At 35.7% G+C, this 57,671-nt stretch carries 57 protein-coding genes and 2 pseudogenes (1 of these 59 running past the window's edge); 27 read left to right on the forward strand and 32 right to left on the reverse strand.

Translation table 11 applies throughout. The annotated features are described in order from the left end of the window. Positions 1-1,134, forward strand: a 1,134-nt coding sequence (locus tag QZV03_RS08010) for a GGDEF domain-containing phosphodiesterase (RefSeq protein WP_296875672.1), incomplete at its 5' end; no start/stop codon positions are given. A gap of 221 nt (positions 1,135-1,355) precedes the next feature. Here the strand turns inward: QZV03_RS08010 and QZV03_RS08015 are convergent. Together QZV03_RS08015 and QZV03_RS08020 are read right to left on the reverse strand one after the other, a co-directional pair. Continuing rightward, a complete protein-coding gene (locus QZV03_RS08015) occupies positions 1,356-1,721 on the reverse strand; it encodes a hypothetical protein (RefSeq protein ID WP_296875674.1) in 366 nt (121 codons plus the stop codon). Positions 1,722-1,729: 8 nt separating this feature from the next. Beyond that, the gene (locus QZV03_RS08020; RefSeq protein ID WP_296875676.1) at positions 1,730-2,296 is read right to left on the reverse strand and encodes a hypothetical protein; all 567 of its coding nucleotides are present in this window, start codon (positions 2,294-2,296) and stop codon (positions 1,730-1,732) included. A 93-nt stretch (positions 2,297-2,389) separates the two neighbouring features. Here QZV03_RS08020 and QZV03_RS08025 point away from each other — a divergent pair, with 93 nt between their 5' ends. Beyond that, entirely contained in the window at positions 2,390-2,575 is a 186-nt protein-coding gene (locus QZV03_RS08025) for a hypothetical protein (RefSeq protein ID WP_296875678.1), read from the forward strand. A 90-nt stretch (positions 2,576-2,665) separates the two neighbouring features. Further along, entirely contained in the window at positions 2,666-4,969 is a 2,304-nt protein-coding gene (locus QZV03_RS08030) for a transglutaminase domain-containing protein (RefSeq protein ID WP_296875680.1), read from the forward strand. Here QZV03_RS08030 and QZV03_RS08035 read toward each other — a convergent pair. Continuing rightward, positions 4,966-5,676 (reverse strand): alpha/beta hydrolase, encoded by a 711-nt coding sequence (locus QZV03_RS08035; RefSeq protein ID WP_296875683.1) that lies wholly within the window; start codon positions 5,674-5,676, stop codon positions 4,966-4,968. The genes QZV03_RS08030 and QZV03_RS08035 overlap by 4 nt on opposite strands. Positions 5,677-6,301: 625 nt before the next feature. Here QZV03_RS08035 and QZV03_RS08040 point away from each other — a divergent pair. Continuing rightward, the gene (locus QZV03_RS08040) at positions 6,302-8,908 is read left to right on the forward strand and encodes a transglutaminase domain-containing protein (protein WP_296875685.1); all 2,607 of its coding nucleotides are present in this window, start codon (positions 6,302-6,304) and stop codon (positions 8,906-8,908) included. A 100-nt stretch (positions 8,909-9,008) separates the two neighbouring features. Beyond that, a complete protein-coding gene (locus QZV03_RS08045) occupies positions 9,009-9,131 on the forward strand; it encodes a hypothetical protein (protein ID WP_296875687.1) in 123 nt (40 codons plus the stop codon). A 47-nt stretch (positions 9,132-9,178) separates the two neighbouring features. Here QZV03_RS08045 and QZV03_RS11290 read toward each other — a convergent pair. After that, a pseudogene (locus QZV03_RS11290) lies at positions 9,179-10,560 on the reverse strand (MFS transporter). 2 nt (positions 10,561-10,562) lie between these two features. Further along, on the reverse strand, positions 10,563-11,012 hold the full coding sequence (locus tag QZV03_RS08060; protein ID WP_296875692.1) for a MarR family winged helix-turn-helix transcriptional regulator: 450 nt from the start codon (positions 11,010-11,012) through the stop codon (positions 10,563-10,565). Between the two features lie 335 nt (positions 11,013-11,347). Between QZV03_RS08060 and QZV03_RS08065 the strand changes: the two genes are divergently transcribed. Both QZV03_RS08065 and QZV03_RS08070 read left to right on the forward strand, forming a co-directional pair. Beyond that, positions 11,348-11,500, forward strand: coding sequence for a hypothetical protein (locus tag QZV03_RS08065; protein WP_296875694.1), 153 nt, complete (start codon positions 11,348-11,350; stop codon positions 11,498-11,500). 32 nt (positions 11,501-11,532) lie between these two features. Then, positions 11,533-11,961 carry a hypothetical protein gene (locus QZV03_RS08070; RefSeq protein ID WP_296875697.1) on the forward strand — a complete coding sequence of 143 codons (429 nt, stop codon included), beginning with the start codon at positions 11,533-11,535 and terminating at the stop codon, positions 11,959-11,961. A gap of 14 nt (positions 11,962-11,975) precedes the next feature. Here QZV03_RS08070 and QZV03_RS08075 read toward each other — a convergent pair whose 3' ends face one another. From QZV03_RS08075 to QZV03_RS08085, 3 genes are read right to left on the reverse strand one after another with little or no spacing between them, the layout of a single operon-like run. After that, entirely contained in the window at positions 11,976-12,788 is an 813-nt protein-coding gene (locus QZV03_RS08075) for a hypothetical protein (protein WP_296875699.1), read from the reverse strand. Beyond that, the gene (locus QZV03_RS08080; RefSeq protein ID WP_296875701.1) at positions 12,781-13,467 is read right to left on the reverse strand and encodes a hypothetical protein; all 687 of its coding nucleotides are present in this window, start codon (positions 13,465-13,467) and stop codon (positions 12,781-12,783) included. The genes QZV03_RS08075 and QZV03_RS08080 overlap by 8 nt, the downstream gene beginning before the upstream one ends. Continuing rightward, on the reverse strand, positions 13,451-14,248 hold the full coding sequence (locus QZV03_RS08085; RefSeq protein ID WP_296875703.1) for a TlyA family RNA methyltransferase: 798 nt from the start codon (positions 14,246-14,248) through the stop codon (positions 13,451-13,453). The genes QZV03_RS08080 and QZV03_RS08085 overlap by 17 nt, the downstream gene beginning before the upstream one ends. An 87-nt stretch (positions 14,249-14,335) precedes the next feature. Between QZV03_RS08085 and QZV03_RS08090 the strand changes: the two genes are divergently transcribed. The 6 genes from QZV03_RS08090 (at position 14,336) to QZV03_RS08115 (ending at position 19,693) form a co-directional block, all read left to right on the forward strand. Next, the gene (locus QZV03_RS08090) at positions 14,336-15,784 is read left to right on the forward strand and encodes an NAD(P)/FAD-dependent oxidoreductase (RefSeq protein ID WP_296875704.1); all 1,449 of its coding nucleotides are present in this window, start codon (positions 14,336-14,338) and stop codon (positions 15,782-15,784) included. Then, positions 15,784-16,521: a hypothetical protein gene (locus QZV03_RS08095; RefSeq protein WP_296875706.1), complete on the forward strand. Its 738-nt coding sequence runs from the start codon at positions 15,784-15,786 to the stop codon at positions 16,519-16,521. Before QZV03_RS08090 ends, QZV03_RS08095 begins: the two co-directional genes overlap by 1 nt. Positions 16,522-16,578: 57 nt before the next feature. Continuing rightward, the gene (locus QZV03_RS08100) at positions 16,579-16,998 is read left to right on the forward strand and encodes a thioredoxin fold domain-containing protein (protein WP_296875708.1); all 420 of its coding nucleotides are present in this window, start codon (positions 16,579-16,581) and stop codon (positions 16,996-16,998) included. After that, a complete protein-coding gene (locus QZV03_RS08105) occupies positions 16,999-17,610 on the forward strand; it encodes a cytochrome c biogenesis CcdA family protein (RefSeq protein WP_296875710.1) in 612 nt (203 codons plus the stop codon). Between the two features lie 266 nt (positions 17,611-17,876). Then, positions 17,877-18,836 carry a PLP-dependent cysteine synthase family protein gene (locus tag QZV03_RS08110; RefSeq protein ID WP_296875712.1) on the forward strand — a complete coding sequence of 320 codons (960 nt, stop codon included), beginning with the start codon at positions 17,877-17,879 and terminating at the stop codon, positions 18,834-18,836. A gap of 17 nt (positions 18,837-18,853) precedes the next feature. After that, on the forward strand, positions 18,854-19,693 hold the full coding sequence (locus tag QZV03_RS08115) for a pyridoxamine kinase (RefSeq protein ID WP_296875714.1): 840 nt from the start codon (positions 18,854-18,856) through the stop codon (positions 19,691-19,693). A gap of 29 nt (positions 19,694-19,722) precedes the next feature. On the opposite strand, the gene QZV03_RS08120 is transcribed toward QZV03_RS08115, so the two are convergent. Next, the gene (locus QZV03_RS08120) at positions 19,723-20,187 is read right to left on the reverse strand and encodes a hypothetical protein (protein ID WP_296875716.1); all 465 of its coding nucleotides are present in this window, start codon (positions 20,185-20,187) and stop codon (positions 19,723-19,725) included. A gap of 165 nt (positions 20,188-20,352) precedes the next feature. Here QZV03_RS08120 and QZV03_RS08125 point away from each other — a divergent pair, with 165 nt between their 5' ends. From QZV03_RS08125 to surE, 3 genes are read left to right on the forward strand one after another with little or no spacing between them, the layout of a single operon-like run. After that, positions 20,353-21,336 (forward strand): hypothetical protein, encoded by a 984-nt coding sequence (locus QZV03_RS08125; protein WP_296875718.1) that lies wholly within the window; start codon positions 20,353-20,355, stop codon positions 21,334-21,336. A gap of 16 nt (positions 21,337-21,352) precedes the next feature. Continuing rightward, on the forward strand, positions 21,353-22,129 hold the full coding sequence (locus tag QZV03_RS08130; RefSeq protein ID WP_296875719.1) for a 4Fe-4S binding protein: 777 nt from the start codon (positions 21,353-21,355) through the stop codon (positions 22,127-22,129). A 20-nt stretch (positions 22,130-22,149) separates the two neighbouring features. After that, positions 22,150-22,965: a 5'/3'-nucleotidase SurE gene (gene surE / locus QZV03_RS08135; RefSeq protein ID WP_296875721.1), complete on the forward strand. Its 816-nt coding sequence runs from the start codon at positions 22,150-22,152 to the stop codon at positions 22,963-22,965. Here surE and QZV03_RS08140 read toward each other — a convergent pair whose 3' ends face one another. Continuing rightward, the gene (locus tag QZV03_RS08140; RefSeq protein ID WP_296875723.1) at positions 22,966-24,354 is read right to left on the reverse strand and encodes an MFS transporter; all 1,389 of its coding nucleotides are present in this window, start codon (positions 24,352-24,354) and stop codon (positions 22,966-22,968) included. 297 nt (positions 24,355-24,651) lie between these two features. Between QZV03_RS08140 and QZV03_RS08145 the strand changes: the two genes are divergently transcribed. Further along, positions 24,652-25,071, forward strand: coding sequence for a hypothetical protein (locus QZV03_RS08145; protein ID WP_296875724.1), 420 nt, complete (start codon positions 24,652-24,654; stop codon positions 25,069-25,071). Positions 25,072-25,095: 24 nt separating this feature from the next. Here QZV03_RS08145 and QZV03_RS08150 read toward each other — a convergent pair whose 3' ends face one another. From QZV03_RS08150 to QZV03_RS08165, 4 genes are all read right to left on the reverse strand, one after another. Next, positions 25,096-26,979 (reverse strand): PP2C family protein-serine/threonine phosphatase, encoded by a 1,884-nt coding sequence (locus QZV03_RS08150; RefSeq protein WP_296875726.1) that lies wholly within the window; start codon positions 26,977-26,979, stop codon positions 25,096-25,098. After that, positions 26,972-28,906 (reverse strand): PP2C family protein-serine/threonine phosphatase, encoded by a 1,935-nt coding sequence (locus tag QZV03_RS08155; protein WP_296875728.1) that lies wholly within the window; start codon positions 28,904-28,906, stop codon positions 26,972-26,974. The genes QZV03_RS08150 and QZV03_RS08155 overlap by 8 nt, the downstream gene beginning before the upstream one ends. Positions 28,907-29,023: 117 nt before the next feature. Further along, positions 29,024-29,671, reverse strand: a complete 648-nt coding sequence (locus tag QZV03_RS08160) for a stage II sporulation protein M (protein WP_296875730.1) — start codon at positions 29,669-29,671, stop codon at positions 29,024-29,026. A gap of 90 nt (positions 29,672-29,761) precedes the next feature. Continuing rightward, positions 29,762-30,262, reverse strand: coding sequence for a hypothetical protein (locus QZV03_RS08165; protein WP_296875732.1), 501 nt, complete (start codon positions 30,260-30,262; stop codon positions 29,762-29,764). Between the two features lie 272 nt (positions 30,263-30,534). Between QZV03_RS08165 and QZV03_RS08170 the strand changes: the two genes are divergently transcribed. The 3 genes from QZV03_RS08170 to QZV03_RS08180 all read left to right on the forward strand — a co-directional run bounded on the left by QZV03_RS08170 (position 30,535) and on the right by QZV03_RS08180 (position 31,670). Further along, positions 30,535-30,867, forward strand: a complete 333-nt coding sequence (locus tag QZV03_RS08170; RefSeq protein ID WP_296875734.1) for a TIGR04076 family protein — start codon at positions 30,535-30,537, stop codon at positions 30,865-30,867. A gap of 73 nt (positions 30,868-30,940) precedes the next feature. Beyond that, positions 30,941-31,495 (forward strand): flavodoxin family protein, encoded by a 555-nt coding sequence (locus tag QZV03_RS08175; protein ID WP_296875735.1) that lies wholly within the window; start codon positions 30,941-30,943, stop codon positions 31,493-31,495. Between the two features lie 16 nt (positions 31,496-31,511). Continuing rightward, entirely contained in the window at positions 31,512-31,670 is a 159-nt protein-coding gene (locus QZV03_RS08180) for a hypothetical protein (RefSeq protein WP_296875737.1), read from the forward strand. 159 nt (positions 31,671-31,829) lie between these two features. Here QZV03_RS08180 and QZV03_RS08185 read toward each other — a convergent pair whose 3' ends face one another. Further along, positions 31,830-32,057: a TraX family protein gene (locus QZV03_RS08185; protein ID WP_296875739.1), complete on the reverse strand. Its 228-nt coding sequence runs from the start codon at positions 32,055-32,057 to the stop codon at positions 31,830-31,832. Between QZV03_RS08185 and QZV03_RS08190 the strand changes: the two genes are divergently transcribed. From QZV03_RS08190 to ltrA, 5 genes and pseudogenes are all read left to right on the forward strand, one after another. Beyond that, positions 32,050-32,511, forward strand: a complete 462-nt coding sequence (locus tag QZV03_RS08190) for a DUF11 domain-containing protein (RefSeq protein WP_296875741.1) — start codon at positions 32,050-32,052, stop codon at positions 32,509-32,511. The genes QZV03_RS08185 and QZV03_RS08190 overlap by 8 nt on opposite strands. 324 nt (positions 32,512-32,835) lie before the next feature. Beyond that, positions 32,836-33,786: pseudogene (locus QZV03_RS08195) on the forward strand (acyltransferase family protein); the annotation flags it as partial. A gap of 133 nt (positions 33,787-33,919) precedes the next feature. Next, complete coding sequence (locus tag QZV03_RS08200; protein WP_296875742.1) at positions 33,920-34,504, forward strand: hypothetical protein; 585 nt, start codon at positions 33,920-33,922, stop codon at positions 34,502-34,504. 280 nt (positions 34,505-34,784) lie between these two features. Beyond that, entirely contained in the window at positions 34,785-36,569 is a 1,785-nt protein-coding gene (locus tag QZV03_RS08205) for an Ig-like domain-containing protein (RefSeq protein WP_296875745.1), read from the forward strand. Between the two features lie 1,134 nt (positions 36,570-37,703). Next, positions 37,704-39,233, forward strand: a complete 1,530-nt coding sequence (gene ltrA, locus QZV03_RS08210; protein ID WP_296875800.1) for a group II intron reverse transcriptase/maturase — start codon at positions 37,704-37,706, stop codon at positions 39,231-39,233. 171 nt (positions 39,234-39,404) lie between these two features. Here the strand turns inward: ltrA and QZV03_RS11295 are convergent, their stop codons facing one another. From QZV03_RS11295 to QZV03_RS08215, 3 genes are all read right to left on the reverse strand, one after another. After that, positions 39,405-39,509: a hypothetical protein gene (locus QZV03_RS11295; RefSeq protein WP_394350684.1), complete on the reverse strand. Its 105-nt coding sequence runs from the start codon at positions 39,507-39,509 to the stop codon at positions 39,405-39,407. Between the two features lie 55 nt (positions 39,510-39,564). Beyond that, positions 39,565-39,813 (reverse strand): transposase, encoded by a 249-nt coding sequence (locus QZV03_RS11300; protein ID WP_394350685.1) that lies wholly within the window; start codon positions 39,811-39,813, stop codon positions 39,565-39,567. A 240-nt stretch (positions 39,814-40,053) separates the two neighbouring features. Further along, positions 40,054-40,278, reverse strand: a complete 225-nt coding sequence (locus tag QZV03_RS08215) for a hypothetical protein (protein ID WP_296875747.1) — start codon at positions 40,276-40,278, stop codon at positions 40,054-40,056. A 111-nt stretch (positions 40,279-40,389) separates the two neighbouring features. Between QZV03_RS08215 and QZV03_RS08220 the strand changes: the two genes are divergently transcribed. Continuing rightward, the gene (locus tag QZV03_RS08220) at positions 40,390-41,079 is read left to right on the forward strand and encodes a zinc ribbon domain-containing protein (RefSeq protein ID WP_296875749.1); all 690 of its coding nucleotides are present in this window, start codon (positions 40,390-40,392) and stop codon (positions 41,077-41,079) included. Positions 41,080-41,132: 53 nt separating this feature from the next. Here the strand turns inward: QZV03_RS08220 and QZV03_RS08225 are convergent, their stop codons facing one another. The 11 genes from QZV03_RS08225 to QZV03_RS08275 form a co-directional block, all read right to left on the reverse strand. Then, positions 41,133-41,336, reverse strand: a complete 204-nt coding sequence (locus tag QZV03_RS08225) for a helix-turn-helix transcriptional regulator (protein ID WP_296875750.1) — start codon at positions 41,334-41,336, stop codon at positions 41,133-41,135. Positions 41,337-41,389: 53 nt separating this feature from the next. Further along, complete coding sequence (locus QZV03_RS08230) at positions 41,390-41,779, reverse strand: hypothetical protein (RefSeq protein WP_296875752.1); 390 nt, start codon at positions 41,777-41,779, stop codon at positions 41,390-41,392. A gap of 44 nt (positions 41,780-41,823) precedes the next feature. Beyond that, a complete protein-coding gene (locus tag QZV03_RS08235; protein ID WP_296875754.1) occupies positions 41,824-42,246 on the reverse strand; it encodes an RNA-binding protein in 423 nt (140 codons plus the stop codon). 28 nt (positions 42,247-42,274) lie between these two features. After that, positions 42,275-42,832, reverse strand: a complete 558-nt coding sequence (locus QZV03_RS08240; RefSeq protein WP_296875756.1) for a 50S ribosomal protein L15e — start codon at positions 42,830-42,832, stop codon at positions 42,275-42,277. A 243-nt stretch (positions 42,833-43,075) separates the two neighbouring features. Continuing rightward, on the reverse strand, positions 43,076-43,375 hold the full coding sequence (locus QZV03_RS08245) for a DUF2149 domain-containing protein (protein WP_296875758.1): 300 nt from the start codon (positions 43,373-43,375) through the stop codon (positions 43,076-43,078). 4 nt (positions 43,376-43,379) lie between these two features. After that, the gene (locus QZV03_RS08250) at positions 43,380-44,021 is read right to left on the reverse strand and encodes a MotA/TolQ/ExbB proton channel family protein (RefSeq protein ID WP_296875760.1); all 642 of its coding nucleotides are present in this window, start codon (positions 44,019-44,021) and stop codon (positions 43,380-43,382) included. Next, positions 44,018-44,671 (reverse strand): peptide ABC transporter permease, encoded by a 654-nt coding sequence (locus tag QZV03_RS08255; RefSeq protein WP_296875762.1) that lies wholly within the window; start codon positions 44,669-44,671, stop codon positions 44,018-44,020. Before QZV03_RS08255 ends, QZV03_RS08250 begins: the two co-directional genes overlap by 4 nt. A 214-nt stretch (positions 44,672-44,885) precedes the next feature. Continuing rightward, entirely contained in the window at positions 44,886-45,458 is a 573-nt protein-coding gene (locus tag QZV03_RS08260; RefSeq protein WP_296875801.1) for an FmdE family protein, read from the reverse strand. Positions 45,459-45,467: 9 nt separating this feature from the next. After that, positions 45,468-46,271, reverse strand: coding sequence for an ABC transporter ATP-binding protein (locus QZV03_RS08265; protein ID WP_296875764.1), 804 nt, complete (start codon positions 46,269-46,271; stop codon positions 45,468-45,470). After that, complete coding sequence (locus tag QZV03_RS08270) at positions 46,262-47,275, reverse strand: iron ABC transporter permease (RefSeq protein ID WP_296875766.1); 1,014 nt, start codon at positions 47,273-47,275, stop codon at positions 46,262-46,264. The genes QZV03_RS08265 and QZV03_RS08270 overlap by 10 nt, the downstream gene beginning before the upstream one ends. An 8-nt stretch (positions 47,276-47,283) precedes the next feature. After that, on the reverse strand, positions 47,284-48,390 hold the full coding sequence (locus tag QZV03_RS08275; protein ID WP_296875768.1) for an ABC transporter substrate-binding protein: 1,107 nt from the start codon (positions 48,388-48,390) through the stop codon (positions 47,284-47,286). 261 nt (positions 48,391-48,651) lie between these two features. On the opposite strand from QZV03_RS08275, the gene QZV03_RS08280 reads away from it, so the two are divergent. Beyond that, positions 48,652-49,053 (forward strand): DUF3795 domain-containing protein, encoded by a 402-nt coding sequence (locus QZV03_RS08280; RefSeq protein ID WP_296875770.1) that lies wholly within the window; start codon positions 48,652-48,654, stop codon positions 49,051-49,053. A 162-nt stretch (positions 49,054-49,215) separates the two neighbouring features. On the opposite strand, the gene QZV03_RS08285 is transcribed toward QZV03_RS08280, so the two are convergent. The 3 genes from QZV03_RS08285 to QZV03_RS08295 form a co-directional block, all read right to left on the reverse strand. Continuing rightward, positions 49,216-53,625, reverse strand: coding sequence for a right-handed parallel beta-helix repeat-containing protein (locus tag QZV03_RS08285; protein WP_296875772.1), 4,410 nt, complete (start codon positions 53,623-53,625; stop codon positions 49,216-49,218). Between the two features lie 156 nt (positions 53,626-53,781). After that, positions 53,782-56,661: a right-handed parallel beta-helix repeat-containing protein gene (locus QZV03_RS08290; RefSeq protein WP_296875774.1), complete on the reverse strand. Its 2,880-nt coding sequence runs from the start codon at positions 56,659-56,661 to the stop codon at positions 53,782-53,784. 137 nt (positions 56,662-56,798) lie between these two features. Next, positions 56,799-57,671, reverse strand: partial view of a right-handed parallel beta-helix repeat-containing protein gene (locus QZV03_RS08295; protein ID WP_296875776.1) — the end only. Its footprint extends 945 nt past the window's final position; only the last 873 of its 1,818 coding nucleotides appear in the window; the start codon falls outside the window, past its right edge; it ends in the stop codon at positions 56,799-56,801.

The raw sequence follows: 57,671 nt of genomic DNA on the forward strand, positions 1-57,671 counted from the left end.
AGGAAGAATGGTGATGAGGTCATCAGGAATTACTATAACATGATCAAGAATGTTATAGGAGAGGATGGAATAATCTGCCGATTGGGCGGAGATAAATTCATCGGTATCTTTCCTCCGGAGAAGAAAGAAGAGATGTTTAAGATATTTAAGGGCGTTCCGATAACCTTCGGTGCAGAAGGGGAGAGACGGGTTGAGATATCTTCAGCAGCAGGCATCTACGTCCTTCCGAATACATTTGTGGCTGCAAATTCGGGAGACATTATGGATAAGATCACTATGTGCTCATCCATGGCCAAGAGGAAAAATGAAGGAACAGCCATCATTTATGACCAGACATTAAATAATCTTGATGAACGTGCAAAGTGGGTCAAGAGAAAATTCAAAAATGCACTGGAGGATGGAGAGTTCCATGCATTTTATCAGCCTAAGGTCGATATAGTCAGAAAAGAGATAATAGGTGCCGAGGCACTCTGCCGCTGGTTCCATGAAGGGCATATAATTCCGCCGATGGAATTCATACCGATCCTGGAGCAGGGCATGGAGGTCTGTGATCTGGATTTCTACATCCTTGACCGGGTGTGTGCTGACATAAGAAGATGGCTTGATGAGGGCAGAAATGTCGTTAAGATTTCTGTCAATCTCTCAAGAAAGCATCTTGTGGATGTGGATCTTCTGGAGCATATCATGACGATCATCGACAGACATGATGTACCGCATAAATATATTGAGATAGAGCTTACCGAGACTACTACGGATGTTCAGTTCAAGGATCTCAAGAGAGTAGTTGCAGGACTTCGCCGCGAGGGAGTAAGTACTGCGGTTGATGACTTCGGTATCGGATATTCTTCACTTAACCTTATCAGAGAGATCCCTTGGGATGTCCTTAAGGTTGATAAGGATTTCCTCCCTCTCGATAATGAGAATAAAACAAGCGTAACCAGCATAATGTTCAGACACGTTATCGCACTTGCTCAGGAAATGGGACTTAAATGCGTAGTCGAAGGCGTAGAGTCAGAGAAACAGCTGGATACACTTAAAGATAATAACTGTTTTATCGCTCAGGGATTTTATTTTGATAAACCGCTTCCGGTTGAGATCTTTGAGAAGAAAATGGAATCTAAGATATATGAGTAAAACCTCTGGATACATGAGGGGTTTTTATTAGCATGGAAAGACCCTTACCTACATAAATGGTGAGGGCTTTTCATTATATAGAGATAAAAAACCGTTAGTGTGGGGTAAGTTATATGACATGGGGAACAGCATTTCTTATAACAGGCGGGTGGATCGTCGGGTTCAGCCTTTTGATTATAATTTTAAGCTATCTTGATAAGGTCTTTCATTTTTATGACCATTCAGGCTGGAGTGATCTTGGACGTTTGATCATGCAGGTCATATTTCTTTTCGCTGTGCCTGTCATATGTGGTAAAATGAATGGCGTCATGGCCGCTGACATTCACCTTTTTTGCACTGTTGTGCTCGATGAAATAGCCGTAAAGGTCCATTATCGCAGGGTTGACGTATCTGATTGTAAACCTGTCAATGTCATAGTCGTATTCATACATGTTGAAGTCGCTTGAGTATGGGTTTTCATACTCCGGAGGTATCCTGAACTCCTCATATCCGACAGTTGCGGTTGTCCAGTTTGATGAGTCGACCGCACCAACAGCATTGATTAAGACAAAGAGTGCCAGAAGAAAAATCAATATCTTTCGAATCATATTCTCACCTAAATAACAATTTCAAAGTCAATCTTTCTGTTTTCCCGTCTTCTTGAATCCATGTCCACGAAATCGTATACCAATGGATTTTGGATAAGTATCTTCCATACCTCATATGTTTCTTTTATAAAATCATCCCTGAATGGAATGTGATCCTCTATTATCGGACATTTGTATGGAAATTCGGTTTCATCAAGCACCAGGTGAAAGCTGCCGTCTTTTGAGATGTGCGGAACCAGCGGAAATGTCCTGCACTGGATAGGCCTTATTGACCTGTCGCATCTTGGAGGATTTCTGCATTTTACAAGGCACACCTCCCCTTTCCATGAATGGGGAAAGTCCAGTTCGGCCGCATCTATATAATAGAGGTCAAACTCTTCTGAATCCTCATACATGAGCTCCTCGCCCGGCATCAGGAAAAGTGCAAGCTCATCGTTCGGATATTCCTCACTGTCGTATACGCAGCATATTTCTCCACATAATTTTCCACAGTCAAAATCAACCGGTGAGACCGCATCAAGTCTTTGGTATAATTTTTCAATTGACTTTTTCATTTCACTAGCGCCATCTTCCATATTTTTAAGTTTATTTGGAAATATTTAAATAATTTTTCAAAAAATTTTTAAATCCGTTAAATCGAATTAATTTTGATATAATCTAATCAGATATTGTCATATTTTATATGTACGTTTTCAAGCGGAAGTACATACGGACACGTTTGGGTTCAGGTACTGATTGGTGATACATGGGTATGTGCTGATGCAACAAGTTCAAGAAACTCTTTAGGAGAAATAGTTAATTGGAACACCAATTCATTTCACCTAAACGGTATATATGATAGTCTTCCATTCTAATTACTATTTCTTTTTTTATCATTTTTTTAGTTCCCCATCAAAAATTTTATATTGTTTGTTCAATTTAATTAATAACATTGGGGGAAAATTTTGAAAAAATCATTAATTTTGATATATTTATTTTTAATTCTAATATTTTCAGTTGTGGCGGTGAATGCCGAGGACGTAAATTCGACAGATTCAAGTATAGTAAGTTTAAATGACACTGTTGGCAATTATGATTCATTGAAATCCTGCAATTCTGATTCATTATTGAATGATGCTTCCAAAAACATGACAGAGCTTGATTCACATTCCAATGATGTATACTATAAGGGAACTTATCAGGTGAGTCTGAAGGATTCGAATTCAGGAATTGCACTTGCGAACAAGTCTGTCACTTTCAGCATTGAAGGTAAAAACTACACTGCCCTAACCGATGATTATGGTGTTGCCTGGTTGAAACTGAATTTGAATGTTGGAAGGCATACAATAACTTCCGCTTTCAGTGGCGATGATATACATGAAAACTGCACTTTGACCTCATATGTTAATGTGCTTTCCACAATCATTGCATCAGACATCACAAAATACTACAAGGCAGGCACTCAATACACAGCAACATTTCTTGACAGTCAGGGAATCCCACAGGCCAACAGGAATGTGAACATAACCCTCAACGGCAAGACATACTCAAAAAAGACCAACTCAAAGGGAGTTGTGAGCATGCCTGTAAATCTGAATCCCGGAACTTATAAGATAAAATCAACCGATCCCCTTACAGGATATAAGCTCACCACCACATTCAGGATTCTTGAGACAATTACATCATCCGATGTGCAGAAGTTCATCGGTGACGGCAAGAAGTTCACAGCCAAGTTTTATAAAAGCAACGGCAAGCCTTTGGCCAAAAAATATATCAAATTCATTCTAAAGGGAAAGACATACAAGGTCAAAACCAATGCAGACGGCAAGGCTTTTCTGTCCTTAAATAAACTTAAAAAGGGAACATATAAGATCGTCTGCTGCAACAGCGACGGATATAAAAAGACATTCAAGATTCAAATCTACAATAAGAAGGCCACCACAAAATTAACCACAAAGTTCTACACCTTCTTTGAGGACGATACAAAACAGATTGCAGTCAAGTTCAAGACAAGCATTGGAGGCCCATCCTTTTCAGGAAAAGCAATCAAGATTAACATCAACGGAGATACATACTCCAAAAAAACCGATGCCAACGGTAATGTTTTACTTGACGTCTCTGACCTTTCCAAAGGAATCTACACAGTAAGCTACAGTTATGCCGGTACAAAGTACTTCAAGCCATCCAAATCAACCAATTATGTCACAGTCCTTAATAAAACAGACACTCGCCTTAAGGTTAAAAGCACAACCAGTTTCGGATATGGTGCGGGAACAGAGTTTAAGGTTTTGCTGAGTGCAGGTGGCGTGCCTTTGGCTAAAAAAGCAGTCACATTCAAAATATGCTCCACCAAATATGTCAAAACCACAGATTGTAATGGTATTGCGACATTACCTATCAATCTTGCAATCGGCAACTATACAGTCAAATATTCCTTTGCAGGTGATTCATATGTCAATGAATCATCCGGTAGCTGCGATATTGATGTTTTCAAAAGGGACAATACTAAACTCACATGGATGAGTGGAAGTTCATTTAAGGATTCAATCCAGATATTCAAGATAAAACTGACCGATTCTGATGGAAATCCTATTGAAGGTGAAAGAGTTATCCTGAAAATTGATGGTGGAATATACTATGCAACCACATCATCAAAGGGAATAGCCACATTCAAAACAGTAGTCGCATTCGGAGGATATAAGGTTTCATTCAGGGTTGACGGAAATAACTTCTATATGCCATCATCCGCTTCAAAATCAATAAAAGTCAAGCTGTCCTCATTCGGTAATGGAGTAAACCAGAAGGCATCAGGCATATCCTCAAAGTATCTAAAATCCTCAAGTTACTGTAAGGTGGGAACAAAGGCGGTCAAGAAGCTTGTCAAGAAACTCACCAAGGGAATGAAAAATAATGAGGATAAGGCAAAGGCAATCTTCAATTACGTGCGTGACACATTAAGTTACAGATATTACTATGACACAAGATACGGTTCATCAAAAACACTGCAGTATAAGGCGGGAAACTGCGTTGACCATTCACACCTGCTGGTTGCAATGTTCAGGACAGCCGGTCTGAAGGCAAGGTATGTCCATGGAACATGCACCTTTTTAAGTGGAAATGTCTATGGACACGTTTGGACACAGGTTTATATAGGCAATCATTGGGTTTGTGGAGATGCGATAAGCTATTCCAACCAGTTGGGTAAGATACAGAACTGGAATACCAAAACCGTCAAGGTACATGCGGGATACCGCAGTCTTCCGTTCTAGTTTAACCTGTTGATGAAATCAACCATTGCATCTATACTTTTTTTCTGCTGTTCATCGTGAGTGATAGTAGCCCTGCCGTCTTTTTGCTGGTTGCCGTAATTTCCTACCTGTCCATGGTTTCCGCCGTCTATTATGATTTCGGTGAGGTTCTTGTCAATGAGATGGCGGGATTCATTGTATTTTTCAAGATTCAATATCTTGTCGTTGGATCCGTATATGGAAAGAACAGGCTTGTTGATTTCCTTTGTTGAGTATGCGCCAAAAAGTATGAGTCCGCTAACATTTCCTGAACTGTTCACGTATTCCGATGCCATGGCCCCTCCGAGGGAATGGCCTGAGAGGTAGTAATGCTCATAATTTGAATCCCTCATTATGTCGCCAGCGAGATCCTTTCCAAGGAATGCCAGATTGAATGGCATTTCAACCAGATAGCAGTCAACGCCCCTTTCGGACAGGTGGGTAAGCATCGGAAGATAGGATGTGTATTCTACTTTCGCACCAGGATAGAATATCAGTGCGGTGTCGTTTCCGGGGCCGTCCAAAAGAAGGCCGTTATCCAGTTTTGTGACAGTTACATTCCTGGTTCCGTTGAGGTATTGATTTACAGTGTCGTCTGCATGATAGTAGTCGTTTACATAGTATATTCCATATGCAAAGACTGCCAGCACTATAATTAAAATAATAACAATGATTGATTTTTTCTTCATATTTGCACCCTTATATTATTATATATATTAATCATATAAATCATCACAAGTTCGGTAATTGATGAGTCCGACACCTTTTTAGATATTGAAAAAAATCTTAAGGAAAAGTCCCGATGGCAAATATATCTTCCAGTGACGTGAGTGAAATTGTAGGCAAATGATTATTTCATTTCTTTTAAAAACTGTCAATTTGCATTGATTTTATGATTTTAGGAAAATTTTTAAACATTTTTCACAAATATCATTAAAATATCTTATTTTTCAAATAAACTAATAAAATGGAATAATATCTGTTTTATTTAGGTGAATAGTATTGTTTTTTAATTTAAAAACTTGTATATATGTATTGATTTAAAATACAGTGCTTGGAGTAGGTAGTTTATTTCTAGTTTAGTTTTTCAGCTCAATATATTAAATTACATAGTTTAATCTTTTTACTGATTGTTTAAAGTAAAAATCAATATAATGTAAAATTTTAGTAATGTATTAACCTTATTTTTTAAAATCAAACTCATTTAATAGGATTTAGCTAATAAAAAGGTTTATATAAGATATTTGCATTATATATTAGTGAGCGGGATTAAATTCCCGTAGAATATTCATTTTGTTATGGAGGTAAAATATTTTGAACAGAAAAATATTACTCACTTTGATATTTGTTCTGGTTGCTGCATTATCAGTCGGTTCAATATATGCAAGTGATGTAAACAGTACAGGTTCACATGTTTCTAGCGTTGATGATTCAGATGCTAAAATCAGCGTCGAATCACAGGATCTGCAGGCAAGTGAAGCTGTAGTTGATAACGATTCATCAGTAGATGTTTTGAAATCTGAAAATTCAAGTACTTTATCAACTAACACACAAGAAGTAAATCTTTTGGCATCTGATAATAATGCCACATCATATCTTGATGCGTCCAAGACTATCAATGCAAAAGGTACTACTAAATATTACAAGGGAAGTACAAAATACACCGCAACTTTCTTAGACTTGAACGGAACAGCATTGAACAATACAAAAGTTAAAATTGTTGTGAACGGCAAGACTTACACTAGAACAACCGACAGTAAGGGTGTAGTTTCCTTGGACATTAATCTTAAGCCTGGAACATACAAGGTTACAGCAACAAATCCTGTAACAGGTTATAGTTTGACCACCAATTTCAAGATTTTGTCTACTATTTCCGCAAAGAACATCAATAAGGTTTATACTGATGCCAGAAAATTCTCCGCTACTTTCTATAAGAGCAACGGAAAGGTATTGGCCAACAAATATATTAAATTTAAGATTAATGGGAAAACATACAAAGTTAAAACCAATAGTAAGGGAGTAGCTAGTCTTTCAGTAAAAAATCTAAAGAAAGGTACTCATAAAATTATTTCATACAACAGAGATAGTTTGACTAGAACCAACACTATAAAAGTTGTTACATCAGCTAAAACATCTTTAACTGCTAATGATTACACATTCCTTAGTAAGGATACCAAAAAAATCAAAGTCAGATTACTTAATGAATTTGGATATGCTCCTTTAAAAGGTAAAGTTATCAAATTCACTGTAAATGGTAAGACATACAGGGCAAATACCAACAAGTATGGTTATGCTACTTTGAAATTGCCTTCACTTAAAAATGGAGTATATAACGTTAAGTATAGCTTTGCAAAATATGGTTATTACAAAGCATCTAGCACAAAAGCTAAACTGACTATCATTCCAAGTAAAACTCCTACCTACACAGTTAAAAGTACAACCATTTTCGGTCATGGTGCTAAAACACCGTTCAAAGTGGCTCTATCATCAGGTAGTGTGCCTCTTGCAGGCAAAAAAATCACAATTAACGTAGATGGAAAAACATATTCCAGAACAACCAATAGTCAAGGACTTGCTGCAATAACTATAAACTTGGACATTGGTACCTATAAGATTACATATACTAACGATGCTGAATCAAAAATCAGCAAAAAGACTGAATCAACTACAATCCAAGTTGTTGAAAGGAATGCAAGTTCCATTAACTGGAAAAGTTCAACCACTTTCAACCAGGGTACCCAGACAGTTAAACTGTTAATACTTGACAGCAACGGTAAGGCCGTTTCAGGTGGAGCCGTAAAATTAAATGTTAACGGAAAGGAATATAGTGCTACAACCGATTCAAACGGATATGCAACCATAAGTGCAAGTTTCACACCTGGTAACTACAGTGTCTCATATTCATTCGAAGGAGACAACCTGAATGCTCCTTCAACAGGACAAACTGATTTGCATGTTGAAAAGCTTTCCACAGTATCTCTTGCCAATGTGATTACTGCTGCAAAAAGCTTGAAAAACTCCATTGCAAATAACAATAAGTTACCAACCACTGTTTCATGTGGCGGACTTACATTTACCGTACCTGAATTCCTATATATTATGTGTCAGGCAATTAATGAATTGGGCAATGCCAAAACAAGTGCTATCGCATTTATCACTGGTGTTGAAGATCCTACTTCACCATCCGGTGACGCAATCAGTACAACAGAGTTGTATAAATCCGGTTATCTGGCCCTCGCTAAAAACGTTGCAAACTTTATTAGTACCAACAAACAGGCACCTAATTATGCATCATCAGCTGTAGGTAACATCATCTACAATGAACTGGTCGATGCAACTGCAAGAATTTTAGCGTGGTACGGTGATAACGGCAAGGTACTTCCTAATTATGTCACAATATCCTATGGTGACGGTGGAGGAGTTTCCCCAACAGGAACCGGTATCAATGAAAAGAATACCATTAAGGACTTAACTCCATATCTTAAGTCTACAACCAATTGTCCAGTTAATAATGATGCTATTAAAAAGGTTGTTGACGGTGTAACTAAAGGTTTAACAAGTGCTTCAGCAAAAGCTAAAGCCATATTCAACTATGTAAGAGACTACATTTCATATAGTTTCTATTATGATACAAAATATGGTGCAGTCAATACCCTGAAATACAAGACAGGAAACTGTGTTGATCAGTCACACTTATTGGTTGCTATGTTTAGAACAGCTGATTTGCCTGCTAGATATGTTCACGGAACATGTAGATTCAGCAGTGGAAGTACTTATGGACATGTATGGACTCAAGTGTTAATTGACGGTAAGTGGACAGTTGCAGATGCAACAAGTTCAAGAAACTCTCTTGGAAGCGTAGCTAATTGGAATACTAAATCCTTTAATCTTCATGGGATTTACAGTAGTTTGTCATTCTAATTAACTATCCTTTTTTTCTTTTTTTTATAAATTTTACAAATATTTATATACTATTTCTTACAAACTTAAATTTAGGTACAACTAAATTTGAGGTGAAATTATGGATAGTATGGTTGAAGCTAGAAAAAACATGCACAAAAGAGATGCAAAAATCGAAGCGGACAAAAAATCAACATCAAAAAAGATTAAAAACTTCTTTTTTGGATGCTGCAAGAACAAATAATCTTATTTTTTTAAAAAAAAAGAATGAATTGATATATATCAATTCATCTATTCAGTATTGAACTTGTCAGTGGATTTTATTCCGACAAGTGAAGCAAATACCGCAAGCACACAAGCAACTGTGCATATCAGACAGATGATTTGTGATGCTTGAACGATCATCAAAGCATATTTAGGTGCAAGTTCCAGATAGCCCATCACCCATGAAAATACAAGTGTCAAAAGACCCAGGCTCATGGTCTGGCCTATTGTCCTCATTGTTGCCTGAGAAGCTGAGGCTGTAGGGGCATCCCTTGGAGGAACTGAACTCATGATTGCGTTCATGTTAGGGCTTGAGAAGAGTCCCATACCAACACCCTGAAGGACCATTGCAAGAATTACAATATAAAGCGGTGTGTCTCCTGTGAGGAATGTCAGTATTGCAAGCGCAACGGCAGCTATTCCGATACCTGTTGCCGCAAGCTTCTGCGGATGAATCTTATCAGATAATTTTCCTGCGTTTGGAGCCATTATTGCCATTATTATTGGTGTGATAATCAATATCATACCGGACATCTGTGCATCCCATCCGCGTACATACTGGAAATGGTAGTTCAGGATTGTTGTAACGACCATGATTGCCAGATAGCTGCAAAGTGCCGCAATGTTTGATGATGTGAACTTCTTGTTTTTAAACAGGTTCATGTTGAATACCGGAGACTTTTGCCTCAGCTCATATGCTCCAAATATTACTAGCAAAATAATTCCAAGAACGGTTAATAATTTACCTGGTGTTGTTATCAAACTGGTAAATCCGTAAATGAAAAACAAAATTCCTATACCATACAACATAGAACCAACTTTATCAATCTTGTCATCTTGATATGTCTTCCACTCTTTAGGTATTTTGGTGAACATGAGTATTATGCACAGTACCAGAAACGGTATCACAAAATAAAACATTGACCTCCATCCGAGGTTATGCACCAGAAATCCGCATATACAGGTGAAAGTGATGTCGCAAGATATACTCCTGTAACTGTAAAACCCAATGCCTTTCCTCTGTTTTTCGGTGAAACCGCATGCACAACCATGGCCATTGCGGATACATTCAGAAATGCGACTCCCGCACCCTGCATTATTCTGAAAACCAGAAATGATTCGGTTGAAAATGACAGGCATGCGCCGATTGAACCTATCAGAAATACCATAATTCCCGCAAGCAGTGATTTTTTTACTCCGAATTTTCCTGAAATCTGTCCTGCCGGAACGGTGAACACCGCAACGACAAGGAAAAATATTGTCGGTACCCAATTCTGTATAACATTATTCATTGCAAAGTCCTGTGCTATTGCCGGAACACCTATGATTATCCCGTTTGACAGAAAGACCGCAAAAAATGATGTTATGAACGATACGAATACTACTGTTGTCTCAAGATTTAACTTCATTTTTATCCCTCATTATTTTCAGTTAGCTTCATTCCATTAATTGCAATTTCCCTTATTCTATTTTTAAGTTCCAGTTCATCCTCTCCGATGCCGACTTCAAGTTCCCAGTTTTTTGATAATTCTCTGTATTTTGGAACCAGCTGGCGTCCCTTTTCGGTTGTATTCAATTTGTATTTTCGTCTGTTTTCAGGATCAACTTCCCTTTTGATGAATCCCCCATCCTCGAGTTTTCTTAAAACCTTTGCTATATTTCCCTTGCTCTGGCAGAACATGTTTACCAAATCCTCCTGTGAGCAGTTGGGGTTGTCATAGATATACATGATATATCTCACGTCATGGCCCAAATCAAGGTCTTTGAATTTTCTTTTCATATATTTTTGCTGATTGAGCGAGATGTTGTGAATCCATGCTATTATGGGTGAGCTGTCCATGATTGCCTGATGGCTTTTCATATTATCACCTGATATTTAATATGTTGTGATAAAAATATAAATGTTTCCTATGAAACAGTTAATAATAAAACAATTAAGTTTTTCTGCAAAGTTTAAATATTTCCTTATTTTGAGAGCCGATAGTTTTATATACTATGTTTCAATGAAAGCAATTTTTCAAAGTGAATACAATATTTTAGAGTCACTACAATTGGATTAAGCTTAAATAAGATGAATATGATACTAAATATTGAAAATAAACAATTCAGGTTCCAGCAACTATGGTCAGGAAAGATAATATTGTGCTGATGATATTGCTGCATGTCTGTATTAAAATAAACTATTGGAGTGATATTATGAAAATCCATCTGAATGTTGGGATTTATCAGACCTTTTACATCATGAGGGATATTAACTATAAGCTCAACAACCCCCTTGAAACCAGAAAGGCTTCAAGTGCGGAAATTAACCTTCGATGGAACAAGCATCAAAAGGTAAAACTATATTAAATCATTTCATAATACTATTAATTGGTGATTAAATGAATTCCAAGTTAAAAATAATGTTCGCATCACTGATACTCTTGACATTCGCAATGGGAATCGTCTCAGCAGAAGGCATAACCGACTATAATGCTCCTTTGGATTTCGATAGGGATCCTGTGACATTCACTCATGATGACTTTGAAATGAGAATGGATTCATATTCCGAATTCATCGACTATGATGACAAGTTTGAAAACAGGGACGACTATAAGGTTACAGTCAACGGAACCTTCGCACAGTACACTAACAAGCTGGAAGATAAAGTCGGCGTTTTGGAAATCCTTGAAATTAAAGGGGACAAATATCTTGTGGAATGCTCCTTTGATGAACTTCAAAATTCCAAAATCAGTGCATGTCAAAAGTATTTGGAAGAGTTCAACGACCTGAACAAATTCAAACCATTAAAAATAGAAAAAACAGAATAACAGCAATTCTGCTGTTATTTAATTAATTTTGCAATTACATATTCACCAAGATACACAAACAGTATCTCGGCCTTCTGCTCATCACCGATCATGTTTTTTATGACGCTTGCGCTTTTAACCTCGTCAATCAGGGTATATGAGCTGTTTGCAACATATCCTTTTACATCACCGCCAATGACAACGGCAACGGCATCGGGATCATGCTCGTTTTCCTCATCCTTGATGAGGCTTAGGATGTCTCCGCTTTTTGGAACATAATTATAGAAATCGCATCCTACAATATTTATGAGGGTGTCATTTGTGCTTTTAAGATAATCGATCTGTTTTTGAAATTCATCAAGCTTGTCAAATTCCTTGTATGCCTTCAGATAGTATTTGTGGGCTTCAACAAGTTCATTCATTCCCTCAAAGATTTCAGCCTTTAAAAAATAGTATTCAGAGGCGTCTTCACCTTCAGGCAATGTTTCGATTCCTGAGTCTATTAAGGTGATTGCCTTTTCATAGTCTTCGGCCGGGAAGAATGTTACCTTTGCCCAGTTGTAATAGGCCTCTGCCTTGTTTTTTAGAATTTCATTACTTCGGGTAATCTCCAATGCCTCATCAAAGGCAGCGATTGCCTTGTCAAACTCTGACATCTTATCCAGTATTGTGCCCTTGAGGTTCAGATTGTCGCTTGTATGGTCTGTTTTCAATAGCTGATTGATTTCAGAGAGTGCCTCATCGTATTTCCTTTCCCTGATTAGATGATCAATCTTCGGTGTGTCTGAAACCTTGAATGTTGCCTGTCCTGTGCCGTCAATGTTTAGATAGTCCTTCATTTTAATCAACGTATCTGCTTATTAGGTCAAATAGTTCCTTAGTCTTTCCTGTGGATGTTCCTTCTGAGATGTCTTCTGGAATCTCATATACGAATGTCGGATATCCTGCCTGTGCGATAGGCTTTGAGACAAGAACTGCGGAGGTTGACTTGTATGTCTCGTTTCCTGTAACAGGATAGTAGTTGAAATCGCTGCTTGCGCTTATCTTTTTTGCAATGTCAACTGATGCATTGTCCATTTCGGGTGTGGCCAGATAGAACCAGTCCCCGTAATCCGGATTGTGTGAATGGCTAATTACAACCGCATCTGCATCGGACTCAGTTACATGGGGGTTTACATAGTTATGTACCAGGCTTTCACCGTTGGCCCTTCCCTCAGCATAGTTTTCGGGATTTTCAGTAACGGTTACCTTGTAGTGTATGATTTTAACGTCATCGTTTCCGAACTGCCTTGCCGCTTCTATTTCAGGCTCGATTGATAATGTTTCCCTTGGATGTATGCCTGTAATCAGTGCAATTGCCTTTGTTGCATTTTCATTTCCTGAAATTCCCACCTCAACAGTGCCTATGCTTGTATTTCCCAGGGTGGTGTATTCAATATTATTGTAGTGTACGGTTTCAAATATGACAATGGATCCGATTACTATTGCCAAAACAACAATCAGTCCGATTTTAGTGTTGCGTTTCAATTTCCTCACCTTTCTTAACGATTTGGGATATATCAATTTCAATCTCTTCAGCGTTTCTTTTAAAGTGGCTTACATATTCTATGTTTCCGCTTTTGCCGGGCATTCCGGATACGTCCAAATCAATCATTGTATATTCCTTTGTCCTGAAGTAATCCCTTATGTCACATATAACATCCTCATGAACGCTCATGTCTGTTATTACACCCTTGAATTTGTGGGCGATTTCCTTTCCGCATTCAAACTGCGGCTTTATGAGAAACACAAGTTCAAAGTCATCATCTTCAAGGGATATTCGGTCGATGATGTGCTTTAGGGAGATGAAGGACACGTCGGATACGATAATGTCGATTCCATCAAACAAGCGTGAAGGGGCATCCTTGAAGTTCATCTGCTCATGGAGTTCTACCCTCTCGTCATCTCTTAGAGCCTGTGCCATCAGGTCGGTTCCAACATCAATGGCAACAACCCTTTTAGCACCGTGCTTTAGTGAGCAGTCGGTGAATCCTCCGGTTGATGATCCGATATCCATCACGCTTTTTCCTTCAAAGTCAATATTGAATGAGTCAATGGCACCGTCCAGTTTAAGCCCTGCCCTTGAAACATACTTGAGATAGTCTGTATCAATGATTTCAATTTCATCGTTGGCCTTGACCTTATAGCTGGATTTGGTAACAACTCTGTCATTGATTTTAACGTTTCCTGACTTTATCAGTTCCTTTGCCTTGGTTCTGCTTGATATGAAACCTTCTGTTACCAAATGTTTGTCCAATCTCTCCTGCATGTCTCCATCAACTCAACATATCATTGATTATAAATTTTGATTATATTTTATATATAATTTTTAACAAATTAATATTCAGTGATTATTATGGATTATGATGTCATTTATATTGGAAGTGGAAATGCCGCATGGCAAGGGGGCCGATTTTTAAGAAAAGCCGGCCTTAAGGTGTTGATAGTTGAAGAAAACCTATACGGTGGAACCTGTGCAAACAGGGGCTGCAATACAAAGGCCCTTCTGGATGCACCATATGAAATCAAGGCATTGGCGGACAACTTTGAGGGTGTCGGAAAGGGCAGTGAATTTGAGGTTGACTGGAATGCACTGATGGAGTTCAAGCGTAAAAGAATCGCAAACATGGCGCCGTTTCTGGACGGCAAGTTCAGGGAATATGACCTTGATGTGGCCCATGGCAAGGGAGTAATCATCGATGAGCATACCGTTGAGGTGGGCTCTGAAAGGTTTACAACAGATAAGATTGTAATATGTACCGGCCTGAAGCCTGTAATACCAGACATCCCAGGTAAGGAGTATCTCCATGACAGCACCGACTTTTTGGACATTGACCATTTGCCGAAACATGCAATAATCATCGGTGCAGGATTTGTGGGCATGGAGTTTGCATCAATTCTTGCAGAAGCCGGTCTTGAGGCGGATGTCATAATCAGGGGAGACATGGCACTCAAGTACTTCCACCAGCCGTATGTCCAGAAGGTAATTGAAATCCTAAAAGAAAAAAATATCCGTTTCCACTTCAACCAGACCGTAAAACAGGTCATAAATAATGTTGAAATCGATAATCCTTTAGAAAAGATAAACAATTTTGAAAATGCAATGAACACCGATTCCGAACTGAGGGATCCCGACGCCAAGGTTGACAACAGGGCATATGAAAACGGATTTACAGTGGAGTGTGAAAGCGGCTTGAGCCTCACCGGCGACTATGTCGTCGCCGCAATGGGAAGGGAGGCAAACGTTGAAGGAATAGGTCTTGAAAACGTTGGCCTTACAAGCACAAGAAGCGGAATAAAGGTTAACGGACACCTCCAGACAGATGTGCCTAACATTTATGCCTCAGGAGATGTTGCCGATACAGGAATAGCCAAGCTTGTAACCGTTGCAATACACCATTCCAAATATCTCGCAAAGGAGCTTTTGGGGGAAGCTGATGAAATCACCTATCCTGTGGTGCCTGCGGTTGCATACACAATTCCAAGAATAGCCACAGTGGGTGTGCCTGCATATGTTGCAGAAAAAAGCGATGAGTATGATGTCCATCAGATACGATATGGAAACTCATACTCCCTGGAGCTTAAAAACGACACCACCGCAGAGGCAAAGGTCATAGTCGACAAGGATCTCCAGATTGTCGGTGCAGAGATATATGCGGCCGATGCGGAAAACGTTGCAAACATGTTCGCTTTCATCATAAACAAGAAAATCACACTTGAAGAGCTTGACTACATGATTTACGCATTCCCTTCAAGCAGTTCCGTATGTTTATACAAGCTTCACAATATCCATTATGATCTGTAATGATAAAAAGGGATTATATAATAATTGCGGCACTTCTGATATTCATCGTGATTGTCAGCATGCTCATAATAGACAAGGCATTAATTAAAAATGATGAGGTCAAGGTCAATACCTCCTCACCTTATCATGTAACCCTTTCAAACTCCAGCGATGAGCCCGGAACCGTTGAGGTCATAAAAAACATCGGAAATCCAAACGGAAAAAGAATAGCATATGTGGTGGGCTTGCATCCTCTGGAGCATGAAACCCATGAGACAATGATAAAGCTACTTCCAAACATGACAGACCTCAAACACTGCTATGACTTATATATCATCAATGTAACCGAGGGCGTGGGCCATTACGGTGAAGGTTATGACGATGATAATAATCCGGGAAGGCAGAACGGACAGAACCTTGCGCACAAGTATGTTTATCCGGAAATCCTTGAGGGAGACTATGAGCTTGCCGTTGATGTACATTCCAACATTGGGGCATATGAATACAGGACATTTGTCTTCAGCCCGGTCAAGGAGGGTATGGGTGTGAAATATGCAAGTGAAGTGGAAAGTAACTGCGAAAACATAACCTACTACGCACCCGAGTCAACAACCAGCGGTCCGTATCTTACAATACCTCTTAATGAAAACGGGGTTCCAGCATTCTACTTTGAGGAGTACAGCTTTGCACCGCAGAACGTCAAGGACTCACACATGCAGGAGCTGATATCAGCTGTTGACAATTTGAATTTCGATTAAAAAGATGAATATTTATATGTCTATTGATATAAACTTTAAACAATCGTTGGTGATAACATGAAAAAATATGCGATTTTTCTTATTGTGCTGATTGCTGCCGTGTCCATATCCGCAGTTTCAAGCATAGATGCAAACCAGATCGTTGACGGACTCAATTCAACTTCAAACATCACCCAGGCACTGGATGAGTGTAAGCTTCAAAACAAGACCCTGTGCATATACTTCGAACAGGACAGCTGCTATTACTGTGACTTGTTCAAGTCAGATGTTCTCTCAAACAGGGATGTGCAAAAGGAGCTGAATGACCGCTTTGTCTTTACAAACATTGACATAAACAAATATCCTCAACTTGCAGGACAGTTAAGGGTTGTCGGAACACCTACCGTAGTCTTTTTGGATTCCAACAGCACTGAAATTCAAAGGGTTGACGGATATGTTCCGGGTGACGAGTTCATGAAAACTCTTAAGGAGATTTAAATGGAAGTTCTTCCCTTAATCTCTTTTACAACAGGGGTAATATCAATATTGTCTCCCTGCATTCTTCCTATTCTACCTATTTTTGTAAGCGTCAGCCTCAAATCCAAATCCAAAAGGGAACTGTTTTCCTTCATTGGCGGACTTCTCACCATCTTCATAGTAATCATATTCCTTACCGGATTTTTCACATCAATCCTATACGCATACATCACTCCGATAAGGATTATATCTGCATTCATATTGCTCATAATAGGCATATTGATGCTTTTTGACTACCAATTCACATTTAAAACAATAAATCCCAATAAGAACACCTCCTCATACATGATGGGCGTTTTGACTTCAGTTGCATGGGCACCATGCTACAGCGGATACCTGATATCATTAATCACATTGCTGATCAGTTCAAATGATCCGGCATATGCTGTTTTAAATATAATAATCTATTCCTTAGGCTTTGCCCTGACATTGCTTGTTTTAAGCTATTTCATTTCAAGAATAAATCTTGAAAGACTTATTTCCAGGACAAAATATGTGCCGAAAATCTTTGCCGGACTTGTCATTATGGGTGCGCTATACCTGCTGTTTGAATCACTTAAGGCAATCTTATAAAACTCAACATTTAATAGATAACTATAACAAAATTCACGGTCCTAATCCTAATGTAATCATTGCTTCATTATGGGAACGCATGACCATTGATGACATTATTCAAATGGAACAGCAGAACCAATAGCTCTTTTTTTATAAATTTTAATGTTTGAAGTGTTTTGCACTTCACAATATTTTTTCTCATTTTCTCATTTTTAACTATTTTTAAAAAAGTTTTTTATAGCCAAGATACAAATATTATACATATTTAATTGGTTGGAAATCTTATGAATATTGAAAAGTTGATTGGTAACACACCAATGATAAGGATTAATTACGAATATGAAGGTAAAGTAAGTAGCATTTACACTAAACTTGAATACTACAATTACACCGGAAGCATTAAAGATAGGATTGCATATTACATTATCAAAAAATCACGTGAAGAAGGAATCTTAACTGACGGGCAGCCTATCGTGGAGGTTACAAGCGGAAATACCGGAATCGCATTCAGTGCAATCGGCACACTCTTCGGCCATGATGTCCATATATTCATGCCGGACTGGGTTTCTCTGGAAAGAAGAAACCTTATAGAGATGTACGGTGCACATGTGCATCTTGTCTCAAAAGAGGAAGGCGGATTTAAAAGGGCACTGGAGCTTGCCGAGGAGTTTGCAATTGAACATGACGCATTCAGACCGCTTCAGTTTGACAATAAATACAATCCCGAAGCGCAATACCTCACCACCGGAAATGAAATAATCGAGGCGGTTCCTGATGTGAACGCATTCGTCTCAGGCATAGGTACCGGAGGAACACTGATAGGTATCGGAAGAAGATTAAAAGACAATGACCCATCCTCAAAGGTCTTTGCTCTTGAACCGTCCACACTCTCCATCCTTAAGATGGGCATGGAAGAGGGAAGCCACATGATTGAGGGAATAGGCGATGACTTTATTCCGGGCATTGTTGATGAGGATTTGATAGATGACATTGTCCTTATTGAGGACTGTGATGCAATCAACATGTCAAAAAGGATAGCCAAGGAATTCGGTTTGGGAATCGGAATTTCAAGCGGAGCGAACTTCCTTGCGGCAGTCCTGATGGACAGTGACGATTTAAAGATGGCTACCGTTTTTGCAGACGACAACAAGAAATACATTACAACAAAACTGTCCGAGGAGATTGACGACAATCCCGATTTGATCTCCAATCATATTAAGCTTTTGGGCTTTGAAGTAATTTAAGTTAAATAGGTTATATTATGAAAGATACAAAAATACTCACAATCCAGGACATTTCATGTTTTGGACAATGTTCAATTACAGTAGCACTGCCTATGATTTCAGCATTCGGAATAGAAACTGCAATTCTTCCTTCAGCAATCCTTTCAACACATACGTCAGGTTTCACTGATTTTACAGTAAGGGACCTTACAGAAGATTTACCATCCATCAGAAGGCATTGGGAAAAGGAAGGAATTGATTTCGATGCAATTTATACTGGTTTTATCGCCTCTGCAGAACAGCTAGGCTATATAAAAGACATCATAGATTCAAGATTAAGGTCCGACGGACTCGTATTCGTTGATCCCGCCATGGCAGACAACGGCGAATTTTACAGTGTATTCGACCAGGAGTTTGCAGATAGGATGGGGGAGCTTTGCAAGTTAGGGGATTTTATTCTACCGAACACTACAGAAGCATGCTTTTTACTCCATAAGCCATGGAAACCTCACTTTTCAAAGGAGGAAATGCTGGAAATGGCACATGAGCTTGCCGATTTCACCAAAAGGTATGTGATTCTTAAGGGATATGAGAGTAAAAACCATGAAATGGGAATGATCATTCTTGACAAAATAGAGTCAACAGTCGAGATAGTCTATAATGACAAGGTGGATTACATGTCACATGGAACAGGCGATGTTTTTGCATCCGCATTTGTTGGATCTGTAATGGTCGGCAAGTCACCGTCCCAGGCCGCAAAGATTGCCGGGGAGTTTACCAAAAAGGCTATTGAAAGGACAATGGGTGATGAGACTCATACTTATGGAGTGAAGTTCGAACAGGTCATTCCTGAACTTTACGACTTATTGAAACTTTAAAAAAAGAAAAAAAATAATTCTCTAAATGTCTAGAGAATTTTAACTTTTGTTTTTATTGTATCCTTCAGATAACTGATTTTTACCGTGTTTTTTCCCTTCTGAACTTGTTTTTCTTGAGGGTCAGTTTTGCAATTCCCTTCTTGTTGGTTTTCGTCTGTCTTGTAGGTGTATTTCTTGCTGTTGATATATACGGAAACGCTTTTGGATGCAGTTTCTGCCTTTCCGTCATCGCCTATTATCTTTGCGGTGTATTTCTTGTTGCTGTTATAGTAGACGTTCATGTTTCTGGTGTTCTGGACACGTTTTACAATCTTTAATGTTTTTGCAGTGCTTTGGTTTGTGAGAGGTGTTGAGATGCCTACCTTATATGTACCGACATTCAACCCGACTTTGAGCATTGCCATACCGTCACCATCTGCCATGGCATAATATTCATTTTGTCCTACAGTAAATTTAACCAATTTATTTGAAATGCCATTTCCTTTATCATCCATTAATTTTATTTGATATTCATTGCCACTATTAAATCCGCGAGTCATGTCATATGCATCAAGCACAACAGTTTTAACATGAAATTTTATCGTTATACATATTAAAAATAATCTCTTTTTCAAAAATTCCTAAATGTTAAAATACTATCATTTATAAAATTATTATTAATGTTTAATGAAAACGGTCAAGATAAATTTTCCCTCAAATACCGTGAAGAGGTGCCTGAAGGCTATGATATATCTGAAATGCAGTTTACCTTCGATTTCATCTATCTGGTTTTCAAGTGCGATTCGGATATTGACAGTGCAATTAAAAGAGTCTCTGGGGAATATGATTTATCTGAAAGTTATCTAAAAAAGTTTCTTATTGAAAACAAGTTTATACTAAATAAGATTAACAAGATCGAATTTTCAAAACGACTTAAAAAGTACAATACCAAATCCCTAAAAAAGATTTTAAAAAAGCATCACCTTAAGACCTCCGGAAAAAGAAGCCAAATTGAGCAAAGGATTTTCAGGAACAATCTTTTAGGCGACGATTATCATCTATCTTCAAAATCCCGAGTTTTCTATAAAAACAAGAAAAGAAGAATGGACATATTCGCAGATTATCTAACAGACTATTATTATTTCAATGAATTCAATGATTTCTATATGCAAAACTACAGAAAGAAGAGAGCCAAAATACCTGTTGAGTATATCAAAAGACATATAGACAAGGCAACTGACGACAGGGACCATGAAAGATTCATATCCAACACCCAGATAATGGCTGACCATTTCCTCATTAGGGATAACTATAAGGAAATGCTGGAGCATGTACTGAAGATTTTCTGCATGAACCTAAATCCGGTATGGAAAATTGACGACTTGAAAAACCATGTTGCCATAAGCCGCAACACCCATGACAATCTTAATTTGCTTGAAGAAAAAATCGGTAAAAACAGGATCATTTCAGCCTACTATGTTATTTGGGATTCATTCAACTTTGAAAAGATAATCGTGCCGAAATATGAAGGCTACAGATGTCTCAAGGACATGCTGAATCAGAAGGATTATCTGAGGATTAACCAGAAACTGGATGAGAAGTTCTACGGAAATCAGGATTTGAAGATTAAAAAGATTACGCAAAAGACACTGTTCGATTTTTAAAAAGTGAGGAAGGTTTATGAAATCAGTTGTTAATGAGGATATATGTGTTTCTTGCGGATGCTGCATTAAAGTTTGTCCGAAGGATGCAATCGATATAAAAAAGGGGATGTATGCACATGTAAATCCCGATTTATGTATAGAATGCGGAAAATGTGTTCGTGAATGTCCCGCATCAATCATTGAAGGGGAATTTTCAAGAAGGGACAATAAGGTTCGCTTTAAAAACTGGTATGACTACCTGTGGATTTTTACAATCGTTTATTTCAGCCTCGGATTTTTCAACATAATATTTGCATGGCTGGGCATGATCTGTTTTATAGTTCCGTTGTTGTTTGCAGTATTCAAGACAGACAAGGGATTCTGCAACCGCTACTGTGACAGGGGTCAGCTTTTGGGATTGCTCGGAGGACGCTTAGGTCTTTCCAGAAAAAGGGACGCTCCAAAATGGATGTATTCAAAGGCATTCCGTTATGGATTTCTGATATTCTTCTTTGCAATGTTTTTTGTGATGCTGTGGAATACATATCTCGTATTTGCAGGAACAAAAGGTCTTTCACAGGCAGTGACACTATTGTGGACTTTCAATGTTCCATGGAACTGGGCATATCACGGAAATGTTATTGCCCCATGGGTTTCACAGTATGCATTCGGTTTCTACAGCGTGATGCTTACATCAACAATACTGGGACTTTTGACCATGGTCCTCTTCAAGCCTAGGTCATGGTGTGTGTACTGTCCTATGGGAACAATGACCCAGGCAATCTGTAAGGTTAAAACAAGATTTCAGAGATAAGATTTAAAGGTTTTGATAATATGAACATTTTGATATCAAATGATGACGGTGTTTTTGCACCTGGAATACTTGCGGCAAAACAGGCCGTTGAGGATATAGCAAACGTCACCGTTGTGGCACCAAACGAAAACAACAGCAGTGTAGGTCGCCGCCTTACTCTCTTCAAGCACCTGAAGCTTGAGGAATGTGAGCTTGAGGATGGAAGTCCTGCATATTCACTTGCCGGAAGTCCTGCCGACAGCGTTGTTGTCGGTGCAAATTACGTGATGGACGCCAAGCCCGATTTGGTGATAAGCGGAATAAATCAGGGAGTAAACATCAGCAGCGACATCACATCATCAGGTACGGTTTGTGCCGCACTTGAAGCCGTCAGCATTGGCATTCCGGCAATTGCAGTTTCACTGTTTATGGATCCTGAAACATCATACAAACAGGATGAGAACGGTGAATGGTATGTCGATTATGACTTTGAGCTTACAAAAAAGGTTTTGCATGACCTTGTATCCAAGATAATTGAAAAGGGATTTCCCGAAGGGGTCGATTTATTCAATCTTAATGTTCCGTCAAACTATGAATCAGAAGAGGTGATGGTCACCCATCTTTCTCACAAGATGCTTGACAAGAAAGTCATTGATGAAACCGATAAGGAAAAAGAAAAGATTTTCAACTATCCCCTGGAGGACGGTCAGGACAGTGACGGCCTTATTATGATTACACCTGATTTGGTGAAGGATTATGATGACGGAAGTGACGGTTATGCGCTTCTTGTTGAAAAAAGACCAAGCCTCACCCCGCTCAATGTCGACATGACATCTCACGGACTCGACAACTGGTAGCTATTGATTTTCCTTCATGGTCTGGAACTGTTCGTCACGGTTTTTTAGCTTCAAGGAGAACATGAAACCTATGAAAGCAACTACGGCAGATAGGATAAGACTGACCTTGAAACCAAGTATTCCTGAAAATGATGCTATAATACCACCCATCAGGGCTCCGCCAATCAACTGTCCCACACTTGATAGCATGTTTACTATTGCCTGACCGGCGCCCCTTTCAAATGGCCGGGTTTCACACAACACGATATATCTCAAAGGTGCACCGATTATTGTTGCAAGGCCTATTCCAACCAAAAAGCTTGAAATTACAAACAGAATCAAATGATTAGGATATATTGAGATTATTATCAATCCTACTGCAAGCATTACAGTTCCGGCAATCATGATTTTACGTGACCCTACAGAGTCCAGTATCCTTCCAAGTATAGGTGCTGCAAATGCATTTGAACCCAATATCGGTATCAGAAGCAGACTGGCCATCTGGTCATTGAAACCCATTGAAAGAATCACAAGTGAAGGTATGAAAATCACCGCTGAATATACAAGACCGTATGTCAGTGTTTCCATGCATGCAATGGCCATTTCTCTATTTTTCAAAAGATGCAGTGCCACAATGGAGTCCTTGGCGTTTTTTTCTATTCTAACAAATATCGGTATTAAAACTATAAACATTATCAGGAAGGGTGCCACTTTAACTGACAGCAGACTGCTAATGAAATTACTTGAATCGATCTGATTGAGCCCGTATGCCAGAAATACTGACAGCAATGTCAAAACGGCAATGCCCAAATAATCAATTTTTAACTTTCGGTTGTTCTGAGAGTCGGGAAGAATGTAATATGCATATACTATCAGAAATATTGCAATTGGAATGTTGATGGTAAAGCACCATTGCCATCCGTAGGGAATGAGAGCCGCTCCAACCAGCGGACCTCCCAAAGCGGATATTCCAAATACGCTTCCAAGAATTCCCAATGCCTTTCCCCTTTCTTCAATAGGAAAATGGTCTCCTATGAATGCTGCACCTACAGGAAATATTCCTCCAGAACCTATTCCCTGTATTATCCTTCCAAAAAATATCCATTCGATACCTGTTGAAAATGCAATCATGCAGGACCCCAGGCCAAATAGTATCACATCGCCAATGAAAATCCATTTTCTTCCGTAGAAGTCTGAAAATTTCGCCATTATCGGAGAACCGATCATGAAAAATATTACGAAAAGTGTGAATATCCAACTGGATTCCCTGCTTGTAATATGGAAAGTGTGTTCTATTGACGGAAGGACCGGACCGATGATTCCAGTGTCAAGGGAGCCCATGAATGCTCCAATTAAGAATAGAAGAAGTATCAAGTTACGAGTTTTTGTGTCTAGTGTTTTTGCCTGCATAGTTATTCAGTCTTAATGTTTTAATTGAATTTATTTTGTCTCCTAAATTATTTAAAATTATCAAGACATTTCGCATTTTGGTGAATATAACCTTCCTCAAGACAAAACATGAACTATTAGAATAATTAATTTTAGGATATTTTATTTTATAGTTTAAATCAATAAGTAGTAGAATAAATAATCGTATATTTAATTTAATCAATACATTTAAATATAACCTAAAACAGATATTATATTAGACACATGTAGTTCTATTTTTTTTAAAAAAAGTGTCCAACCATCAAAGAGGTATATATAATGTCTGAAGATATGAAAGTTAAAAACAATACTGAAAAAGAAAAATTGCCGTTTGCCAAAAATGAGGTCTACCGTCTCATGAGAGAAAATCTCGACTCCGACAAAATGATAAGGGACCAGGTAAAAGTTGAAATGAACAAGTTTTTAGGTGAAATCCTTAAAAACGTGTGCAGACAGCTAAACGAATATCCATACACAACCATCGAATATGAAATGCTCAAGGAATGCATCTACCCATACACCAACATCGAAAGAATCAACGAGGAAAAGGAAAGGATACTTCTCCATTTAAATGCAATCAAGGCTGATTGTGATGCACTGGCAATGGATGTTCAAAAGACATTGAAAATGAAAGATACAAGAGAAGAAGAAAAATTCATTGACTTTACAGCTAAAAATGAAGATGAAAAAGATGAATAATCTTTTTCTATAATTATATTTTTTCTAATTTTGCTTTCCAAACCTGATGACAAACATTGTCGTATCGTCAAACAGGTCTCCACCATTGTAGAAATCGTTGATGTCCTCATCAATTGATTTAATGATATTGTCCAAATCATCATCCTTATGACTATTCAAAATGTTTTCAAGCCTTTCCTCACCATAAAATCCATTATAGTCAATGTTTGCTTCGGTAACTCCGTCTGTGTATAGGAACAATGAATCTCCAGGCTTCAACTGTATGGTATGTTTTTCATAAGGCATGTCCTCCATTACTGCCAGCACTAGTCCGTGTTCTGTATCCAGATATTTGAACCCATCATTTCCCTGCTTAATCAATGGAGAATTATGGCCTGCATTGACATAGGAAAGTTCTCCTGTTTTTATGTTGAGTTTACCGAGCCAGCAGGTAACAAAAAGCTCCTCCACATTGCCTTTGCAAAGCTCATTGTTTATTCTGAAAAACGCTTCTGAGAGGTCATCATACTCATTTGAAAAGTCCTGAATTGAGGTCATGGCCTTTACCATAATTAGTGCGGCCGTAACTCCCTTGCCGCTCACATCTCCAATGACAAAACCGATATTCTCATCATCTATTTCAAAATAGTCATAAAAGTCCCCTCCCACTTCACGGGCAGCTTTCATGGATCCCCATAGGGAAATATTTTTGTCTTTAGAGAACTCATCAAAATCGGTAGGTATCATTGAATTTTGAATCTCATGAGCCAGATTCAGTTCGGTTTCAAATCTTTCGGTTTCTTTTGTTAATTGGATTAAATTTTGACTGTAATCATACAGTTCATTTTCCATATTAACCAAGGATTCAGACAATGACTTGACTTCATTGTTACCTTTGATATTTTTTAAATAATCATTTAGATCCTTATTATTTTTTAGATTACTAATGTCACTTGACAGATATCTGGACAATTGTTGAATAGGTTTTACTACTCTTTTTTCCAAAAACATCATGTATATTATTAGTAGAAGGATAAATATCAATAATAGTCTTAAAAAAGATTCCAGAAATTCAAAAACAAATAACCCAAGGTCTATACCACCCATCATGGCGATGACAGATATGGTGGATAATATTGCAGAAATTATTACCATTACTGCAAATATTGAGATAGTTACCTTTGAGAAGATATTTAGTTTTGAGGTCTTGTTTAATTTGAAGACCTCCTCATCGTATGGTTTAAATAGGAATATGACAATTATCAGCAATACTACAAAACTTAAATGGGTATTGTTGTGATAAAATGATAAAAGAGCACCCGCTTCTATAATCAATGCAATTAAAAGAAATATGTCATATATATAATCAGGCATTATTCTTTTCAGTTGTGTATTTGGAGTAAAATACGGAAGTTCATATCTGTTCCATATTATTATACCAATTAACAATAGTATAACTCCCGCTGCAATATTTCCATATTCCAATGATACTGTGGCACTGGCAAACATTTGGAGGTTTGTTTGAAAGAAGAAAATGTACTGTAATATGAAAACTGCCAAAATGATTGCAAGTTTAACAAAGTTGGCCAATCTGTTGATATTGAGAACTTCTACAGGTTGTTTTGGATATATGGAGTACCATAGTTTCCAGGGAAGTATTCCTATAATTATAATTAGCACAACATTTATTAACATTCCAGTTATATTAGTTTCCCCTAATGAGATTATCCAATAAGGTATTTCAATGAGAATAAAACCGACCGCTCCATATGGACCCAAAATCAGGGTTAAAACAGGAAGAAAACCAAACTCATAAAAGATTACATATCCCCCAAACACAGCATTTTCCAGAATGATGGTCACAAGAGTGATTATCATTGATAAAGCAACAATAAACTTTCTTGAAATGAATATTTCTTTTCTAATCATCCTCATTTCCTCCATCATACCTTATTGCAATCATGGTCATGTCATCGAACTGGTCCGGGTTGTTGCAGAATTCATCAATGTCACGTTTAATTTCACCGATAATTTCAGACAGCTTTTGATTTTTAAGTTTATTGACACCATCCCTAAGGCGGTCTTCCCCATAAAATCCATTATAATCATAATTGGCTTCAGTAACTCCATCGGTGTATAAAAATACCATATCACCAGGATTCAATTTGATTTCACCTACATTATAGGCAATGCCTTCAATTGCCCCGCTCACCAAATCAGGACTGCCTTGCATATATTCGAAATCCCCTTTTTTCTGGCGAATCAAAGGAGGGTTATGACCTGCATTGACATATGACAATTTACCGCTCTCAAGGTCCAGTCTTCCAATCCAGATTGTTACAAAAAGCTCCTCATCGTTTCTTTGACATAACAGATCGTTGACATTCTCCATAACTTCGGCCAAATCATCGTCAAAGCGGGTATGATTTCTGATTAGATGCATTGTCTTTACCATAAACAGTGTTGCAGGGATTCCCTTGCCGCTTACATCTCCAATGACGAAAGTGATGTTGTTCTCACCATTGTCAAAAAAGTCATAAAAGTCTCCTCCAACTTCCTTTGCGGGATTCATGTACGCATATATTTCAAATGGTCTTTCAGCTGAAAATTCATCAAAATTCTTTGGAAGCATGTTTGACTGGATATTGCTGGCTACATTAAATTCTGTTTCAAATCTTTCAGTTTCTGCGGTTGCCTTTTGTATCCTATTTAAATGGTCTTTAATATTGGCAGTTAATGTGTAATATGATTTTACAAGCACTCCAACCTCATCATCGTCCTGTGAACGACGGTACAAATTACTGTCCAAATTTTCAATCTCTCTAGTTTCACCATATCTTTTTGTAGAATTAATCAGTCCATAGATGGGATCTGTTATGATATTTTGAACATAATGAATGTGTATTATTGAAAATACCAATATCATAATTGTTAAAACGGCAATGATACATAATAACCTAAATGAAGCATCTGCATTTCCCCATATCATTTGAGGAACCAAGTCAAAAAAGTCGACAAAAAAGAACAGTGCAATGGCCATTACAGCCATAAAGATCAATATGACCTGTTCGATAATTGAATAATTCTTGTCCTTGTATGAAACATTAAAGTCACGCGTATTTAAAACGAATAATAAGGTGATGATTATCATCAGGATAAAAGAGAACTCATTCACAAGAGTATTTTCCAATATGGTGAATACATTCATATAGAAAATTCCGGTCAGTATCACAAAAGCTATTGCAAAATATTTGTAGTCAATTTTTATTTTTGTAATCCATCTTTTAGGGGTTTGCAGAGGAATCCTAAGGGTGTTAAATCCGCTTATTAAAAGCAGCCCCAATAGGATTGAGAAAGTGAAGTGATTTAAAAAATATGCAAACCTGTCCAAATTGGAATGGTAGGGATAAACTGAGGCAAAATTTGCATAAGTATCATATGAAACTTCAAGTAATGCCAAATAAACGATTGAAACAATAAACATTAAAGTTAGGAATTTGGCCAGATTGTAAATTGAATTGAACCTTGGAATATCCATTTTTGTCCTGTCAAACATGGTATACCATAGTTTATATGCAAAAACTCCCATAAAAACCATGATAAATGAATCCATAAAGGCTCCAAACACATCCATCTGCTGTATGATTTCACATATGAATGATGCGCAGGCAACTCCCAAAGCGCCAACAGGGCCAAACATCAATCCGGCAACTGGAGCAAATCCAATATCCACAAGCAGGTATTCACCAGTGAAATATGTATATTCAAACAGATAATACAATATGCATTCCACAATGAATGTGAATATGAATATAAACCTTTTGTCCCTGAACAAGTCCCTAAACATTTGAACCATTTGCCTATTTAATTAGCTTTTAATACATATATTTCTATATAATAATAGTTAAAAGTTTAGGTGGAAGAAAAATTTTCTAATATTTAGAAAAAATAGAAAAATTGGGTTAAAACCCAATCAAAGTCCAAATATCCAATCTGAAAACGGAACTGAGAAATATGCCTCAATTGGAGCTGCAATCGCCATGAGTATTGTTGCAAAAATTATAATTGCAACACTTTGAATCAACACCTTCTTATTCTTCTCAAAGGATTGGCGTACTGAGAGTCTTTTTCCGTTGTCTTTGATTGCAATGTTTTTCAAAAATACCCATATGAATTTGAACAGAAGGATTCCGGCTGCTGACTGAAGGATGGTTCCGGTTATTTCAAATATTCCATGGGGAATAAGATATATAATATACTGGAGTCCTCCACCGGCATGCACCGCTTCGAGTACCGGTCCAACTGCACCAAGATTTAATCCATTGTATATGACCTGTACAATTGCAGGAATTGCAAAGAATATTGATCCCAGATAATAGATAAATCCCCCAACTCCATTATGAATGAAAAGATCAAGCGGGCTTAGATCACTAACAACCGGAGAGGGTGTTGCGGCAGACATGTTTTGAATGTTTTGAAATGTTGAACTTGCCGAATCTGAAACAAATAGCCATGATCCGATAAATAATATTATAAACACTGCGTAAAGGATTATGATCATCTTTTTGTGTTCTTTCAATGCCTCAATTAACACGTCTTTAAATGTTGTAATAAAATTCATAATAATCACTTTATCCTTTAATTAATTTATAGATATTGTAAAAAAATAGAGTTAAAGCGGAAGTAAGATAATTCAGCTTTATGTAATTAATTATTTTCTTTTGAATGCTGCATAACCGCCTAATACAGCAATAACTGCAAGTAATATTAAAATTGGATTACCTGTAGCTAACATTGTATGGGTTGTTCCTGCAGTTGCATTGGTTTCGTTTACTGGTTCTCCTGCAGCTTGGGCAGTTGTGTTGGTTGCATTTGTAGGTTCTCCAGCAGCGTTTGCAGTTGCATTTTCTAAAGTTTCATTGTATTGGCTTCCTGCATATCCACTATCATCAGCTGCATATCCGGTATCGTCCTGATAGTTGCTTCCTGCATATCCGCTATCATCAGCTGCATATCCGGTATCGTCCTGATAGTTGTTTACTGCATATCCGCTATCATCAGCAGCATATCCAACATTGTCAGAGTAGTCGCTTCCTATATATCCGCCCATATCGTCCGCATAACCGAAGTTATCTGTTGCACAAACTGCACCTGCAGATGCAAGTACACAAAAAATTGCTAGTATTGCAAATATTTTTTTTGAAAGATCCATGATAATCACCTGTAAATATTAATTGTGCCATGTTATTTGAAATAACACTTCTTTGCACAAGTAATTATATGAATAAAGCCATATATAAAGTTTTTCGAATGTAAGTGCCCACTTGCAACTTTAAAATAAAAAATAATGATTTTAAATTAAAATAAAATAAAAATAACAAATTTAAAATCGATACTTTAAAAATAAAATTGTTAAATAGTGATTCAAGTTCATTGAAATGTCAACCATTACCATTATCATATAATCCTGACAAATATATCATCATGAAAAAAGTAAAAATTACCATACTCAAGACAACCCTGCAGGAAGATCTTGCACGCGAATATGGCGTTGATGGACTCTCCACATGCCCTTTGATGAAGGAGGGTGAAGTATATTACGCCGACTATTCAAAGCCTGAAAATTTTTGCGATGAAGCATGGAAGGCAATATACCAGTATGTTTTTGCCCTTGCCCATGGTGCACAGGAAGTCTGGTATTATTCAGACTGGATCAAGACTCCCGGAGTTGCAATCGTTTCATGCAATGACGGATTAAGGCCGGTCATAATGAAACTTGAGGCAACCGACATCGAATCCGTATCAGGTGATGAATAAACTGATTCACCATTTACAAAATTTAAATATTTAAAACTGCAATATATATTATTATAATTTTGGAGATATTATTATGAAAGTTTTAGGAATTAATACAAGCCCAAGAGGAGCAAGTAATGTAAGAATAGCTTTGGAAGCTGCATTGGATGGCGCTTCCTCAAAAGGAGCTGAAACTGAAATTGTGGATGTTAACAAATTAACAATCACCCCATGTCAAGGTGACAACTACTGTAAGGAGCATGACTCAGAATGTGCCTTAAATGATGACATGCAGGACATCTATCAAAAAATTGAAGAGGCTGACGGAATCATCCTTGCAAGCCCAATCTACTTCTGTGACGTTAACGCTCAGGCTAAACTCGTTATAGACAGATTATACTCTTATTTCATGAACCCTAAATTCAGTGAATTGTTCTCAAACAAGAAAGTTTCAATAATTGCAACCCACGGTGCCGTTCCTTTAGAAGCATTTGAAGGTTCCCTGAATACTCAAATGGCAGCGTTTGAGGTATTAGGATTTAAGACCAGGGACATCATCAATTTGGATGACAACAATGTTCCAGGTGCAATCAATGATAAGGAAGAACAGCTTCAAAAAGCTAGAGAAATTGGTGAAAACTTAATTTAAATCAATGGTGATATTAATGACCAATATACATGAAAACTGTGACAACTATGTAAAAAGCAAGGACATGTGCCTGAGATTCTTTGAAATGGGCATCAGTGACGTAAGTCAATATGATGAATGCGCAGAAAAAACCGTTTTCAACGATAAGGACCTTCAAAGAAAATGGAGTAACTAATCTCTCGGAGAGATTAGTCAAAAAAAATAAATTTTTAATTGTAAAAAATAAATGTTTTGAATTTTAATTGAATTTTGCATTTCGCAATCAATTAAAATTCTTCTTTCAATCACCACCAATTATTCAACAACCAATCAAATGGTCGAATTCATCTCAACATTAAAAGTTGAGTAGGCACAATCTGATTAATCCTATGACCAGCAAATGTGCCGGATAGAATACATAGAAAAACCATTTATGTATTTCTGCTTTTGATCCACTCTCTCCATTGTATAATGTGAAAAAGAAAGGAACTAAAAATACTCCGAATTTTGCCATTTGACTGAAATCCATGCTGAATTCAAAAACAAATGGATTAGCAAAGAATGTAATGTTAAATATGTACATTAATGCAACCGGTGTCAAGGCTACAGACAAATTGCCAAACGCATTAAGCTATATTTCACAATCCGCAAGCAAAGGAGAATTCGATCCGGAAACTGGAATTTGGAACATTGGTGAATTGGCAGTCAATGAGACAGTGACATTGGAAATTACCTCCGAAGCTGTTAAAGCAGGTAAATTCACCAATACTGTTACTGTAAGCTCAAATGAGGATGACTACAACACTGCTAACAATGAAGCTGAAGCAACAGTTGAAATAACTGACAGTGATGATGACAATCAGGATGATGAAAATCATGCAGATGACAATCAAGATGAGGAAGATGATGCAATTACAATCAATAAGGAAATGCAAAAATCAACTTCAAAAACTGACAGTCATGCAACAGGAAACCCTATATTGCCGGTCTTATTGGCATTAGTTTCAATGTGCGTTGCAGCGAGAAGAAAACTTTAAATTAAAAGGGAAATATATTTTTCCCACTTCTATTTTTTTAAATCATTATTTCTCGGCTTTTTCAAGTGGTGTATGGAACTATTTTACTTTTACAAATATTGGCTACTGCATATTAATTATATTGAAACTGAGGTTTTGAGTGGAATTAATAAATGTATAATCGCCGAATTATCAAAAAAAACACTCAAATAATAAAAAATTAACAAAAGTCAATCTAAAACCCTAAAATATTTATATAATATTAAATAAACACAATAATAATAGTGGAAGTGTGATTATAATATGATAAAAAATCAGCGTATTAATAAATAGGATAACTTAAAAGGAATAGGAATATTTTTAATTGTTTTAGGACATATGCTTTTTTTAACTGGTCATCGCTCTGTTGAGTTTTTACATGATTTCATATATATAATTCATTTACCAATATTCTTTTTCGTTGCAGGGTATTTCTCAAAAATAGGTCCTGATGAACCAATAAAAGCTTTTAAAAGATTGATAATACCTTTTATTATCTTTAACATATTATTTAAGATATTTATGATAATTATTGGCAACCCTGATAATAATGTACTGTTTTTAACTCCAACTTATGCATTATGGTTTTTATCAGCATTATTCCTGATGAAAATGGTTCTACCAATCTATGACAGGCTCAAACATCCAATTGCAATAGCCATAATTATAGCATTGGGATTGGGATTCCTTGATTTCACTTCATATTTTGGATTTACAAGATTCATTGCATATACACCAATATTTTTAATTGGTTTTTACTTTAACCAAATAAAAGAAAACATTGAGGAAAACTACAAGTCAATCACTAGACTGTACAATAATAGGATTATAATGATTCTATTTACACTTTTGGTTATTATTTTATGCGCATTTGTTGCTTTAAAATTCCCATTTAAAGTCATAAATTTTACAATAAATTATGGTAATAATTTTGATTTAATCAGAAGGGCAATAGTATTTATGCTTGGAATAGTATCAACACTAATTTTTAATCATTATGTTTCAAACAGGAAAAGCATTTTTACAAAATTCGGAAAAAATTCATTAGCAGTATATGTACTTCATGTTTACATTATAAAAATTTTCCATTTAATATTTAACCATATTAAAGTTCAAAGTGGTTTATTATACATAATTTTTGCTATTATATCCACATTTGTTATTGTCTTCTTATTGTCCAGAGATTTCATTAGTATTTACTTAAAAAAACTATTTGATCTTGTTTCCAATTTTTTAGTGAGGGAAAATAAAACTTAATATGTTTTTTAGGGTTCTAGATAAAATATTGTTATATTTTTATCCATACTAAAACATTCATTTTAATCGTTTATTGATAAATCTTTTTAATATATGAAAAGTATAATAGTTACTGATAATGATGAAAAAGATCTTGATTATTTTAACTGCAATACTAATACTCATTAGCTGTGTTCATGCCCAAGTCAATACAACCGTTGAAATAAAGGGAGTAAGTTTTGAAATTCCAGAAAAATATAATGGCGGAAATATATATAAAAATGGTTATAGTGCGGATTATTTTCATTTAACATGCATTGATGATAATATACCTAAATCAATTGGTTTGTGGGCTTGTGAAAAAGATTATGAGGAAAATATAACTATATCAAATCATCCAGTGAAATTTTACTACCAATATAATCCATCTATCAAAGATAATTATTCTCATGCATATTTTGCTTCCGGAAATTCCATCTATGAACTTAGTTGGATGGGCAATAATATAACATCAGATATTGAAAAATTAATTAAAGACACACCTCCTTCTAAAATAAATGAAGATAAATTTTATTCCCTGATAGATGAATCTATCAAGACATATAAAATTATTAAAAATCAGCAAGATGAATGGGATGCAGAATATAATTATTTGGAAGCTAAGTATCATGAATCATTATCAAAAAATTCAGATGACAGGCAAACAAAAGAACTTTTAATAACCTTGATAAATAATTAAATTTCATGAATAGTAATAATGCCCTATTTTAGATTTGAAAAAGGATTCCTAAAAATATCTTAAATCAATATTAACGTTTTTTATATGTGAATCAAATATTAAATCTATATTTAAATCTTATAAAAAAAGTTCTGATACTATTCTGAATTTTTCACTACAAAACATTCATTTTAAACGAAATAATAATTATAAAATTTCAGCAAAAAGTAAAATAACAATAAAATAGTAAAATTAAATTAAGGGTTTAATCATGTTTAATAAGAAAAGTTTTTTTATTTCAATGTTGCTTTTAATTTTTCTAACTATTGGAATGGTTTCTGCATCAGACAATTTGACTGATGAAGTCTCTTTAGATGATGCATCTGCTCAAAGCATTGAAACTCCAATATCCTCTGAAATTGAAAGTAATGCAAATGAATCTTCACAGATTAGTGAAGATGCTCCAAGTCAAGTGAATACAAAAATGGAAGCTAAGGATGTAACAACTTATTATAAGGAGAAATCTGAATTGGTAGGTTATCTGAAAGATACCAATAATCAGCCAATTTCCGGCAAAAAGGTTTCCATTTCAATAAATAACAAGGTCTATGATAAAATTACTGATAATTCAGGTAAGGTTGTTTTGAAACTTAACTTAAAACCTGGAACATATACTGCTTCAGTTAAGTTTGCAGGTGATGAAAACTACACTGCAAGCAGCATAAACACAATCGTTAAGGTAAATAAGGCTTCCTTGAAAGTCACCACTAAAGACTTTAAAACCTATTTTGAATCTGGATTCTATTTTAAAGCAAAAGTCATAAATAAAATTACTAAAAATCCGGTTCAAGGCGTTAAAGTGGCATTTAAAGTTTTTAAAAACAACAAATACAAAACCTATTGGGCAACTACTGATACTAACGGTATTGCAAAGCTAAAAAAGAATCTTAACGTTGGAAAATATAAGGTTATCACTTCCATTAAAAAGAGCAAGTATTTAAAAGCTAAAAAAGCCAAGGCTACTTTGACTATTAAAGAAACTGCAGAAATGGGTTGTACATCTTTATATGTTCAGGTAAGCAATACTGAAGCTGTTGCAGGATTTAGAAGGGATGCAACTAATGCCAAAACATTACATATTGTCAAGTATAAGTTGAATGGCAAATGGGCTGTAAAGCAATATAAGAAAAACAGCTATTTCTTCCATTCCTTGACAACTTCTGACGGATGGATGGCCGGAACTGGAGGTTGGGATAATCCGACCATAAATCATGCTATTGAAAGGTTGGCAGGTAAAATGGTTAAATCCGGCAAAATCAAAAAGGCATATTTAAAAAAGATTCAAGGTTATGAAAGACAATTAAGAATAGGTCACTTTTCAATCAAGGCTCCAAATGGCAAATATGCTGTTGTGTGGGGTAGTGGAATAAAATATGGTAAATTAAAACCGGGTGAATATTTTAAAGCCCCTAATGCAAGATCATTATTCCATCAGGGCACATATGATCATTTCAGTAAAAATCCTGCAAAAGCAGCAATTAAAATAGCAGCATCTGATTCCTTCGGTGTCAACAGAAGAGATGCAACAGCATTCCATTGGAAAGCTACAACTGATGAGGGTAAGACAACTTCAACAGTAAAAGTTTATGCTGCAAATGACAACGGGCGTTTGGCTGGAAGAGGTACTGGACATTTAAAGGATGATGTCAGATTCAGAGGCAAATTCATATCCAAAAACAGTTTGCCAAAAACTCCTTCCTCAAAATTCCTTGGAACAGTCAAAATGGGAAATATTGACAAGTTGATTAAATCGCAAACTACTGTCAAGGCTCCAAAATTAACTAAAAACATTAATGAATCAAAAACATTTGACATTACTGTTAAGGATAAGAAAACTAAAAAACCTGTTAAAGCTCTTGTGCTCAAATTAAAAATTGGCAAAAAAGTTTTCACTGTAAAAACAAATTCCAAGGGTATTGCGCATTTCAATCCTAAATCATTAAATGCTGGAAGTTATAAAGTGGCAATCTATACAGACAATATTAAATATTTGGTTTCAGCTAAAAGTACAGTTATGATTAAATAATTGTACTATTTATTTTATTATGGGAATTTTTGAAAAGCGTATTTTGTTCTGAATATTTCACTACAAAACATTCATTTTAAACTTAAAAAAAAATAACTATTTAAATCAGATAGTTAACAAAATTACACCCAATTTGCGATTCATCCTCGACTTACAGAAGTCGAAGTATTCTCGCATTTTTAAGATAAATTATAACTAGTATGATTAAAAATACTAGTCTTTTATATATAACTAGTATGATTGAAAATACTAGTCTTTAAATATAACTAGTATGATTAATACTAGTGTAATTTATATTGAACTACCTCAACTTATGGAAGTTGAGGATTCTTACTTCACGGGCTGTATACTCTAATGAGTATAGGATTACCGTGCTATCCCCCTAGTCCCTAAGGTTCAACAATCAATTTTTAAATCATTTTTTATTTCAACTTGGCTATCGTTGAAAATTTAATGAATTAAGTTGATTGTTATCTATTATTTTAATTTTAGTAATATTTAAATCAAATGAGAGAGCTATGTCCTCAAATGAATGGCATATGTTAGTGCAGTCCTAAATGACTGATAACACTGTTGTGCGTGTTATTCTCCCTTGAAACTGCATCACTGGCAACAATGATGTGGGTTGCATGATAGGTTAAAGCCTAATCTTAGTATAACTTCCAATACTAAGAGGGCGAGAGAAAGACTGGCATGGTTAACGAAAGTGAACTCCTGAGTAAAAGCGTCATTATGCTCAGCAATGGGTAGGAAGTTTCGAAGAGCCATTGTATTGTTAGTTAAAGGTCATACATAAGTTTTTCAGTATGTATATAGGTTACAACCCATAGATACTAACTGGCGTAGTTGGAGAACCTAAACTAGTCGTTTCTAACAATTGGTTAACTCGGTAAGCCCAGAACTGCCCATATTTATAATATGGTAGGGTGACCGTGAGGAAATCTGATGTTCTTTTCTGGGTAAAGGATGCTAAAGAAAGCAAATGCCCACTTAATCGAAAGATAGCAGAAAACTGACAAATATAATAACTGTGTGGGATAAGCAGACTTTTAGCAGGTGTATCTTGCTTTATTTAAAACGGCAGATATCATTAAATGTGTAAAAAAAAAATTTTTTATGAGTGTGATTTTGGCAATGAAAACTGAATATAATAATTTAAATATATTACAGTCTGTAAAATCAGACGAAGAGATACTTGACAAGGAATGGAAAGATATTAACTGGAAATCCATCGAGTACGACATATTTAAGATACAAAAACGGATATTTAAAGCAGAGAAGGAAGGCAATTATAGAAAAGTTAATAAACTATGTAGATTATTAGTTAATGATAAAAGGAGTTTATTATATGCAATAAATCTTGTAACAAAGAAGAATAAAGGTAGAAAAACTAGTGGTATTGATAATAAAGTCTTCAAACACGATTATGAACGAATGGCATTATTTTATAAACTGAAAGATTATAAAATCAGTTTACATAAACCCAAACCTGTTCAGAGAATTTATATCCCAAAGAAAAATGGTAAAAAGCGACCATTAGGTATTCCAACAATTATTGATAGGATTTATCAAGAAATCTGCAAATTAGCATTGGAACCTATGTGGGAAGCTAAATTTGAATCAACTAGTTATGGTTTTAGACCTGCTCGTGGAGTAAGCGATGCTATAGCAAAGATTCATAGTTTTACAAGAGGATTAAATCGACCTTATATTTTTGAAGGCGATTTTAAATCGTGTTTTGATACTTTAAGTCACCAACACATATTGGATAAATTAGGTAATTTTCCACTTAAAAATCTAATCAAAAGATGGTTAGAAGCCGGATATTTAGAAAACAATGTGTTCTACAATACTAGAACCGGTACTCCCCAAGGAGGCATCATATCCCCATTACTGGCAAATATTGCACTACACGGAATGGAAGAAGCACTAAACATTGAGTATAAAGAAATAAAGTATGGAAATAACAATACCTATTCAAATAAGTCCAAATATGTAGTTATTAGATATGCCGATGACTTTATAGTTTTATGTAAGACCTTAGAGGATGCTGAAGATGTTTATACTCTTTTAGAGGATTACCTTGATGAAAGAGGTTTAACTTTAGCTCCGGACAAAACCAAAATTACACATATTAATGATGGTTTTGACTTCCTAGGATTTAATATTCGATGTTACAATGGATATGATCGAGATAAAGTATTAATAAAGGCATCTAAAGATAGTATTAAATCATTCAAGAGAAAAGCTAAATACATAATCCGAAGATGTTATCCTTGGAACCTTGAAGAAAGTATTATAAAACTTAATAATTTAATTATTGGGACTAGTAACTACTGGAAAATGGCATCTAACAAAAGGATATTTAGTAAAATGGATAATTACATTTATGAACTTCTACTCAGGCAAATTAAACGATGGTATCCCAATAAACCAATCAAATGGATGGTCAAAAAACATTTTAAAACTCATTTACACTCAATATACAATGATAAATGGATTTTTACAGACCCAATCACAAATTGCCAAGTGGAAAAAATGTATTGGACAAGAATAAAATATTCCAGATGCATTAAGTATAAAGCAACCCCATATGACTCCTCATACGATGAATATTTCCTTAAAAGATACGGAAAAACCTCATTTGAATATCTATATGGCTAAACAACTTTATAAACATTTCTATAAATATGCATGAATTCTTATAAGTATGCTTGAGCCGTATGTCTTAAAAGGGACACGTACGGTTCTTAGAAGAGGGGAGACAAGTAATTGTCTCTTCTTATTCGACTATTCGACCTAATCATTTCAAATGAAAATTATTGATTAATTATATTATTTTTCTCGTTGCCGTTCAATATACTGACGGATTGTTTCAATATTCGCTCCACCAGTTGTTGTAATAAAAATAACCTGTTTTTCCAAAAAGCACTTTTCCATAAACTCTTTTTTTATAACTGGATATTGTTTCTTTATTATTCTACTACTTGCACTTTTATAAAGAATTAATATAATTTAACCAAATTTGTACTTGGTTTGGCTTCAAATAAAATATGAATATGATCAACTCCCAATTCGCTTCTTTAACTTGAATACCATATTTAAAACCAATATTATCAAAAATAACCATTAATGAATCGAATATATCTTCATTAATTACCTTTCTACGATATTTAATCACCAATACTAAATGATAAGTTAATATGTATACTGAATGCTGATTCCTATTCAAATTACTGCTCATAATAATTATTATAAGAAAATAACCATTTAAAAGTTAAAAAAATAATAGTATACCCAACTTGCAATTCATCCACAACTTTACAGAAGTTGTGGTATTCTTGCATCATTTAGATAACTACATTTTATTACATTCATATTTTTAAATCTAAAACCCGATATAAAACCATTTAATTTACCTTATTTAATATTTAACAGGTTATTTAATTCTATTTCATCATTACAATAATTATTAGAGATTATTTTAACTTTTTAACATGTAAGTAAGCACTTGCATGCGAATATCTTTATATATTCCGTTTTTATCTGTTTTAGCAGTTATGGTCTTGCCGTTGATGATGAATATTACGGATTCACCGCTGAGAGCAACTTTACCATCACTGGAAACCACTTTAACGGTAAAGTATGATCCGCCAGCATAATCAACTGCAATGTTTTTAGCAACGAGTTTGGAATTCTGTGAGTCCATTGTTACAGCAACATTGTTTTTATAGGATTGATATTATGCCAAACAAATAACAACCTATAAATAAGTTTTTTGACTGAAATTTCTTTAGAGACTAATTGAGAAGGGCAAGATATGGTCAATTTTTGTACTAACTGTAGAGCCAAAATAAGAAATGGCGACAAATTCTGCACAAACTGCGGAACAAAAATAATAAATGAGGATAATTTCTGTGTCAACTGTGGAGCCAAAATAAGAAATGACGATAAATTCTGCACAAACTGCGGAACAAAAATATACAAATCCGTAAAACAGAAAAATTCCTTATTTAAATCAGTGAAAGACAGTATAGAAAAAAATACAGCCAAATTAAATGAGGAACTAGATAGAATAGATCAAGAAAACGAAGAAAAAAAGAAGAAACTGAAAACACTTGATGAGATATTTGAATCAGATGAAATTAAATCTGAAATAAGAAAAAACAAGGCAGGTCCAAGTGACGTTAGCCATATTAAAGATATTCTGAAAAATAAGATTGTCAACAAAAAAGAAAATTTGAGCAATGCCGAAATTAAATCCTTCATTAAAAAAGAATTAAAAAATATTAGAATAGCAAAAGAAAAAGAAATGGAAAGGAGAAGAATAGAAGAAACCACAATGCACCATGGAGGATACTGCAGTATGAATTGCAGACATTACTATGAAGAATTTTTTGACAGCGGTGGAGGAATAGTCGGTGATTTTGATTGTGAAGGATATACTGAGTATTACTGTAATTTAGGACATCAATTGTGCGACGGACGTTTTTGTGAAGATTATGAATGATTTGTTAGTTTTTAAATCATATATCCTTAAAAATAAGTAATTTTTTAAAAAGATCATTCCAAGTCATCCAAGAAAAATACTTCAGAGAAATATTTCTTATTTAATGCCTTTTTAATCTTATGTGCATCAATCAATGATGGCTCGACTTGACCGGTTTCAATTGAGTTTAAGTTTTCAACTGAAATGCCAGTACTCTCAGACAATTCAGTTTGAGAAACATTTAGTTCATCACGTAATTGTTTAATCTTGTTTTTCATAATACCTATGTAATATATTCATTACATGACTTAAATAGTTTCTCAAAAAAAAATTATTTAGGAACAACAGTCACATTGCCCCCATAAGTACAACTGAGATATTTACCATTGCCTGCAAAGGTAAAATTTCCATAATAATTTTCATCACCTGCATCAGGCAAATATTCTGCATTTTCAATAGTGAATTCACCCTTTTCATCCGTTTGCGCAACAACAATGGTGCCTAGTTTAGAACCGGGTTTGTGAAAAGACACTGTCTGGTTGGCAACACCATAGCTGTAGGCATCCATCAGCATTCCTGAAAAAGATTCGCCTTCACTGACTTCGGTTTCATTGATAATAATAAATGTGGAAACATTATTATTGAACTGGAACCAGAATACTGCCATACATATTACAAATGCAACCAATAGGATTATTAGATAATAGCTTTTACGTTCCACCAAATCACCTTTATTAATTATATTTAAAATAATATAAAATAAAGTTAACTTCTTTCCAAAATGGCTTCACGGACCTTATCAACAGCAATCTGTTTTTTTGCAGGAAAAGCGGCAATTTTAACTTTAAGATGAATTGAATCACCATTATCCAAAATGGTCCATTTTTCATCCAGAGCGTCAGTCTTGTCAAATCTCAAAAACCAGTTACCTTTCTCATCCATCTTACGCTCTAAATCGCCATTCAATTTATCCAAATCGGTCCACTCTAAAAGAGTATTAAAAAAAGTCTTTGTGTATCGTTTTTTAGAAACAACACCTGATAAAATAATAATCTTGTCATCCAACATCCCTTCAGCCTCTTCAGCTTCGATTTCGGCTTCGGGAAGTATGTTCAAAATAGCGTCAGTTATTTCATCAACGCTTTCATCCTCATAAACGAAAGCTCTAAATTTAATATTATGAATCATTTAAATCAAAAAAAGGAATGAAGAAAAATTAGATTTTTCTTCTTCTAGCTTGTTCTGAGCCTTTTCCTTTAGATTTGATTCCACGTCCTTTGTTACCCGCACTGGTTAAGCCTCTGAGAGCTCTGTTAGTGTGTTTTTTGGAACAGATCCAATTGATTTTCTTATCGTTAATGATAGAAGGACTTTGTGGATCAACTAAAATTACTTCATAATATTTATATTTTCCTGTAGACCATACCCAGTAAGAGTTTAAAACTTCCATGTTAGGGTATTTTTTAGCTACACGTTCTTCAGCAATTCTTTGAATTGATTTTGCTTGGGTAATTTTGTTTACACCCATTCTTTTAGGTTTACGACCATTGAAACGACGAGTTTTTCTTCTTCCACCACGTCTTACTCTGGTTCTTACTACAATGAAACCTTTTTTAGCTCTGTAACCTAAACTTCTAGCTCTGTCGAGCCTGGTAGGTCTGTCAATTCTTTGAACTGCTCCTTGTTTATTCCATTTAGGAGCTCTTTGCCACATGAGTTCACGTACGTAGGACTCATCTGGGTTTTTCCATGCGTCTCTAATATATTTGTACATAAATTAACACCTTTTTGTTCAGCCACTAGGGCCACATCCATATGGGAACTTATCCCAAAAAAAGTAATTAAATCACTGCTATAAAATAACAGTAATCAAATATTTGTTTTGACTATTTATAAATGTATCGTAAAATTAGATATCTCAATGAAATTTAATCCCAAAATCATCATAATACTTTTCAAGTTAATTCAAAAAAAATGTGTGAAAAAAATAGTAAAAAAAGGAGTGTTAACCCCTTGTTTAGCCCGATACCATGACCAGCTCCCCGGTGTCCGGGTCTTCATAGACCTTTCCGACTTCACTGTATCCGCTGTCTTCCAGTCCTCCGGCATCAGTGTAGTTCTGGGTGAAAGTATCAGCTGTTGAGACATCCTGAGTGGATTGGGATTGGGTGATCATGTCCGGATTGGCTGAAAGCGCCATGATTGCAAAAATCAGAAAACCCAAAGCCAGCACTAGCATTGCATCCGAAAGGTTATTCAATCCTCCCATAGGGTCATCGTCAACAGATTCTGAAATTCTTCTTCTTTTCCTAAGCATAATCTCACCATTTGTTTATGGTTTCAAGTTCCGCTTCGGCAACTGTTTCAACATCAATTAGTTCTGACTCATACCATTGCTTTTTATATTTGGAAATCAGAAATGCAATAGCCCCAACAGTCAAACCTGTAACGGTAGTGTCGAATGCAATTGTCAGGGATTGTGCAAGGGTTGCAATGTCCCCTGTTCCAAGTGCTGCAAGACCAGGACCCAATGGTATCAATGTTCCCAAAAGACCTAGAATAGGACCTACACGAACAAGGACGTCTGTCTTGTTGGTCTTTTTAATCAATCTTGTCTCATGTGCTGAGATGAGTTCGCTTGCAAGTGCCTTTCTTGCTTCAGAACCTATGTCATGATTGTCCGCAATTCTTGTCAATATCTCCTTTTGATAGTGGAACAGATCACTGTTGGCGATTTCCTCTTTCATCTGACCTACATTAGTTGAAAATGAAACACGTCTCACCAGGTCCTCCAGATTTGCAGAGGATATGGCCTTCCTTGAAATGAACTCATTAATCAGTCCTCCGAATGACAGGATAACAATGACGATTGATATTACAAGCAGTATGACAACCGGTGTCAGAAGGCTTTCGGAGATGATGTGAATCAATGAGGTCAATGTTTCGGTTCCTTGAATAATCATTTATTTCCCCCTCTTGTATCATTTATAAGGACACCAGCAACCAAGACAACAATGATTCCTATAACAACGTAAATCAGCTGATAGGTAGGGGTCAGGATTAAGAAAGGAGTGAACTTACTGTAGTCCAGAGCCATTGTGGAATTGTATGTCAATGCGAAAATGAACATCAATATTGAAAACAGACTCATGTATTCCCCTATTATTACAGGATATTGTCTTTTTGCATGATGCAGCAATTTTATGAGTTGATAAACAACAAATAATATTATGAAAACGAATAAGGAATATAAAACCATTGTTAACATGTCAAGACTTGTCTGGGAGGAAAAAAGCACTGTTGAAACTGCAGATGCCAATATGATTGCATAAAACGGCAATCTGAAATCATTCTGGCGGATATAATATATGACAGATGCAAAGATTACTATTGTAATGATTAAAAATAGATAGCTGAAATTATACAATAGAAATGCCAATGGCGCTTTCAGATAAGCTGAAACACTCATCAATGCAAAAGTGACCACAGCACATGCCAATGCAAGCACCATTACCTTCACATTATTCAAGTTATAATTTCCAAGCATCAGTGCGACATTTGCCGCAAACAACACCAGAATTATTAACAGGTACCCTCCAATCAAATCCATCATTTAACCTTTTTATACTCGTTATCTAATTTAATATTAGACAACATGAATATATAAACATATCGAAATGAATTAATTAAAAATAAAATAAAGATTAAATATTTAATTAAATAGTTTAATAAAACTTATGGATTTAGTAATAGAAAAATAAGTGAAATATTTTGAATTAAATATGAAAAAAAATGAAAATAAAAAGAAAAATAAAATACAATGTAAATTATTCTTCAATTAACTCGTAATATGACCCTTCGGCACATGACTTGCAAACCGGCTTTCCACCAATGAGCTTGTGCCTTCCGTCGGAAACCTTCTCTCCACAAACTGAACAGAATGCTGTGGTGTAAGGCTTACCCGGCATGTCCCCAGGACCTAGCTCAATTTTGACCTTATCTACCTTGAAAAGCTCTTCGGGAGGAGTTCTTCTGAATCTTGCAATCATCTCATCTTTTGTTTCCTCATCCTTGAATTTCTTGTTGGCGTCAGCATCAGTAATCCTTAATGCCTCACCAGTGTCCTGGTTCATGAATGTTGCTGCAAACTTGCCGTAATACATTTGTTTCAGGGTTCTTTTACCCATTGAGCATCCTGTTACTGACTGCACAGCATCGGACATGCACCTGTCGATTTCCAAAAACACAATAAGATTTTTATGTCTCTGGTTCAATTCCATACCCAAAAGCTCCAGTCCATACATTGCAAGCTTTGTTCCAATGGCTATTCCTCCACAGATATGTCCGTGAAACTCAGCAGCCTTCGCCAATTGCTCATCATAATCCTTTTCATTCATAATTATCACCTTTTATAAATCTAATGTTAAGTTTGTTTTCATTGGTACACAAACCTTTCTTTCATCATCCAGTTCCATCAGTCTAACGTCAATGGAATATGCTTTTCTCAAATTATCCTCTGTCACCACATCATCAGGAGTTCCGAAATCGATGAATTTCCTGTCTTTCATGATTGCCACTTTTGTTGAGCTTAAGAAAGCATGGTCCGGGAAGTGCGATGACATGATAATGGACAGTCCGCTTTTGGCCAGATTGTCGATTATCTCCAATAGCTTTATCTGATTTCCAAAATCCAAATGGGATGTCGGCTCATCCAATATGAGTATGTCTGGCTTTTGGCACAGCACCCTTGCCAGGAAAACCAACTGCCTTTCCCCACCGCTCAGGTTGGTGTATTCCTTGTCCTTCAAATCATCAATCCCAAGTGTCTTCAGGGCGTCAAGAGCAATCTTTTTATCCTCCTCTTTCGGAGAATCTGTAAGGTTCAGGTATGGTGCCCTTCCCATCAAGACCACGTCAAACACCTTGAACGGAAATGACGGAATATGTGCCTGTGGAATGTAGCCTATATGTTTTGAAATTTGCTTGAATGACAACTTTTTGATGTTTTGGCCGTTGATTAGTATTTCTCCTGAGTTAATGTCATGAAGACCATTCAGGCATTTTATCAGTGTGGTCTTTCCAGTTCCGTTTGGCCCGAGAATGCACAGCACGTCACCCTTATCAATGGAAAAGCTGATATTGGAGAATATCTCCTCACCGTCATAATCAAAGGAAATGTTGTTGACTTCAAATAGCTTGTCTTCTATGACCATTCTGAATAACCTCTCTTAAGTAAGTATAGGAAAATCGGCACGCCAATTATCGCCGTAAGTATTCCAATCGGTATCTCGATTGCTATCACTGCACGTGAAATGTTGTCGATTAACAATAAAAAGCTCGCACCCAGGCTCAGTGAAGCGGGAAGCAATACTCTATTGTCCGGTCCCACAATCATACGAGACATATGAGGAATGATTAGACCAATCCATCCGACAATACCACTTATTGAAACCGCAGCGGAGGTTAAAAGGGTACATCCTGCAATAATCAGCAATCTGATTCTTGACGGATTCAATCCAAGGGATTGTGCCTCCTCATCACCCATTGCAAGAAGATTCATTTGCCATCTCAATGCCAAAAGAACCACAAGCCCGATAATGACAGGTATTGCAATCATCAATAGCTTGTCGGCATTGATTGATGCCAATGATCCCATGAGCCAGTAAACGATTTCAGGGAGCTTGTCGTCAGGATCTGCTATGAACTTGATTGCTGATATCAGTGAGTTGAAAAATGCTGATATTGCAACACCTGAAAGCACCAGCACAAGGATTCCACCGGCCTTGTATGATTTTGATATCAGGTATGTTGCAGCCACTGATATCAGCCCGAATATGAATGCGAAAATCTGGGTTATGATGTTGGCTCCGCTTAAAAGGATTCCCAAAGCCGCACCAAAGCCCGCACCGTTTGATACACCAAGCAGGTCTGAAGATACCAGAGGGTTTTTGAATATTGACTGGAATGCAGCACCAGAAATGGCAAGGCATGCTCCAACCACGATTGCCCCTATGATTCTTGGAAGCCTTATCTCAAAGACTATTGTCGTTATTGTGGATGAAACTTCCATCTGCGGAAATATCGGTGAGAGCAATGTGCTTACAACATCGACTGGACTTATCGGATACCTTCCTATCAGAAATGAAGCGAAAAATAAAACTATTGGAAAAAAGATTAGAAGTATGATACTTATAATCTCTTTTGTTTCCCTATCCATTTGAATCCCTATAGATTTGACTCCTTCAATCCTGAATCAAGCAGGATTTGTTTTGCCTCATCATCACTCAAGTCGAAGTGATAGAAGTTTGAGTAGAACTCTTTTGTGGCATCGACCATATTGATGTCCTTGTAATCATCAGGATAAATCACTTTTGCAGTCCATGGAACACCTATAATCATATTGGCTCCCACTGGCCTGTCGAACCATTTGAATGGGGATTGAGGTGAAAGGTAAACTTCCTTGTTTTTGACTGCGTCAAGCTTTGCCCAGTTAGGATTGTCATAGACTCTTGCATAGAATTCCGGATCGTTGGTTATGATAACATCCGGGTTCCAGGCGATTACCTGTTCGATTGACACCTGAATTCCGCTAGTGGTGTTTCCCTGGTTCAGTGAGTCAGCAACATTGACACCGCCGACAAGGTCAATCAGCTGGCCGTGTGTTGAGTGTGAAGGGTTGGTTTGAAGCCCGTCGTCACCCTGTGCGTAGTAGACTTTTTTCTTATCGGCATCTGAGAGCTTGGATGACTTGTCCTTAACCATTTTCAAGTACCTGTCGTTGAAGTCGTTGAGTTCCTTTGCCTTGTCCTCGGCCCCTACAACCTCTCCCATGAATGTGATGGACTCGCCTATTGTCTCCACATTTGTGGTGTCCTTAACCGCAATCACAGGTATTGTTCCGAATTTTTCCTGACGTTCCTTGACTGTTGATGCGTCACCGTCTCCTCCCTCGTCAATTGATTCGATGACAATGTCCGGTTCTGAGGCGATGAATTCCTCATAGCTTCCGTCCTGTGTACCGTACCATCCTCCAACTACCAGGAAGTTCTTATACTGTGAGGGAACATATTTCATCTCGTCATCTGTCCACTGGAAGTTGACAGCCTTCAACTTGTCCGGTGCAATCATATAAAGCACGGTGGTCATTGGAGGGCTTGTCGCAACGACATTGCTGACTGATGCAGGTATTTCAACATCCCTTCCAATCATGTCTGTGACGTTTTTGGACCCTACTGTCTCTACGGTCGAAGGTGTTAGAAACATGTGTGTGGCAACACCCGCCACAACTAAAACAACTAATAACAAGATTATTACTTTGATCTTCTTTTCCATTATATAAACCCCGAAAGATTCTTTTCGATAAGAATATATATTCACTAAGTTATTTAATAAGTTTTCTAATTTAATTTATTGCAATCAAAAAATAATTGATACGATGTGAAAAATAAATTAAAGAACATATATACAATATAATTAATATAAAATGATTTATATTGATTATTTATGAAAAATAAAAATTTTAATCGTTAAAAATATTTTTATAATTGATATCATTAAATAACTTTATTAGTTTCCTCAACTAAACTAGTAATTATGAAAATGCCTAACGAACTTGATTCAAAACTGCTTGCACCATGCGGAATCAACTGCATAAGCTGTAAAAAATTCCAGAACCCCTGCGGAGGATGTTTGATTAGTGATGATGGAAAAAGCAAGGCTAGTTTAAAGTGTAAAATTAAAACATGTTTTGACAAGAAGAATTTCAGCTACTGTGGACGCTGCAGCGAGTTTCCATGCCCACAGATGAAAAAGCACTCTAAAAAATATGTAAAAAGGCATGACCTGAATACTTTAGACAGCGCCAAAAGAATCAAGACCACCGGCATCGGAAAGATGATGGCACAGGATCGTGAAAGGTGGATGTGTCCGGAATGTGGTGGTGTTGTGAAATTCCAAACCAAAGCCTGCAGCGAGTGCGGATTTAAAATTGATTAAATAAAATGGTTGATTAATTATTTAAATATTTCAATTAATTAATGCCAATTTAATTGATGTTATTATTAATTTAAATTGACTTATTTTTAAAAATAGCTTTACGAAATTGAGTTGCCTATATGAAAAAATAAAAAAAGAACAAATATGTTAAAAACATATTTGTTAAGCTGGAATTTCACCTTCTGGAACTTTATAAAGGTAAGTTACCTTGAATACCCTTGATGTTGAATCAATCAAAGACCCTATAGATATTTCAATGACATTATTACTGGAATTGAAATTTGAAGAATCGAATGTGAATGTTCCCACACCATCGACTACATTGAATGCAATTTCCTTCTGTTTATCGGTTCCACGATTCAAGGTTGCAAACATATCAAATTCAGGCAGATTTGAATCATACTCTCCATTTTTATAAAACGTGATACTGTAATTTCCAGGACTGTTAAAAGTCATGTTGAATTCAATATTAGTTGTATTGATTCTAGGACACATTGTCCCATAACCGACAACTCCGGTATCATTGTCCCAAGTGACAAGGTTATTTGTTCCATACCAATTTGCTTCCAATTGCAGCTTTTGGCTAGGGTCTAATAATCCCCCACCATAAATACCGAATGGATTTGCACTCATCTCACCTAAAATCATCATACTAGGACCCCTTGCATTTCTATATATTGCATTATCTGTTACATGAGGCAAAATAGCATTTTCGGCAAGATCATATCCCGCATTGAATCTGATTCCTTCAAGAACATTGTCAGTAATAGTATTTTGAGTAATTACAATACCTGTTGAAAAATTTGCATCCAAAGAAATACCCAAGTGATTTGCATAAATGTGGTTGTGATTGATGGTTACATTAACCGCTGAATTATTTAAGAGTAATCCGTATCCTGTTGGACCTTCAGGAACTGTCATAATGTATAATCCGATTTGATTAAATATATTATTGTTAGTGATTTCAGTATTTGCAACACCCCAACCATATGTTACACCATAATTATTCTCTCTTAATGTATTATCATCAATGACAATGTATGAAGATTCCTTAGCAAATATTGCACTTTCAAATGATTTTATATCATTTTTAGATAACTGTATATTTCTTGCATTTGCAATAGATATACCATATCCGGGCAGGTTAATATTTCCGGCATTATACTCTGCAAGTTTATCCTCATCCAACTTATTTGAAATGAGATTATTCTCAATATTTACATTGTCTGCACCATCAATGACAATGGCACTTCCAGAGTTTCCATTAATTGAAAAACCTGAAACATTGACATTATCCGATGATATAATAAATACCGGACTACTGGATTTCGCATTTAAACTGGTTGAATTTGTAGAGTAAATGTTCAGACCTTTACTAATAGTTAATGAAATATCAGAATATCCTTTTCCTAAAAACTCAATATTTGATCCGATTGCTGCATTATCCAAAATACTTTGGATTTCAGAGTTCGGCAAATTTTCATCCACAAATACTGTATTCAGTTTATCTGAAATTGTTATCTTATTTGTTTTGGAAAATGATTTGTATTTGTCATTGCCTGCAAATTTTACAATAATATCAAAAGTTCCCTCATTCAAGTCATTAATGGTTAACTTTGCAACACCCTTTGAATCGGTAGTTTTAGTATAGCTTTGACCATTAATATCAAATGAAACGCTCTGACCTGGCAATTGATTATTGGATTTATCTTTTAATGTAATTTGATACTCTTTTTGAGCATCCTTGGAGAATGTCTTGTCGTAACTGACAATCTGAGTATCCATTTTTGAAACGGTTATCTTACCGGTAGCTTTTGATGCCTGATAAATTCCATTTCCATTATAATTTACATTAACAGTATAAATCTTTTCATCTGCAAAATTAACGCTTACACTAGCTTGGCCTTTACCATCAGTTGTTTTTGCGTATGTTTTACCATTAATTTTGATAGTTAATTTCTGTTTAGATAAAACCTTACCGTTTGCCTTTAAAGTTACTGTATATGTTTTTGACTCTTTTGGAAGCATTGAAACAGCAGGAACGGTGATTTTAGTAGGTGTTTTGGCAACCTTAATCTTACCGCCTGATGAAGCCTTTTTATAAATTTTACTTCCCTTGTATGTTGCTTTAACCTTATAAGTTTTCAATTTAGAAAATTTGACTTTAATTTTGATTTGGCCCTTGGAATTGGTCTTTTTAACATATTTCTTACCATTAATCTTAACAACCACTTTTTGTTGGGATATTGATTTACCATTGACATCCTTCAAACTGACTGAGTAATATTTGGCAGTTTTTGGTGGAATGGTAAGTGTAGGAGTTGTCAATTTGACCTTTTTAGAGGAATATTTAACAATAATCTTATTTGACTTTGAAATCGCCTTGTACTTATTGCTTCCTTTGTATGAAATAGAAATCTTATATGTCTTCTTATTTTTATTAAACTTGAGTTTAACTTTAGCAATGCCTTTGGAGTTGGTTGTTTTTGTGTATGTTTTACCATTGACCTTAAATGTTACCTTTTGATTAGTCAATACCTTTCCAGAAGCATCCTTTAACGTGATTGAGTAATATTCAGCCATTTTTGGAATCATGTTCAAATTTGAAGAAATGATTTTTATAGTCTGTTTTTTAACAACAACCTTGGATTGATTGTTAGATCCATAATAATCTATTCCTCCATCACCTGCAAAACTGACTTTAAGTGTATAGCTTCCCTCTTTTGATTCAGATATACGTATTTGAGCTTTTCCATTGCCGTCAGTGCGAACATTATAAGTTTTTGAATTGATTTTGAATGTCAGTATTTCTCCTACAATAGGCTTTTTATTCTGATCAACCAAAATGGCAACAATTACCTGATTTGAATTTGGATAAGTGTTTAAATTGGAAACGCTGATTGAAGTGTTGGATGGGATTCCAGGAATATTATCATCATCAATAGCTAATGTTTTAGCTACCTTATTGTCAATGTTTGTGCCGGGTGTAGGAAATACTGCTGTAATGATATTTCCGGATTTATTGAATTCATCCATATAAAATCTGACTGTTGCAGTACCATTCTTCATCATTACGGTTTTGTAGACATCTCCTTCTTGAGGAGATGCGGTTTTGCCAATCTTATTTAAATAAAATGTTACAGGAACTGAACTAATGTCTGTTGCAACGTTACCATTTGCATCAACAATGGAAATGGAATAGATTCCTTTTTTGACTTGTGTGATTTCACTTAATTGAAGTTCATAATTTCCTGATTTTGACCATACATTTTTAGGAGAATAATAAATGTTAGGACAGCTCACAAATTCATTTATCTCAAAAACATAGCCCAGATACATTATTCCCTGATGGCCATAATAATCACCATTTCCCTCACCTACATAAACATAAACATCCTTGGCAGCATCATAATTATAGTCCCCAATGCTAGGTTTATATTCATATACCTGAGTCCAAACCGGTCTGTCCCTATCTCCTGTACCATATCCTCCGTAATTGATCATATAATTGTTATTAATTATTTCCAAATTATTTGCATCCTTAATTGATACGTCATTGAGATTTTTAACATGGAAATCGTTGAAGACTTCCCACAAGTGATTCTGATTAAAGAAATTGCCTTTTATCTCTATTTTTGTAATATCATAATCAACATAAACTCCATTGTTTGTATTAAATGAGATATAATTGCTTAAAATATAAATATTGTCTGAAGAGGTCAATCTTATCCCATTTGTATTTTCAGTGATGTTGTTGTGACTTATTGTCAGATACTTGCCGTTTCCTGAAAATGAGACTCCTGCAACATTATTATTAGAAATATTATTGCTTGATATTGTTGTTGAAGATGAATCAACAATATTTACCCCATTTTTAGAACTTTTCAAAGTAGATGACCTGACATTAACATTCTGTGAATTCTTAATGTTGATTGCATTATTTGCATTTAACGCTGTAACATTTTCAACAAGGCAGTTTTTTGCATTTTCTATTCTTACAGCATCCGAATATCCAATATGATTAATGTTACAATTTCTGATTTCAACATTATTAGCCTTAACCAGTATTCCATAATCATTTTCATTGTAAACGTTATTATTTATGGTAAAACCTTCAATGACCGTTCCGCTGGCGCTAGGGGATATGTAAAATATTCCTTTATATCCAGAACCTTGGGTGCTTGAACACACCTCCATAGTGGTCCCCACATTGCTTTTAATAGTTAATTTTTTATTGATTATAAAATGGCAGTGCACATAACTTTTACCTTCAACAATGATTGTATCTCCTGCATTGGCGCTGTCAATTGCCTTCTGGATTGTTGGTTGACTCATTTCATTGTGATCATCTTCAATTTCTTCAACAATGATTGTTTGAGGTGAAGATAATGTCGAATTATTTTCATTTGATGTTTCCAAGCAATCCGGATTATTATATGATTGTATAATAGAATAAGATGAATCCGAAGTTAAGTTTCCGCCAATATCGTCTTCACTAGCAGCAACCGACGATATGCACAACATGGCGACTACTAAAAAAGACAATAGCAATAAAGTTTTATGAAATTTCATTTTTTCCTCCCTAATTTTAAAATTTTATGTTCAATATATAATAATATAACTATCGATATATTTAATATATTTCGGTTTATTTGTCAATTAAAGCCAAAATAATAAAAATAAAAAAATTGATTTGAAGTTGATTTCATAAAGAAGACAGTTAAATTGTTATCTTTTAACTTTTAAAACTGCTCTTTTAGTCAGCTTCAAGTATGTAATTGAAATCTTATATTTCCCGGCTTTTAGATTCTTTAAACTAACAGTCGCAATTCCTTTTTTATTTGTTTTTATCTTGTAAGTTTTGCCTTTAACTTTAAAAGTAATCTTTTTACCTGAAATAGATTTTCCTCTACTGGTTTTAAGACTGGCAGAATACTTGATTTTTTTAGCCTTTTTCTTGGTGACACTTTTAACCTTTAGGACATTTTTAATCACAATACTGTTTTTTACAGAAAATCCCTTATATGATGTCGTAATGGAATATTTTCCAGGAAGCAAACTGAATGTTTTGGATGCATATCCTCTTTTATCAGTTTTTACATTATAGGTTTTTCCGGCCAGCTTCATGACCACAATTTCATTTTTACCCACAACCTTACCATTTGAACCTATTACACGAACTTTAAATGTTACTTTTCCACTATAATCCGCAGCAATATTTTTATTATTGATTATTTTTGATGGATTATGACTCACAGCCAACACAAGGGTTTGATTATCTACTTTAGAGACAAGTGATGAAATTTTAGAAATGTATAATGATTTCAATCCTGATCCCTTTTCAACAGATAAGATGTCACCGGTAGACAAGCTAACCTTAAAGATAGGCAACTCTTCAGGATGACCAATTTGCGAAATCAAATTGTTTCGGTTCTTTAATTCATTAAACCCGATTATGACCTTTCCATTTTCATACTGCATTAACTGTTCAACACATTTAAAGGACATTATAATCCATGTGAACTCATCGGAAATGTTAAATCTGATTAAATTTTCAAAATCCGGATTGTTGCTTCCCCACCAATTTTCAGATAGATTACTATTATTGTTATTCACATATATTGCACTGCCATTAGGTGCCTGATTGTTAAATAATGAACTATGAACTATATTAATATCCTTTCTTGCAATTATTGCTCCTCCTTCAGCACCTGCAACATTGTTTTCAAATATAGATCCAAAAACATTCAAAATATTATTGTTATCGATAGCTCCCCCATTTACGGTTGCCTTATTGTTTGTGAAGTTTGAATGAATGATTGTCATATTTCCACCATTATCTATAACTCCTGCACCATAAGCACCATTATTATCAAATAATGAATTTACAATGGTCATTTCTCCAGAATTATCAATAGCTCCACCATAACTTTTAGCCTTATTTGATTTAAATTGGGAATTGGAAATGTAAACATCAGAACCATCGTTAAATATTACACCCCCCTCATCGGCACCTGTGTTAAATAAAAACACTGAATTATCAATTGTGGCATTTCCCACTGCAAGATACAATACTCCTCCTTTACGATTGATTTGATTATTGTTAAATTTTGAATTGTTTATTTTCAAATTGGAAGATGAATAAATTACTCCTGCTTGAGATGCCTTGTTAGAATTGAACTCAGAATTTCCAATGGTCATCTTTGCAGTGTTATAAATTACTCCGCCAAAATAGGCTTCGTTGAACCCTGATTTTAAATCATTGATAAGCGAATTTGCACAATTATAAATTACTCCTCCGTTTTGAGCAGCAATGTTATTATTTGCGGTGCCCCTTTCAATATTTAATTCCTTTTTATTGTATATTCCGGCACCGTTAACAGCATTATTTGAATTTAATGTTGAATTTTTCAAATTAAATTTTCCTGAATTGTAAATCGCTCCCCCCTCGTTTGCATGATTATTATTCAATTCACTGTTCACTATATTGACCATAACTCCACTTACATAAATTCCTCCACCGTTAACAGCAGAGTTATTATAGATTTTACAGTTATCAATTATCCCCTCGTCAATATTACGTAGAGACAAGCAGCCACAATATATTCCTCCGCCGCTGGTTTTTGCAGAATTATTGGATATTACAGAATCAGTCAGTGTGATGGATCCATCATTATTATCAATTCCCCCTCCACGATTAGCTGAATTATTTATTATTGAAGTGTTTTTAAGAGTCAATTTGGCTTTGGCCTCTACATAAATTCCACCACCATTGACCGCAGAATTATTTAAGACCAGACAGTTTTTAAGAAGCAATGAAAATTCAGAAACATAAAAACCTCCACCCTGCCTTAGAGGATTGGTATTGTTTATGATAATCGAATCGTAAACTTCACAAACGCCCCAACTTTTTATTCCCGCACCCAAGTCAGTTCCTATATTTGATATGACTTTAGTATTATAAACTTTCAGAATCCCTCGATTGTTGTAAATAGCTCCTCCTCTCTCAGCGGAGTTGTACATGAAGGTGGAATTGTATACATTCATTTGACCCCAAATGTTATAGATTGCTCCACCCTCTTCACAGACATTATTAGTGAAAGAGGAATTTATAATATTGACCACACCATTTGGATTGTCATTTTCAATTGCAGCACCAGAATCTGCAGTATTGCCATCAAAATTAGTATAATAAACATTAAGATTGGATTTATCCGAACAGTATATTCCTCCACGTTCAGCATGGCTGTTAATTATTGTAGAATTGAAGATGCTTAATTTACCTTGATTATAAATTGCCGCACCAACAGAATCCGAATAACCGTTGGTCATTGTCAATCCAAAAATATTAACCTTAACATTTTTTGAAATTTCAAAGATTCTAGATGTATTATTCGCATCAAGAACCGCATTTGAGTCAGATCCATAAATGTTAATATCCTTATTAATTTTTATAGGATTTCCATCACTTACATATGTCTTGTTTTCCAAATAAATCGAATCTCCAGAGCTTGCATCATCAATTAGAACCTGTATCGTATCAAACTTTTCATCAGTCAGATTAGCCTCAATTTCACTATCTCCAGCACAAACAACATTAATAACCAATAAAGAAAAAAATAGCATGAATATGAACAGTAATTTTGATTTTCTAATATAAATCTCCCCCAATAGAATTCATAATGTAAAAATAACAGCATAAATATTAAAAAATGTCAAAAAAAGAAAAAAAGAAAATTGTTGTTTTATTTTTTAACAACAATTTTACCAGCTTTAAGTCCTGAATTATATGCACTGTCACCAGCAAAACTAGCTACGTAACTGTAAGTACCTTTTTTAGTTAATTTAACTTTAATAGTTGCTACACCTTTTTTGTTGGTTTTAGCTGAGAAGGATTTACCATTAACATTAATAGTGACTTTTTTACCAGCTAAAGCTTTACCAGCAGATTTTAAAGTTATTTGAACTTTTTTAACTTTTTTAACTTTAAATTTCTTATTAGGAGCTTTGAGTGTAACAGCTTTTTTAGATACAGTTTTGGTAACAGTTTTGGTAACAGTTTTGGTTACAGGAGTTAAGGTGATTGAATTTGCAGAAGCTGCAAATTTGTCTGTTGCTGCAAAATTAATAGAAACAAGTTTACCGGATTCACCATTGATGATGAAAACACCATTATCATCTGTAGTAATATTCACCGCAGCACCATTGTTGATAGAGTAGGATAAAGCAGCACCATCAATAACATTTCCTGAAATGTCTTTTAATACACCAGTAATTTTGGTTCCATCTACAGCAGTAATAGCGATTTGGGTTTGAACTAATTCAGCTTTAGGGATTACAACATCACTTGGACTTGCATCTTCACTACCCCAGTCATTACACCATACGACTAAAGTTCTTGCTCCATCAACCACTTCATTTCCGGAGATTTGAATTTCTTCATATGGGTTTAACATTCCTGATCTGCATAGGATGTGTAATAATGTTACACCGGAAGTAACAACATCGTCTTTATATTTTTTTACGATATTATTGGTTACGTTAATGTTACCTAAAGTACTTGGATAACCGTGAGCGGTGTTTCCTTGTTCAGCTGCAATTAACCAGTTATTGTCAAT

This window comes from uncultured Methanobrevibacter sp. (assembly GCF_902788255.1).
Classification (GTDB): Archaea; Methanobacteriota; Methanobacteria; order Methanobacteriales; family Methanobacteriaceae; genus Methanocatella.

Excerpts from the sequence above, each read along its gene's own strand:
- QZV03_RS08120 (WP_296875716.1), bottom strand. The coding sequence starts at position 20,187 with ATGGATGATAAAGGAAATGGCATTTCAAATAAATTGGTTAAATTTACT.
- QZV03_RS08085 (WP_296875703.1), bottom strand. The coding sequence starts at position 14,248 with ATGCAGGAGAGATTGGACAAACATTTGGTAACAGAAGGTTTCATATCA.
- QZV03_RS08185 (WP_296875739.1), bottom strand. The coding sequence starts at position 32,057 with ATGTACATATTTAACATTACATTCTTTGCTAATCCATTTGTTTTTGAA.
- ltrA (WP_296875800.1), top strand. The coding sequence starts at position 37,704 with ATGAAAACTGAATATAATAATTTAAATATATTACAGTCTGTAAAATCA.
- QZV03_RS08240 (WP_296875756.1), bottom strand. The coding sequence starts at position 42,832 with ATGTACAAATATATTAGAGACGCATGGAAAAACCCAGATGAGTCCTAC.
- QZV03_RS08015 (WP_296875674.1), bottom strand. The coding sequence starts at position 1,721 with ATGATTCGAAAGATATTGATTTTTCTTCTGGCACTCTTTGTCTTAATC.
- QZV03_RS08215 (WP_296875747.1), bottom strand. The coding sequence starts at position 40,278 with ATGGACTCACAGAATTCCAAACTCGTTGCTAAAAACATTGCAGTTGAT.
- QZV03_RS08090 (WP_296875704.1), top strand. The coding sequence starts at position 14,336 with ATGGATTATGATGTCATTTATATTGGAAGTGGAAATGCCGCATGGCAA.
- QZV03_RS08255 (WP_296875762.1), bottom strand. The coding sequence starts at position 44,671 with ATGATGGATTTGATTGGAGGGTACCTGTTAATAATTCTGGTGTTGTTT.
- QZV03_RS08250 (WP_296875760.1), bottom strand. The coding sequence starts at position 44,021 with ATGATTATTCAAGGAACCGAAACATTGACCTCATTGATTCACATCATC.
- QZV03_RS08225 (WP_296875750.1), bottom strand. The coding sequence starts at position 41,336 with ATGAAAAACAAGATTAAACAATTACGTGATGAACTAAATGTTTCTCAA.
- QZV03_RS08170 (WP_296875734.1), top strand. The coding sequence starts at position 30,535 with ATGAAAAAAGTAAAAATTACCATACTCAAGACAACCCTGCAGGAAGAT.
- QZV03_RS08130 (WP_296875719.1), top strand. The coding sequence starts at position 21,353 with ATGAAATCAGTTGTTAATGAGGATATATGTGTTTCTTGCGGATGCTGC.
- QZV03_RS08045 (WP_296875687.1), top strand. The coding sequence starts at position 9,009 with ATGGATAGTATGGTTGAAGCTAGAAAAAACATGCACAAAAGAGATGCA.
- QZV03_RS08145 (WP_296875724.1), top strand. The coding sequence starts at position 24,652 with ATGTCTGAAGATATGAAAGTTAAAAACAATACTGAAAAAGAAAAATTG.
- QZV03_RS08115 (WP_296875714.1), top strand. The coding sequence starts at position 18,854 with ATGAAAGATACAAAAATACTCACAATCCAGGACATTTCATGTTTTGGA.
- QZV03_RS08180 (WP_296875737.1), top strand. The coding sequence starts at position 31,512 with ATGACCAATATACATGAAAACTGTGACAACTATGTAAAAAGCAAGGAC.
- QZV03_RS08205 (WP_296875745.1), top strand. The coding sequence starts at position 34,785 with ATGTTGCTTTTAATTTTTCTAACTATTGGAATGGTTTCTGCATCAGAC.
- QZV03_RS08285 (WP_296875772.1), bottom strand. The coding sequence starts at position 53,625 with ATGAAATTTCATAAAACTTTATTGCTATTGTCTTTTTTAGTAGTCGCC.
- QZV03_RS08065 (WP_296875694.1), top strand. The coding sequence starts at position 11,348 with ATGAAAATCCATCTGAATGTTGGGATTTATCAGACCTTTTACATCATG.
- QZV03_RS08060 (WP_296875692.1), bottom strand. The coding sequence starts at position 11,012 with ATGAAAAGCCATCAGGCAATCATGGACAGCTCACCCATAATAGCATGG.
- QZV03_RS08155 (WP_296875728.1), bottom strand. The coding sequence starts at position 28,906 with ATGGTTCAAATGTTTAGGGACTTGTTCAGGGACAAAAGGTTTATATTC.
- QZV03_RS08275 (WP_296875768.1), bottom strand. The coding sequence starts at position 48,390 with ATGGAAAAGAAGATCAAAGTAATAATCTTGTTATTAGTTGTTTTAGTT.
- QZV03_RS08150 (WP_296875726.1), bottom strand. The coding sequence starts at position 26,979 with ATGATTAGAAAAGAAATATTCATTTCAAGAAAGTTTATTGTTGCTTTA.
- QZV03_RS08125 (WP_296875718.1), top strand. The coding sequence starts at position 20,353 with ATGTTTAATGAAAACGGTCAAGATAAATTTTCCCTCAAATACCGTGAA.
- QZV03_RS08220 (WP_296875749.1), top strand. The coding sequence starts at position 40,390 with ATGGTCAATTTTTGTACTAACTGTAGAGCCAAAATAAGAAATGGCGAC.
- QZV03_RS08190 (WP_296875741.1), top strand. The coding sequence starts at position 32,050 with ATGTACATTAATGCAACCGGTGTCAAGGCTACAGACAAATTGCCAAAC.
- QZV03_RS08100 (WP_296875708.1), top strand. The coding sequence starts at position 16,579 with ATGAAAAAATATGCGATTTTTCTTATTGTGCTGATTGCTGCCGTGTCC.
- QZV03_RS08105 (WP_296875710.1), top strand. The coding sequence starts at position 16,999 with ATGGAAGTTCTTCCCTTAATCTCTTTTACAACAGGGGTAATATCAATA.
- QZV03_RS11295 (WP_394350684.1), bottom strand. The coding sequence starts at position 39,509 with ATGGAAAAGTGCTTTTTGGAAAAACAGGTTATTTTTATTACAACAACT.
- QZV03_RS08245 (WP_296875758.1), bottom strand. The coding sequence starts at position 43,375 with ATGCTTAGGAAAAGAAGAAGAATTTCAGAATCTGTTGACGATGACCCT.
- QZV03_RS08270 (WP_296875766.1), bottom strand. The coding sequence starts at position 47,275 with ATGGATAGGGAAACAAAAGAGATTATAAGTATCATACTTCTAATCTTT.
- QZV03_RS08235 (WP_296875754.1), bottom strand. The coding sequence starts at position 42,246 with ATGATTCATAATATTAAATTTAGAGCTTTCGTTTATGAGGATGAAAGC.
- QZV03_RS08280 (WP_296875770.1), top strand. The coding sequence starts at position 48,652 with ATGAAAATGCCTAACGAACTTGATTCAAAACTGCTTGCACCATGCGGA.
- QZV03_RS08160 (WP_296875730.1), bottom strand. The coding sequence starts at position 29,671 with ATGAATTTTATTACAACATTTAAAGACGTGTTAATTGAGGCATTGAAA.
- QZV03_RS08175 (WP_296875735.1), top strand. The coding sequence starts at position 30,941 with ATGAAAGTTTTAGGAATTAATACAAGCCCAAGAGGAGCAAGTAATGTA.
- surE (WP_296875721.1), top strand. The coding sequence starts at position 22,150 with ATGAACATTTTGATATCAAATGATGACGGTGTTTTTGCACCTGGAATA.
- QZV03_RS08265 (WP_296875764.1), bottom strand. The coding sequence starts at position 46,271 with ATGGTCATAGAAGACAAGCTATTTGAAGTCAACAACATTTCCTTTGAT.
- QZV03_RS08095 (WP_296875706.1), top strand. The coding sequence starts at position 15,784 with ATGATAAAAAGGGATTATATAATAATTGCGGCACTTCTGATATTCATC.
- QZV03_RS08035 (WP_296875683.1), bottom strand. The coding sequence starts at position 5,676 with ATGAAGAAAAAATCAATCATTGTTATTATTTTAATTATAGTGCTGGCA.
- QZV03_RS08165 (WP_296875732.1), bottom strand. The coding sequence starts at position 30,262 with ATGGATCTTTCAAAAAAAATATTTGCAATACTAGCAATTTTTTGTGTA.
- QZV03_RS11300 (WP_394350685.1), bottom strand. The coding sequence starts at position 39,813 with ATGAGCAGTAATTTGAATAGGAATCAGCATTCAGTATACATATTAACT.
- QZV03_RS08070 (WP_296875697.1), top strand. The coding sequence starts at position 11,533 with ATGAATTCCAAGTTAAAAATAATGTTCGCATCACTGATACTCTTGACA.
- QZV03_RS08110 (WP_296875712.1), top strand. The coding sequence starts at position 17,877 with ATGAATATTGAAAAGTTGATTGGTAACACACCAATGATAAGGATTAAT.
- QZV03_RS08020 (WP_296875676.1), bottom strand. The coding sequence starts at position 2,296 with ATGGAAGATGGCGCTAGTGAAATGAAAAAGTCAATTGAAAAATTATAC.
- QZV03_RS08140 (WP_296875723.1), bottom strand. The coding sequence starts at position 24,354 with ATGCAGGCAAAAACACTAGACACAAAAACTCGTAACTTGATACTTCTT.